Source organism: Pseudomonadota bacterium (assembly GCA_026390555.1).
GTDB lineage: Bacteria > Bdellovibrionota_C > UBA2361 > UBA2361 > OMII01 > OMII01.
This window is the reverse complement of the sequence record JAPLFS010000020.1, coordinates 1-57,671: the sequence shown is the minus strand read 5'-3', so window position 1 is coordinate 57,671 and position 57,671 is coordinate 1. Positions and strand designations below refer to the sequence as shown.

The window sequence follows — 57,671 nt, the reverse complement described above, 5'->3', positions numbered from 1 at the left end:
GGACGAGGTGCCGAACAGGGAGCTGCGCGGGCTGCTGGTCGAGCGAGAGATCAGGCAGCAGAGCAACCGAAGTCTTATCAGCGCCCTTGTCCCCGAGCTTAAGCAGGAGATCCTGCAGAGGCTCTCGTCTCTTCAGTCACAACTTAAACTGCGCACCCTCGACCTTCCCTTAGGAGATATCGAGAAGCGGCTTGATGCGGTGCACCTGGAGGTCTTTGACCCGCTTCTGAGCAAGTCGCACTCCGATATCGCTTTCTGCTCGTGCTTTTCGCACTCTATCTTTGTAAGTGATGACCTGTGCCCCGACGATTACAAGCCGATCCTGCGGCATGAGCTGCTACACGCTGCATCAGGCTTGGCTCCAACAATCGCACAGTTAGTCGGCGCGGAACGGGGCGCCGATCCCCTCACCGCCGCCATCAACGAAAGTTTCTCGTGGGAACGGTACGGGCTTTCCGCTTACGACGGCAAGCTCGACAGCCACACATGGCTAAACGAGGGAGTCACTGAATTCCTCAACCAGGTGATCGCACAAAAACCCAATCACACGGAGGTCAGCATCAACGGCTGGAGCAGAATGGCGGGAGTAATTGCGAAGATCGCCGAGCGGGTTGATATCTCTCCCCTTCTTAACACCTATTTCTCGGATGCCCCGCTAAAGGATCCCAGCCTCATCACCAACAAGAAGGTGCTTGAGGCAAGCCTTGGGCGGGTGTACGGCCCCTCAATTTTAGAGGAGCTGGATAGCGCTTGGGTCTCTCATCGCGGGCAGGATGCCGTGTGCGACGTCTATGACGAACGCTTCAGCCGCCTCAGCTGGCGCGAGCGCGTCGGATCGTTCTTTGGCTCTGTGGCGAGCGTATTGTCGGCTCGGGATAGCGCGGCAGCGCAGTAATCTGTGTGTCAGGTGTTGAGAATCATTTGTACGGGGTTACTTTTGGTCCACGATGCGGCGAAGCGCTGGGAACGCCACTCTCCAGAGTGGCTAGGTATAAATGCTCAGGTGGGCGATTCCTAAGGGTAGGAAGGTCAATTCACTTTCCGCAAGTAACTGATCTGCGTTAGCGACATTGTAATAAAGGCCCTGAGGGGTCCTCAGGTCGCCGAAAGTTGTAGAAAAGTTGTTTCTAGCCCCCCAGATTACCGTTGTTAACCTACCAGAAGGACACTAGGGGACAAGCTAAGTAGTGGAACAGAAGTGACCCCCTACCAATGCTTGTCTATACGCAGCTTAAACTCCTTGACGTTAAAGCGTCAGAACGTCTATAATATTGGAATGGCACGAGAAGCAACAAAACGAGCTACTGTATATATCGAAGATGATCTACATAAAGCCCTAAGACTCAAGGCTCTGGAAGTTGAACGTACTGTGTCTCAACTTATTAATGAAGCAATCCGCGGTAGCTTAGGTGAGGACGCGGAAGACCTTGAGGCTTTTAAGGAGCGTGCAAGAGAAAAGAGTATCCCTTTTGAAGATGCAGTTAAAAAACTCAAAGCTCGTGGCAGAATATAAAATTACCATCAAGCCTTCGGCTATCAAAGAGCTGGAGGACATTCCCAAAAAAATTGCTCAGCTAATAGTCAAGAGAGTTTGGCAACTTGCCCTAAATCCAAGACCTATAGGCAGTCAAAAACTTTCGGGGCAAGATCGATATAGAATCCGCCAAGGGGACTATCGCGTGGTATATGGAATTAATGATTTAATACGAACAGTCGATGTTGTGAAAATTGGGCGCCGTAGAGAAGTCTACCTGTAGGCGTAAAGGGTAGGAAGGTCAATTCACTTTCCCCAAGCAACTGATCTGTGGTAGCGACATTGTAATAAAGGCCCTAAGGGGTCCTCAGGTCGCAGAAAGTTGTAGAAAAGTTGTTTCTAGTCCCCCAAATTACCGTTTTTAGCCTACCAGAAGGACACTAGGGAACAAGCTAAGTAGTGGACCAGAAGTGACCCCCTACCAATGCTTTGTTGCCAATGCTTTGTTTAACCGGCAGTGACGTTGATTGTGAGCCAATTACAATTGCAAACATCCCTACAACTGAGACAAGCAAAAGAACAATCGAATTAATCAACAGAGTCAGTCCGTAAACCTTCGTCATCCCATACCTTACGCATAAGGTTGGGCTGAGCGGCGTGCGCGTCGACGTTAGTGCTTGGTACTTTATCTCTCACGCGGCCGCTCCAGCGAGGTGTTAGGCAGCGATAGCGGAGGAAGCCTTCGCAGCAGCATGGCAAGAACGATTGCGCCTGAAACGATCGCAGGGACGATTGGTACTAAACCCCCTCGTCCCATAGCCATTGACATAAGTATTGCACTCATGGCACCCAACACGAATGTTAAGATAGCAACTTGACGTTTGTGTGTTGGAGCGAGCAATACGCAGGTTATCATGACAAGGGCCGCAGCCAAAGCCTCAATAAACGCACTCAGCGCGATAAAGGCGGTTTCATCAGTTTGTGTGCACAAGCGGAATTCAACATAGTCAAAACAAATATTCAAACGTCCATAGAGCGCGATGCCGATGAAGGATGCTACAGACAATGACGCTATGAAGACCCATCGCAACACCTGAGACAAAGGCCAAGCGTTAAAAAAACTCAGAACTCCATAGAGCGCGATGCCGGTTAAGAATGCTACATAAAACGCGTATAATATAAATATCATCATGTTTGCAGGCCACCAGAAGAATAAGTGTGCTTTAGAGGTGTTATGGAAGATTCGGGATTCTTAGTCGCCTATCAGCGCCCTGTAATGTATAGGAAGGTCAATTCACTTTTCGCAAGCAACTGATCTGTGGTAGCGACATTGTAATAAAGGCCCTAAGGGGTCCTCAGGTCGCCGAAAGTAGTAGAAAAGTTGTTTCTAGTCTACCAGATTAACGTTTTTAGCCTACCAGAAGAACACTAGGGGACAAGCTAAGTAGTGGAACAGAAGTGACCCCGTATCAATGCTTATACGGTAAATGTAGAGATTATGTTTATTTCGTAATAACGTGATACACGGTGTATCACTACGGCGCTTGCAACCACTGAGCGCGACGCACAAGGCATCATCGTTATGAATGAATCTCCGCACAGAGGGAGCAAAGACCCCCTTGAGGGAAAAACGCTTCAAATGATCCTGACTGAGCTGTACGAGCATTTTGGATGGGATGGGCTCGCTCGGCAGCTTCCGATCAATTCGTTCATCGATAATCCCTCAATCAAGTCGAGCCTTAGCTTTCTTCGACGGACTCCTTGGGCACGGGAAAGAATAGAGAAGATCTATCGTAGCTTTCTGCAAGGGAAGGTGCAGCAGGCGGGTGACGACAGTGAGTCGTAATCCGTTTAGGTAAATCATTGGTACGGGGTTGCGGCCATTAAGTTAAGGGATAACTATCCGAGATTGAGATCAACAAGCCATATAATCAAAGGTAATCGTTACCTTGGTTTCAACCTTACTGACATTTCTCTCCCCCCCCGGCCCCCCATAACGCGCAAAGAGAGCTGTAGCTCTGACTCCGAAATAACGATGCCCCTGAGGTGTTTCGTTCCTAAATGCCTTCAAATCTTCGCACCTTTATATTAAAACTCATGTTTGCTACCGTTCGAAAAGTAAAGTATTTAAGTAGAGATGCTCGCTGGGAAGACCTATCCCTCCGCCCATTTTTATCGTGTAGGAGCTAATTCGTATGGCTGGTCAATCAAAAGATCTTATTATCCTCGGTTCTGGTCCAGGTGGTTATGTAGCAGCGGTTCGTGCCGCTCAACTCGGCCGTACCGTCTCAATCATAGAGCGCGAGGCGCTCGGTGGCGTGTGCCTTAACTGGGGCTGTATCCCTTCAAAGGCGCTACTGCGCTCGGCGCAGCTCTACAACGATATTAAGCATGCCGGTGATTTCGGTTTTGAAACCGGTAAAGTCACAATTGATTTCCCCCGTATCATCGAGCGCTCGCGCGAAATTGCCAACAAACTCTCCGGCGGCGTGAATTACTTAATGCGCAAGGGTAAGATTGAGGTGATCTCAGGTAACGGCACCCTTGAGAAGGGAAATAAGCTTGTTGTTACAGACTCAGCCCGTAAATCGACCACCTATGACTTTAAGGATATAATTATCGCTACTGGTGCCCGTCCCCGCCCCTTTCCGGGAGTTGATGTTGATGGCGATGTAATCCACACATCACGCACGATCCTTGAGAATAAGCGCCTACCTCAAAAGATGCTTATCATCGGAGCCGGCGCGATCGGGATCGAGTTTGCATACTTCTTTAGCACCCTGGGAACTCAGGTAACGGTCGTGGAGATGGCTGACCAGATTCTGCCAGTTGAGGACACCGAGGTTTCTCAGACCCTTGAGAAGATCTTTGTAAAGAACGGTATGATTATTCATACCGCTACCGGAGTTCAGGATCTAAAGAGAACTGGCAAGGCCGTTAGCGCCACCCTCAAGAGCAAAACCGGTGAGGTACAATGGAGCGGAGATACCTGCCTAGTTGCTATCGGCATTCTGCCAAATACTGAGAACATCGGACTCGATAAGGTCGGTATCGTTACAGAGCGCGGCTTTATTAAAGTTGATGGTCTGCTGCGCACTAATGTGCCCAATCACTACTCCATCGGAGACGTTGCTGGGGGTGTGGCTCTTGCCCACAAGGCGAGCCACGAGGGTATCATCGCGGCAGAGGTTATTGCGGGTAAATCTAAGCACCCTATGAAGTATGACAATATCCCGGGCTGTACCTACTGTCAGCCACAGGTCGCCTCAGTTGGTCTCACCGAGCGCGCCTGCAAAGAGAAGGGTATTAAGTACCGCGTTGGAAAGATGCCCTTTCAGGCGGTCGGAAAAGCTATCGCTATCGGAGAGCAGGACGGCTTCGTTAAGGTGCTGATCGATGATCAGGTGGGCGAGGTGCTAGGCGTTCATATCATCCACGCTGAAGCAACGGAGCTAATCTCTGAAGCTGCCATAATTCGCTCGCACGAGGGGATCGCTGCCAGTGTAGTTGATACCATTCATCCCCATCCAACCTTATCGGAGGCGGTTATGGAGGCTATGGCTATCGCCCTTGGAAGACCAATTAACTTCTAACTGCAGTGAGCAACACTGATACGGACCAAAGCAAGCTCCCACTTGAAGTCTATGACCTCGGCGTCATCGATTATTTAAAGGCGCTGGAGCTGCAGCGTAACTACCATCAGAAATTAATCGATGGCACACAGGGAGATCTGCTGCTGATATGCTCTCACAATCCGGTCTTTACCTGCGGAACCTCAACGGCTGCTGAGCATATCTACCTCCCTGAGGCGGAGTTTATTGCGCAGGGTTCGCCACTAGTTAAGGTCGAGCGTGGTGGTAGCGTTACATATCACGGGCCGGAGCAAGCTATATTTTATCCGATCATAAATCTCCATAACCACAAGACCGATGTCGGGTGGTATATGCGTGCGCTTGAAGAGGTTATCATCCGGACACTCAAGGAATACGATATTATCGGGATACGGGTTACTGGAAAAACCGGTGTATGGATCGATCAGAACACTAAGATCGCCTTTAGCGGTGTGCGGATCTCTCGTTGGTGCACCCTGCACGGCTTCGCAATGAACGTCCTGCCCTGCGCCGAGCGCTTCAGCGCTATAAACCCGTGCGGACTTGGAGATATTAAGGTTGTGTCGATGGCGGAGCTAAGCTCAAGAACGCTTAGCTGCGCCACCGTTACACAACAGCTACTCATTCATTTTATTGATGTATTTGGCTACGGTAACTGGTCACCGTAGTTTAATGTCGCGATTCAAGCTACTTAGATTACGGCGGAGTTTCATAGGTTATTCGATTGGTCGTCCCCTGATCGGGGACGACAGATTTTGTGCCCAGTTAATGTTTTCCCCCGCGATTTGCTCCGCAAATCGGCCCCTTAGGGGCTCTTGAGTGTCATTAACCGTTTGCGAATATTTCTGGAATATGCAGACTAGTTACTGGCTACGAAAACTAATTCAATCATTGCCTGGTGGCGATCAACCCAGTTTGGTGTTATAGCCCGTGCATATTATTTGAGTCCTCCGTTTCAAACAGCCACTTAAACGGCTTAGCGGTACAGGTACATAATGCAGCGAACCAGTAAGTCAGCTATCAGCACAGCAACCCGATCTGCGTCCCTCACACAGGGAGAGCCGTTTGAGTTCAACAAGAGCACTGCGTTGTGGGTCTACAAAACCATCCTGCTCGCTCGCATAATTGATGATAAAACCATCACCCTCTATAAGCAAAATAAGTGTCACTTTCAGATCAGTTGCGCCGGACATGAGGGTATTCAGGTAGCTGCTGCACACGTCTTTAGAGCCAAAAAGGACTGGTTCTATCCCTACTACCGCGATATGGCGCTGATGGTGGGCCTCGGCATGACGGCAGAGCAGCTAATGCTAAATGCAATGAATAAAGTTGCGGATCCGAACTCGCACGGTCGCATGATGCCGATGCACTACGGCGATATCGAGCTGCGCGTTCCACCTCAGAGCTCTCCAACCGGAAGCCAATTTTTACAAGCCGTTGGTTGCGCCCTCGGCGCAAAGATGAAGCACTTAGATGAAGTGGTGTATGTCTCCGCCGGAGAGGGCACGTGCGCACAGGGCGATTTCCATGAGGCGCTTAACTGGTCGGCTCGTGAGAAGCTTCCTATCATCTTTGTTATTGAGAACAATAACTACGCAATCTCAGTTCCGATCTCCGAGCAGTTGGCTGGCGATAGCGTCGCAACTATGTTTGCAGGCTATGAGAATCTAGCTACCTGTCAGGTTAACGGCTCCGATGTAGAGGCCTCAATAGCAGCGCTCAAGGCAGCACATGCGCGCGCACTAGACGGTGCTGGCCCGACCCTGATTGAGGCGCACGTACCACGCTTACAAAGCCACTCGATCTCGGATAACCACTTAAAATATAGAACTGCTGAGGATCTCGCAAAGGAGCAACTACGCTGCCCGTTGCGATTAATGAGTGCCCTACTTATAGATAGAAAATTTGCAACTCAGGCAGAGATAGAGAAGTTCCACGGCGAGCTTAAGAATCTAGTTGATCAGGCAGCCGAATCCGCTGAAAAAACAGCAGACCCAGATCCTAAAGATGCTGAAAAATACACCCTCTCAAACCCAACCCCGTGGCAGGGCGTCGAAGAACACCCGGCAACTGGAGATGATGTCTTTATCGTTGATGCCCTAAATCATGCCCTTGATGAGGAGCTCGCGCGCAACCCGGACATGTGTGTATTCGGGGAAGATGTCGCGCATAATAAGGGTGGGGTCTTTACAGTTACTGCGGGTCTAACCGCAAAGTACGGAGTTACTCGGGTCTTTAACAGCCAGTTAGCAGAGAGCTCTATCGTTGGTGCCGCGATCGGCCTCGCTATCCGCGGTCTAAAACCCGTAGTTGAGATCCAGTTCGGTGATTACGTCTGGACCGGCGCAAATCAGATCCGCAATGAGCTCGCTATGATGCACTACCGCTCCGCTGGTGACTTCGGCTGCCCAGTCGTTATCCGCATCCCAGTTGGTGGTTATATCGGAGGTGGTGCCTACCACTCACAGAATATCGAGGCTACCTTCGCGCACTTTCCCGGGCTGCTAGTTATCTATCCCTCCAATGCAACCGATGCCAAGGGGCTTTTAAAAGCCGCCATCCGTGCCAACGATCCGGTCTTATTCCTAGAGCACAAGGGGCTCTATAGACAGGTATACGCCAAGGGCCCGGAGGGCGATGCCGACAACCTTATTCCGATCGGAAAAGCGAAGACCGTGCGTGAAGGAACCGATGCTACCGTCGTTACGTGGGGAGCGCTCGTTCATAAAAGCTGCCTAGCTGCGCACGAATTAGAATCAAAGGGCTATTCGGTAGAGGTCATAGATCTGCGTTCAATCGTGCCCCTCGATATCGAACATGTATTCCAAAGTGTGCGCAAAACTGGGCGCGTATTAGTAGCACATGAGGATGTTGTGTTCGGTGGTTTCGGTGGAGAGATCGTAGCCCAGATCGCCGAGGCCTGTTTCTCTGAGCTTGACGCCCCGATCAAACGGCTCGGCATGAAGAACGTCGCTGCTGTACCGCACGCCCCTATACTGGAGCAGGCGATCCTGCCTCAGACCGAAGATATACGTCGAGCACTTGAAGAGCTGCTATCGTTCTAACCTGCGGAGTACTTAGTGGCGAAACTTTATTTCAGATATGGGCCGGTTGGTAGTGCAAAGACACTGAACCTACTGGCGGTTGCGCACTCCTACGATCAACAGAAAAAGTCGGTCCTCGTTATAAAGCCAGCACTCGATACCCGCTTCGGCCATGATACCGTTAAATCACGCGCGGGACTTGAGCGTACTGCAGATATCCTGGTTACACCGGAAACGATCCTTGATCGCACGAGATTTATAGGAATAAATTGTGTGCTTGTAGATGAGGCGCAGTTTCTTAGCGCCGCGCTCGTTAATCAGCTCCGTGAGATTTCGTGCGAACTCGATATCCCGATCATCTGTTACGGACTCCGTACCGATTTTAGAACCGAGCTCTTTGAAGGGGCTAAACGACTGCTTGAACTCGCCGATGAGATCTCAGAGGTCAAAACGACCTGCTTCTTTTGCGATAGCCGCGCCCTGTTTAACCTTAAGCTTAGCAACGGCAAGCCCACCCGTGATGGGCCAGCTATCGACCTGGGAGCCGAGGAGAAGTACCTGCCTGTCTGCGCCCGCTGTTATTCCGGTAAATTTGCAACCGCACCCCACAAACTATAATACTGTTCTATATTATAGTATTAAAAAGCTGCTATCGGACACCTTCAACCCTCATCTAACCTGTGCAAGTGCCCCTTTATCTAAATCAGGTATAGGTCTATAACCACTGTTGAATTTCGGTTTGCCAAGGAGCTTCTAGAGATGAAGATTGAGATGTTAATGCCACAGATGGGTGAGTCGATTGCAGAGGCTACCATCTCCAAGTGGCGCAAGAAGCCAGGCGATACCGTTGAGAAGGATGAGATTATCCTCGAGATCTCAACCGATAAGGTTGATTCAGAAATTCCGGCCCCCGCCGCAGGAACTTTATCCGAGCTGCTCTTTAATGAGGGCGACGTTGTTCCGGTAAAAACTAAGATAGCAATTATAGACACAGTTGGTGGCGCTGCGGCACCAACAACAAATGGCTCCAGTAATGTCGCCAAGGCTCAAGCAGCTTCAACGTTACCTCCAAAGCAAACCTCTACACCAGCGGCAGAGGAGAGCGAGCGTTTCTACTCTCCACTCGTTAAGGGACTGGCTGAGAAGCACAGTGTTTCACTGACAGAGCTCGCCTCCATAACAGGTTCAGGTAATGGTGGGCGTCTTAACAAAGAAGATCTGCTCGACTACGTTTCAAATCGCTCAAACAAAGCTGCCCCAGTTGCTACTAAGCCAGTTGCTACTAAATCAGCAACTCCAGAGCTACCTAGCGCCGAGTGGGGCGCCGATGGCACGCGCGTGGTTATGATGGATGGAATGCGACAAGCGATCGCTGATCATATGGTGCGCTCAAAGCATACCAGTCCGCACGTCTACTCGATTCAAGAGGTTGATGTTACAAACATTGCCAACTGGCGCGCTAAAAATAAGAGCGCTTTTGAAAAAAGCGAGGGCTTTAACCTAAGCTTTACCCCGTTCTTCCTAGAAGCCACAGCACGGGCCCTGGAGGCCTTCCCGTACGTGAATTGCTCCCTAGATGGCAAGAAGATAATCCTCAAAAAGCATGTCAACCTTGGCTGCGCCGTGGCGCTCGGTAATACGGGCCTAATCGTGCCGGTTATTAAGCGCGCCGAAGAGAAGAACCTAGTTGGTCTCGCTCGTTCGCTAAATGATCTGGCGCTGCGTGCACGTAGCAAAAAACTCGTGCCGGATGATGTAGCTGGTGGAACATTCACGGTCACAAATCCTGGAGTGTTCGGCACCATCATCGGAACTCCGATTATTAATCAACCGCAGGTTGCGATACTCTGTCTTGGGGCTATTAAGAAACGCCCCGTTGTGATCGACGATATGATCGCTATTAGACAGATCTGCTACCTCACCCTTTCCTACGATCACCGTGTAGTCGATGGCTCTCTCGGTGGACAGTTCCTAGCCTTTATCAGGGACTACCTTGAGAACTGGGACATGAAGCGTACTCTTTAACTTAATAGATGCGCGTTATAGGCGGCACAGCAAAGGGGCGGGCTCTCAAGGCGGTTCCTGGAGATTCAACTAGGCCTATCCTTGACCGGGTAAAGGTGCCCCTTTTTGATATCCTGCGCCCGACCCTCGCTGGAATCTCAGTACTAGATCTATTTGGAGGAACGGGGAGTGTGGGCATCGAGGCGCTCAGTCAGGGGGCCGCTCATTGTGTCTTCTTAGACACAAACGTGCGCGCGATCGCCACAATCAAGCACAACCTAGAGGTAACACAGCTCGCAGCACAGGCCGAGGTACGCCATACGGATGCCTTTATCTATCTAAAAAATTCAAGCAAAAGCTTTGACCTGATCTACGTCGCTCCTCCGCAGTACGAGGGAATTTGGATAGAGATTATGCGCTCACTCGCCGAGCGTCCTCACCTGCTCAAGGCTCGTGGGAGTATCATCGTTCAGATCGATCCGAAGGAATATGAGCCGCTCGAACTAGCCTGCCTTCAGGAGACTCAACAACGCAAGTATGGCAGCACTATTCTGATTTTCTACGCTATGAAACCCTAAAGATCATATCGTTTACGATGTCACCTTTTTTGAGGTACAGCGCAAGTTTTTGCAGTAATGCCGGTTTCATAAAGGCTAGCTCCTGAGCCCAAACCGAATGTTTTACCTCTACGATCAGCACACGCCGAGAGATGCATTCAGGCTTTGAGATGTCGGCGAACCGTTCCCCTACTATCTCACGCCAATGCAGGATAAATTCGTAGCGCTCAATTTTTTTATCGAGCCCCTTATAAGCAAGAGCCTTTGACAGTATGCCCTTTATAAGCGTTAGGTCTGTATTGACTCCGGGACGTCGCCGACGCACAAAAGGCTTCTTATACTCAGTAGTTTGCACAGTTCCAGTATTAGAAGCCCCTGCATTGGGAACTTCTGAACGGTCAGCACCTAGAGCACCCTGCGTCGCCTTATTCGAAGCTTGATTATTACTAAAATTACCGGCCCTCTGCATGTGCTGGCTCCTTTTTTTCAAATAATACTACCATCTCATCGGGACGTGCCATGCCAAGCTCGCTCCTTGCAGCTTTCTCAACCGCGCGCGGATCGCTCTGCAGCCCATTAACCTGCCTCTTAAGCGCGTAGATCCCATCTTCAAGTTGCGCATTAACACGCTGTTGCTGCTCAAGCCCCTTTGAAAGCGGGGTTAGCCGGATAAATCCATCATCAGAGAGAAACGAGAGGGCCGCAGCAATAAGTGCACAGGCAAGCAGGATCTTTGGTGTTGTCATTCGCATCCCAGGAGAATAGCGAATCATTCGATCCGCCACCAGCGTTCTTTGCTACGAAGGCCCCATTTACTTCCCCTAAACAAGGGGGGTAAGCTCGCCTGAGAGTGCGCCAGTTATGGGCTCACCCAACCCTATTTTCTTAGTGTTTTCAGGAGATAAGAGCATGAAATCCAGCGCTATCGCATCCATTACAGCTTATGAGTGTCTAGACTCTCGTGGTTTTCCTACTGTAGCCGCTACCGTCACTCTACAAAACGGAGCGCAGGGGTCCGCAATGGTTCCCTCGGGAGCCTCGACCGGAGAGTACGAGGCGCTTGAGCTACGAGATGGTGATGAAGCTCGCTACCTTGGCAAGGGTGTCCTAAGGGCCGTTGAGAACATCAAGGAGAAGATAGCTCCAGTTGTTGCCGGACACGACGTGCTTGAGCTCGCAAGTCTCGATCGCAAACTTATAGATCTCGACGGCACTGAGATGAAAAGTCGCCTCGGAGCAAATGCGATCCTGGGGGTCAGCCTTGCGGCGGCCCATGCCGGGGCAAATTTCCTCGGAATTCCGCTCTTTCGTTATATCGGAGGCGCAAACGCTCGGCGTCTTCCCCTACCACTTGTGAATGTTATTAACGGCGGAGCGCACGCTGCGAACCTTCTTGATTTTCAAGAGTTTATGATAGTGCCTCACATGTCCTCGACCTTCTTTGAGAATATCAGGTGCGCTTCAGAGGTTTTTCACGCACTTAAAAAGAACCTAAAAAAGAAGGGGCTCTCAACCGGTATCGGCGATGAGGGCGGCTTTGCTCCCGACCTAGCCGGACCAACGGAGGCGCTTGAGGCGCTGATCGAATCAATTACCGATGCCGGCTATGAGCCCGGTGTTGACGTGTCGATCGCACTCGATGTCGCAGCCAGTGAGTTCTACGACGATACTAAGAAACGCTACATATTTAAGAAGAGCACCAAGGAGGAGTACTCCTCGGCAGACCTGGTGGAGCTATACGCAGGCTGGACCAAGAAGTACCCACTGATCAGCATTGAGGACGGCCTTGATGAAAATGATTGGGATGGTTGGCGTCTAATGACCGAGAAACTAGGCGCAACTGTACAGCTAGTTGGTGACGATCTCTTCGTTACAAACGTTAAGCGCTTAGCTGATGGTATCAACCAGGGTATCGGCAATGCCATACTGATTAAGCTTAATCAGATCGGAACCGTTACAGAGACCCTTGAGGCTATAAATCTCGCTCACCAGAACGGCTATCGTTCAGTTATGTCGCATCGTTCAGGCGAGACCGAGGACACCTCAATAGCTGACCTAGCTGTTGCAACGGGCGCAGGGCAGATAAAAACCGGCTCAGTTTGTCGTAGTGAGCGCACAGCGAAGTATAACCGACTACTGTGGATCGAGACCTTCCTAGAGGGTTCCTCAATCTGTGAGAATCCGTTCGCGTGATAGGCTGGCTGCTCTCATTATTAGCGGCGGCGACCATAGTTGCTGCCTGGTGGACCCCAGGCTCGGTCGAATGTGCCGCCTTAGGCTGGAGCTCTGTAGCTCTTTTTGTAGCGTCGCTGCAGGCCCCTAATAGACGAATCATGCGCGCCTTCGTAGCTGGGGCGATTACCTATGCCGGTGGTTTCTACTGGCTCTACGGTACAATTAAGGATTTCGGTGGATTTCCGACCGTTGCGGCAATCGCTATATTTGCCCTCTTTGTGTTTGGAAGTGCTGTACAGTTTATTATCTGGGGCTTTGTTTGGCAGCGCCTGCCGCATTTTATTATCCGCCTAGGACTGCGCAGCGCTGTTGCATGGCTGATAGCGCATCATTTTTGGATTAAGATCTTTCCCTGGGATTTTGGACATACCCAGATCGCCTTTCTTCCCCTGGCACAGATCGCCGATATCACTGGGGTAACCGGCATTACTTTTTTGATGATGTGGCTGGTTGAAGCCTTGGTAGCCCGAAGATCAGTCGGAGCGCTCCCCCGTATAACTGCCTGCGCTACATTTATAGCTGCTATTATGTACGGCGTGTATGCCCAAGACGTTATCGAAAGGCTAGCGGGAACTCCACTTAAAACGTTCCTTATTCAGGGCAACGTCTCACTGCACAAAAAGCATAATATGCAGTACTTCACCGTTAATCGCGAGCAGTACCTAAAAATAAGCGCGCGCGTTGCAGAGAAGGACTCACTTATAATCTGGCCAGAATCGACTATCACTGAATTTATTCCTGCTAACCTAGAGAACGCGTACTCTAGCGCAGTACTACCGTTTCTAAATAATGGCTCGGCGTTTCTAATAGGGGGGCTTACCTATCGATCGAAAGCGGAGTACTTCAATAGCTCTATCCTGATTCGCCCCGATGGAACCCTCGATACCCCTTATAACAAGATGATCCTTATGCCGTTCGGAGAGTACACTCCGCTTAGCTCCCTATTGCCCTGGTTGCAGGATATAAACTCAACGGCGGGCCAGTTCACACCAGGAAGTAATCCCTCTGTGCTCTCATTTACGCTCTCAAACGGCTCTCAGATAAAGTTATCGCCGCTCATCTGCTACGAAGATATATTACCCTCAATTGCCCGTGATGCAACCGTGCTGGGAGCTCAACTTCTTATCAATCAAACCAACGACGCCTGGTTCGGAGACTCCGTTGCTCCGTATCAACACCATATGATCGCGGCCTTTCGTGCCATAGAGAACAGGCGGTTTCTTTTGCGCTCAACTAATACCGGAGTGACCGCGGTGGTCGATCCACTTGGGAGAACTTTGGCCTCACTCCTGCCCTTTACCGAGGGTGTTTTACCTATGGAGATACAGTTACTTTCCTATAGTACTATTTTCACCACTTACCCTATCTACCTAGTTTGGTGGGGGTTGGCGGTTCTGTTTGTACTGTTAGCTCTGCGGCCCCAGAAGCGCTCGCAACAAATTCACTTGTGAAGAAAGCCTCCCCTGCCGATAAGTATCTGTGAAGGGAATAGATAGCTTTGCTCTGCCGAAGAGTCTTACCGTTGTATCGAGCCTCGCTAGATCCTATCTGCCTTGTATTTTTTGCTTTCGATATGGGGGTTTTATGAATTATTGCTCGCTCCTTAGGGGGCTATCTCGCGCAGCTACTCTTTCCACCATTGGAACTATCCTACTAACGGTCGGTTGCTCAATGCCGCAATCAGGTCCCGATAAAACCATCGGAGCCACTATTCTCGGCGCCGGCTGGGGCGCTGGTGCCGGTGCCATTATCGGCAATCAGGTTGATGCTAGTGGTGGTGGTGTTGCAGTTGGTGCCGGAGTAGGCGCAGCGGCAGGGCTCCTTATGGGTGCCGGCTGGGATCTATCAGAAAGCGCTCAACTTGATCAGAATCGACAACTGGCGTCACTGCGAGTTCAGAGCACGACGAACCAGATAGAACTTGAGAAGATTCAGGCGCGCCTCGATAGCACAACTGAAACCGACCCAGTTGGCGGTGTCTATCAGGTCTTCTTTGATGAGGATCAAACGAACTTAAGACTTGGGGCTTTCTCAGGTCTTGAGCAGGTGGCTGAGGCTATAAAGGCGAGCTCTATGGTAACGGCCGTTAACGTAGCCGGTCATACGGATGACACAGGTAACGCAGAATATAACGAACGGCTAGCCCAGACACGCGCCTCAGAGGTTGGTAGCTATCTTGCCTCACGGGGTATCTCGTTAAGTCAGCTCAAAATTAACGGCTACTCAGCAAGTCGCCCAATTGCAACTAATAAGACCTCCGGGGGGCGTCAACTTAACCGTCGGGTTGAGGTATATATTTCTCGGTAGCGCTACACTCATGAGAGCGTTACCATAACAATTAATCTAAATATCTTTCTTTTGTAGTAAAGGTTTACACATGAGCGCTGCCTTTATCGTCGATGCTGTCCGTACACCACGCGCGCGCAGAAAGGGGAAATTTACAACGGTTCATCCCGTTGACCTATTAACATACCCCTTAAATGCGCTCTGCAACCGGACACAGCTCGCGCCGGAGCTAATGGAGGACCTGCTCGTTGGCTGTGTAACGCAGGCTCAGGAGCAGGCCTGGTGCGTAGGAAGGGCCGCAGTTCTCGCTGCCGGTTGGCCGATCTCTGTTCCTGCAACAACTATCAATAGATTGTGCGGATCTGGTCTACAGGCCCTTAATTTTGCGGCTCAAGGCGTTCTGGCTGGACAATACGATCTAGTAGTCGCTGCTGGACTTGAGCACATGACACGTGTTCCGATGTTTAGCGATGGTGGCGGAGAGACAAGTCCCCTCTTGCTTAAGCACCATGCAGACCTTGTTCAGCAGGGCGAATCTGCCGAGATCCTAGCTGAACGTTTCAAGATCTCGCGGGTTGATGCAGATACCTTTGCGCTACGCTCACAAACTAATGCCAAGCTCGCACTCGAACAGGGTAAGTTCTCTAAGAGCATGATAGCAGTGCCCTACAGAGATGATCAGGGCGTTGAACAGGTATTAAGCAGAGATGATAATCCCCGTCCTGAAACGACGCTTGAGGGGTTGGCAACTCTTAAGACGGTTTTCAAACCGGATGGAATTATTACCGCCGGCAACGCCTCTGCTATTGTCGACGGCGCGGCTGCGATCTTGGTTGCAAGCGAAGCAGCGCTCTCTCAGCACTCACTTAAAGCGCGAGCTCGTATCGTGGCTCAAATATCAATAGGATCTCCACCGCGCATTATGTTAACTGGCCCAATTGAAGCCTCTCGTCAGGCGCTAAAAAGAGCCGGACTATCGGTACAACAGATCGATCTCTGGGAGATAAACGAAGCTTTTGCTCCTGTACCGATTATGACGATGCGTGAGCTAGGGATAGATCCTGAGCGGGTCAACGTAAATGGCGGAGGGATCTCACTTGGCCACCCCCTCGGCGCAACGGGTGCCATGCTAATAGGCATGGCGATTGATGAGTTAGAGCGGCGTCACGAGCGCTATGCCATGGTGACGATGTGCATCGGGCTAGGCATGGGAATTGCGACTATCCTGGAGCGAGTATAGCCAAGTATTCTGCCACATCCCCTTACCCTCCGTAGAGATCTAGTCGATAGCTAATTAAGGGAGATGTGAGAAGCTCCCCCAGAGTAAAGTTAGTGTGCTCAGGCACATAAAGATGTTTGCGCTTATTAATAAGTAGATTCAGATGGTTAGGCTATCCAACTCGGATGGACCTCTTATAACCATTCGATTATACTAGATACATCTGCGCTTAATACGCCCTTTTGGTTGTTACCCCGACCCCAGTTGGGCGCATAACCTAGATAGGCCGATAAGTTACATATCGATACACGATGCTGCGTACGCTTGAAATTCTGCTACTTCAATTTATCGGGTGGTTCTATACGCTCCCGCAGATCATGGGCCTAGCAACCCTTGGGGTAGCGACTATAGGCTGCATCTTTGCGCAGTTCTTCATCACCGGAAATACAACGCTCGGCAAGACCTTCTTACCAGGCGCCCTTGGACTCTGTTTCTTCGTGGCTGAGGTCTTTCACTTTTCATCACAAGAGAAGGCCCAGGCAAAGATCTCAGCCGTTCTCTCGCTCCTACAGGAGCCGCATGAATCGATAGCTCCAGTTCCCTTACTTGAGCCCCTTCTATCTATCCTAATCGCCCCCGCAGAGAATCGCTTTATATTTGAGGAGAGCCTCTTCATTGTCTTCTTCGGCTATCTATTCCTGGTAGCGCGCTATAGTTGGGGCGAATACAAGAAGACCGGCATTATCCTCGGAGATATCTCCCTCTCCTCGCTAGTCAAAGAGACTGCAAAACGCCCTAAAAGATCGATGACTAATGAGCTTGGCTCCGGTGACCTCGCCAATACTGAGCAGATCGCTAAGTGGACAAAGCCCAGCGGGAAACCTGGAGATACAATTCTCTACGTCAATGAGTTGCGCGGCAGTGATGGGGTCTCATTTAATCAGGCCAAACTAATTATCGCACGAGAGGAACGCAACCGTCACATCCTTATCGTAGCTAAAACCGGCGGAGGAAAAACAACCAAGTTCATCAAACCGATCCTGTACAACGATTGCATGGATCCGCAGCGCTCGACGATAGTCATAGATGCAAAGCCTGAGATGTGGCAATCGCTCGCTGCGATGACGAGAAAGTACAATCCTAGTAAGCAGATCTTGCTCTTTAATCCATTAGACACGAAACGCTCTCTAAGCTGGAATATCCTAGCTAAAATTGAGGACGATACGGACTGCAAACTAATTGCGCAGACCGTTATATCGGCAACAGATCTACCGCAGGCAAAATCAGACAGTCCATTCTTTCGTAACAACGCCCTGGCGATCCTTAACTCCATCATGGTTGGCCTGCTGCACGATCCGAAGGAGAACCTCTCGATGCCGAGGATCCATCAGATCGTTCAATCCGGTATAAAGCCGCTCTGCGACTGGCTAGAGGCGCATCCTGAAGCGATTAGAAATACCCGCGCCTTTGTTGAGCTAGCTCGCTCCGGCTCTCAGAACGCCGATACGATCATGTCCGAACTTAGTATGCGTCTAAGCGCCTGGGATCTCCCCGCTATCCGCGCAACAACCTCGGTTAACGAGCTCGATATTGATGACCTGATTCAGAAGCCTACCCTCTTTATCGTTGAGCTACGCGAGTCTGAGGTTGAGATGTTGCGCCCCATGGCGAACGTAATTGTAGTAGAGCTGCTGCGCTTCCTCACAAAACGTGCGGAGCGCTGCCCAGGTGTAACGCTACCAAGGCCGGTTGGATTAGTAATCGACGAGTTCGCAAGTGCCCTAGGTCGTCTTCCTGATATTCACGTCAAGCTCAATACCCTCCGTTCTCGTAACGTAAGTATTGTAGCGGCTATTCAATCTACCGCGCAGATCAAAGCTAACTATAGCGATGATGCAGACTCGGTGCTGGCGGGCTTTAATACCAAGATCTTTATGCCGGCCCTTGATCAAGCGGACTCCGAATGGGCCTCTAAGGAGAGCGGTCAGATGACGATCCGCTTTCAGACCCAGTCGACCGGAGCGAATAGAAAGATGATCGAGGTCTTCGCAAGTAAAAACGATAGTACTCAGGAGCAGGTTCAGCAGAGAGCGGTGCTAACACCCGATGAGGTCGGTCGACCAGCTGATAATATCTGCTCTATCTTTATGCCCAATACCCCGGTATTTCAGGGACACCTAATACCGTTCTACAAGATTCCTGAGCTCCTTAAGCCCCTCACTGAATTTGATAAGGGCGATTATGAGCTTAAGCTCCGCACTGAGGAGATCACGTACGAGGAGAAGCCACTTGAGATTGCACAATCAACCACTGGCGCGGCACCCGCATCAGGGGGATTACCCGCAGGTATCTCAGATACTAAGGGCTGGAGCGATACACAGATCGTGGACAAGCTTACTGAGGTTAAAAAGTCGCTTGAGTGGGATAATACAACCGGTAGCGCACGCAAGTGGTGGGAAGCCTTTGAGAGCGAGAACAAAACCCGCACACCGTTGGTGCTGCGTTTGGCTGAGGAGCTTCAGACCCGCAAAGCTACAATCACAGAATTCTTTTTAGCCTACGTCTACAGCAATACCGATAATATTCAGGCAAATCTAAGCTACCTCGACTACAGCCGCCTTAAGAAGGATGAGGAGAAGAAAAAGAAAGAGGCTGCAGGCAAAGCCGTAGCAAGTAACGACGATGGCAAGGGGGGCGAACCTTGGTAGCTGGCTTACGCTAAGCCGCAGGCGCGTGCCACACCCCGCTCAATACTGCGCGAGGTTGGAGAGACGTAGGAACGCCATCGACCGATTAAACGACCATCACGATCGATCAGAAACTTTTCAAAATTCCAGAGCACCTCACCCCTTAGATCGGTTGGGCCCCGTTCAGTCAGGAATGAGAAAACCGACTGCTTCTCCCCTCCTTTGACCGCTGCCTTAGAGAAGAGTGGAAAGGTTACACCGTGGCGTATCCGGCAAAACTCCTGAATCTCACCATCTGATTTGGGCTCCTGACCCATAAAATCGTTGCTAGGAAATCCTAGGATAGTAAAACCGTGCTCCTTGTACCTTTGATAAAGCCCCTCCAGATCGTCGTACTGCTTGGCGAAACCGCACTGAGAGGCCGTATTAACGATCATAACGACCTGGCCAGCGTAGCATGAGAAGTCCGAGGGCTCCCTTGAGCTAGTCGCAGCCTCCTGCGGATAAAGCCTAGCATCAGAGCTCTTGGGCCTAGCTGTTATTCCACCATATAGATAGTTTAATAAGCGCATATTGTCCTCATTTTAGGGGTTCCTCTACCCCCATACTTATTGACGATATCCCTAACGGGAGGTCTCCGCACTATCTACTGACTTCTTACGCTCTGGACTAACTCCAATCAGCATAGTTATGGTCTTCTGTTTTAGCGTGGGATCTATAAAAAACTTAGTGACATCATCAATTAAGTTACCAAATCCAGGTATATGCGCCCAGAAGGTATTGTATGCCCGCAGCAGACGATCTCGGTGCCGCACCCCACGACTCTCAAGGTAGCTACAGCTACGCGCCTCTGTAAACTCTGAGGAGCTCTGCCCCTCTTTATTTAACTTGATAAGGTTAAATAGCTCACGCGCAGATGCGCAGACCTCCTGTCCGAATAGTCGCAAGGTCAGCTCCTCAAGCATCGCTGTCGGAACGCCGCGCGCCCTAGCGACAGATACCAGGTCCTGACCAACGTTAAGCTGAAATGAAAGCCCGATCTGGTACATCATCTCATCCATCCAGTTAAGATCCTCTGGAATACGTGGATTAATATAACCAGCCGCAGGTGTAGCAAGCACATCGAGTAAGGCAATACCTAGCTGCTCTGCAGAGAATGACTCGGTAAGGTTGTGAATCTCGGTCGCAACCTCCTTGGATGAATACCCCTCAAGATGCAAGAGGGTCTCGTTAATAAGATCAAGGTCAACCTTCATCTCTTTAATACAACGACGCAACGTTGCATCGGGATAAAGCAGGTCAAATACCTGCTCAATCGTGCGTTGATCCAGTTTATTATCCCGCAACCTCTGTTGCAGGAGGTCGATATCAACCGAATCAAAGCACTCTAAAAGACGGGGAACAATCTCAGGGTCTATACCCTCAAGGTGTAGGATGCTCTCGGCAAAAAGCTCGGGCGTTAATGCTATACGCGCAGCGCCAAACTTTAAGTGTTGCCGCAATCGTGGAAAATCGCGATCAAATGCCCGCTCTAACGCCAACAAATTAGGAAGCGCGGACCCTTTCCAGTGTTGTCGCAACTTCTCCATATCCTGCGGAGTATCCCTGCGCATTGCGCGCAAGGTGATGTGAAAGGCATGCGCCTCGGGGGCCAAGACAATCGCCAGCGTGTCTATCAAAAGATCCTCCTCTTCAGGATCAGGGAAGCGCTCCAACAGATGTGCGCCAAGATCCACAAGGTGAGTTTTTTCAAAGCTCTCGCGAATAACACTTATATGGCTAGGTGGGATATCCCTAACACTCTGTAACGTTAGGGGATCATCATAGCTTGCACTAACAACCTCAGCGAGCTCTACGCCGTTTAGTAACAACTCAACCTCAGAAAGCACCTCTGTGCTTAAACACTCACTGAGCGCTATGCGCAGCGGCACCTGTGGATCTGTCAACTCATAGAAAGCACGCTCAATGCGATTGAGCTCCTCGTAGGAGTGCTTGCGTAGCACCTCTAAAATGGGTCGATCTAGCTCTCCAAGGTCGGCATCACGATCCATTAACTGCGCGCAATCAATGGCCACCTGTTCATCCTGCTCAGAGGTTATAAAGTCAGGCTCCCATACACCAGGTGTTGGCTCTGCGCCTCGGTAACGCGCCAATAGGTCCAAATTAAGGGGCCAACGTCCCTGTCCATCCAGGTATCTAACAAGCAGTTCCTGCAGCTCCTTAGCGGCTACCTTAAGCTTTATAGCCGTTAGTCTTTGTTCAATAGCCTCTCGCACCTCTAAGCCAAAGAGAGACCGAAACGCCTGCTGCACGCTCATACACTCCCTGGGAGAGAGGAATTCAACATGTTTTAGCATCTGGGTAAGATCGAAGGAGGCCGCTATGTGCTCGTTCATTACGAAAGCGCGTCGTCGCGCGTCGAAAAGACCTAGTGATGAGAAAAGCGAGGGATCGATCTCGTAGCCAAATTGATCCTGCAACGCATCGTTTGTGCGCATAAATCGATCGAAAGAGAGGGCATTTAATCGCTCTGCGATTAACTCATAAGAATTAAGTAGTCGGTGACGGATTGAATTTCGATTACGCCACATGCGCTGCTTTTTAAAGCGTCGCAGGAAGGGCCCAATGCCCTGCGTATGATCCCGGTCAACAGAGTCCTTTGGATCACTTAGTAGATCCTCTAGTCCGTCGGTCATAGTCTTTGGAAATAAGATCTTGTGCAGCTCCTGGGCCTCTCCATCTGGGCTCCACCCTGAAAATAGATTGCCCATCCTGTCTAAATCGATCGCCTGAAAAACTTTTTGCACCTGAACTTCAAGGCCAATCTCAGATTCGTGCGCATCTTGATCCCCACTATCGAGATAGAACCTTTTAATAAGCGCCAATTCAGTCGTATCGCGTCCTAGCAGTAAATATTTGATGGATTTAAGCTGGTCTCTACTCTTAAAAGCTGCCAATTTTCTTGTATCATTGACCTCTGCCTTTCCGATCGTGCGACGCCCCGCACTCTGAACTTCCGTTGTTGCAGCTGGATTGATAATAAGAAATAACTGTCGAGCGAGATCTTTATATGGAATAAGGAGAAACTCCTCACGCAGCGCGCGGATCTGCCTCTCGGTGCAGGCCAGTAGCAGAGTTGTAATGCGAGCGGCCTTATCTGGATCGTCTCCGTGGTATAAATTCCAAATTATCTTAGCCATTCCTTCTATATCTAAGCCATTAATGATCCGCCCTATACGCTCGGATGCTTCATGCCCGACCCGCTTGATTATCTGATGATAGATCTCTGGTCGCTCTCCACGATCGCGAATAGCGGTATAGTAGTGCTCAGTAAAGAAATCGTTGGTCTTGTCTAAGATCTCCTTTGACTCTTTAGCCCCCCTTTCAGCCAGCACCACATTAACTGCGCTTAGGTACACATCTATGTCGGTCTCGCGCACCTTTTGAGCTAGATTATATAATTGATGCGCCAAGGCTTCTGCAGTCTCCTGCTGCTCCTTGCTGCGAACATCGCGCGCAACCTTAGCTAGTCGGGGTTCAGGACTAGGAGGGGCCAGGGGCTCGTGTGCAATCTCAGCAAGCAACCCCTCTCCACCCTCTATCGAGAGGGGTCGATAGAACTGGTCAAAAATTTCGCCCTGATAATAGTAGTGAGAGAGATCCTGCGCTTGCTCACCCTGCTCAGAGGTTGGGTCAATAGCGGAAGTAACCTCCGCTGGAAGCAGCTGAGAAGCTAGTATACGCTTCTTAAAGACGATCTTCTTGCCTCCTCCCCGTCCGGAGTCCTTCATCTATAACGCTCCTGTGAAACAGCGCCTTACACGTACTCCATCTCTAACCAAGCACGTTCGCGCTTGTCTCGGTCCGGATCATCAATGATCTCTTGAAGTACTAGTCGGCCAAGTCGGGCATAAATTACCTCAATTGAGGCGCTTTTTCCGTCCATAAAGAGCGGATCAAGGAAATCTGGGTGAAAGCGCAGCATATGCTCCATAACTGCTCGATCATGTTCAGATTTTGCGATTATGGCCCAAACGTTCTTACCGATCCATGCGAAATCTGCGGCCTTCCAATCCAACATTTGTTGCACGTAATGCCCTATAGAAAGTAGCTCCTCAGGTGCTGGCGGACGCTCAAACTGATAGGTCCCCTCAGTACAACGCATACGCTCTGCAATCCACACCAGGTTATTAACAAGCTGCGGCATACAGTGCTTGGCAAGAACGCGCCGCTCTAGGGTCGAATCTATGTAGGCCATCTTCATCGGATGAACACGTCGCAGAAAGGCATCATCGAGCTTTCTATTGAAGTTTTTAGTAAAGATAATAAGAAGGTTATCAACGTTACAATCTATCGGCGGTCGCGACTCTAACCAGATTCGCGCGTCCTGAATCGGACCAAGAAAGAATGTATCGATATGACCCTCGACCTTATCAAGCTCGTCGATTAACAGAATAACCGGCTGACTCTGTGATTTAAGGAACGCTCGTGAAAGAATTCCTAAGTTCATGAGTTTATCTTTTGCCGCCGCCTCTTGCCCTGCCATTGAGGATGCAATAGCAAGTGCAGAAGGCACCTCGATCAGATGTGCTGTATTCATGCCCTGATAACAGCTAAGACACATAAAATCCGCCCCTGTAATCTTGGCAAGGCACTTGGCGAGGAAGCTCTTACCGCAACCCGATGGCCCCTCAAGCAACATGGCGCGTGTTCTATCAGAGGGAGTGGTAAGCAGGAGCGACATCTGTGTGGCTGTAAAACGGGCGCACTGATAACCGACCTCTGCCAGTCGTCTAGCCATCTCCTCAGGATCTTTAAACTTAGTCAGTCCTACTTTTTCCGGTCGATACGCCTTGCCTCGACGCTTGGCATCTGGATCGTCGATGATGCCCTCAAGCAGCCATCGTCCTAGACGCGCATAGATCTGTTCGATCGTTGCGTTGCGATTATCAGGGATAAGGGGATCGGCAAACATCGGGTGGTCACGCATCATCTGCTCAAATACGATGCGATCGTGCTCCGATTTCGAGAGCATGTAGAAAAGGTTCTTGCCTATAAAGGCATAGTCGATCAGATCCCAGGTCAGAAGATGCCCCATGTAGTGTGCCGCCTTAAGCAGCTCCTCAGGCGCAGGTGGGCGCTCGAATGGATAACTTCCATCCGACGCACGCATCAGATCTGCAACACGAATAAGGTTATCTGCGATCTTAGGTGAGCAGTGCGGCGCAAGAACCTTTCTCTCAAGCGACGAGTCCATGAACTTCATCCGTAGTGGGTGCACACGTCGAAGTAGCGCCTCACTGATAGTACGCTCAAAGTTCTTTGTGAAGATAATAATCAGATTATTAAGGTTTGCATCAATTGGGGGTCGCGATTCAAGCCATACACGCGCATCCTGAATAGGTCCGAGGAAGAAGGTATCGATACCAACCTCGACCTTATCTATTTCATCGATTAGCAGGATAACCGGCTTAGTCTGAGAGGCAAGAAACGCCTTAGAGATAACTCCAAGGTTCATCAACTCTTCAGTATTAGTTATTGCCTTACCAGCCATGGCATTTACCATGCCGAGCGTAGATGGGATCTCAAGCAGATGTTGCAAGTTCATGCCCTTAAAGCATGAAAGACACATCAACTCAGCACCGGTAATTTTCGCCAGTGACTTAGCCATAAAGCTCTTACCGCAACCAGAGGGGCCCTCAAGCAGTATGCACTTTACGCTGTTGACGTTTGTATTGAGCATCAGTGAGATCTGAACCGCATAGAACGGCAGACTGTGGTATCCAACATCGGCTAGTTTTAGCTCTAGCTCCTCAGGCGTACCGACACTCTGAAAGCCGATATGATCCGGCTTGTACTCGGAATGAAAGTTTGGATTAACGACACCAAGCTCGCTACCATCGGTCTTTGGCCCAGCATTCTCTGCATTCTTTCCAAGGCGAAAGTTAAAGCTCTTAGCAGCAGTTGTTGCCTCTTCGTTGTTGTTATGATCGTTGTCATTCATCGTCATAGCTACGGAAACCTCAAAAGAACATGCGCAACCCAAATCCCCCTCATCTCGGACATTCTAATTAGTTATGGCGAATTGAACGGTGCATGTAACATTTAGTTTTCTTCTGTATCTTTAGGTCCTCTTTGGCAGCTGTAAAATACGCTACGAGTAACTATAACTAGCTAATATTACTATACTTATAATTTACACCTACGAATATTGCGTAATTTTAAGCCACCCTTTTTTTAAGGTGCCGTATAAAAATGCCCCAATTTCTCATGCTTTCAGAGGTATAGCCGTTAGACCTTGTAAGGGAGCGCTGCCAGGAAGGCAATTTGCAACCCGCTATAAAAGTGCAAGGACAAGATGTCTGTAGTTATCGCATCCAACCTAATTTCATTACGTCTACAAACCCAGATTAAGCGCACGGTACGCGAGCTCGGTTCGGTATACGAACGGCTGGGCTCGGGACTTAGAATTAACTCTGCTGTAGATGAGCCGGCTGGCCTGGCGTTGTCGAATAAACTGAGATCACAAAGCAAGTTGCTCGCCGTCTCTGTCAGAAACGCTAACGATGGGCTCTCATATGTAGCAACGGCTGATTCAGGCCTGGCAGAGATAACTAGCCTACTTGAGCGCATGTCGGAGCTTGCAAATCAGGGCGCAAACTCGATCTATACGTTAACACAACACTCCGCCCTGCAATCTGAATTTGAGGCTCTCGGCTCTGAAGTGGAGCGCGTGGCAGTGGTGTCCCAATTCAATGGATTTAATACGCTCAACGGAAGTGTCGATAAAACTGTTCAAGTAGGATTCACTGGCGATAGCTCCTCTACCATACTTATCTCATCCGTGATTGCGACCCTAGCAGATCTCAGCATCGGCTCCGCTGGTGCGCTGACATATTCCCTGACAGGTACCAGCATCAACGATGCGGTATCAGCCTCCCAGTTGGCCGTAGTTGCTCTAAGCTCAGCTATTGATCAGATTTCGCTCAAGCGCGGTGTTGTAGGGGCTGCAAGCGCAAGGCTACGATCGGCTATAAACCTGCTGACCGTTATGCGTGAAAACACCTTGGCAGCAGAGAGTCAGATTCGCGATACAGATATCGCCGAAGATATTGCAAAGCTAACCCGACTTAATGTGCTTCGGCAGTCTCAGATAGCCCTTCTGGCACAGGCGAATCAATACTCTACACAGGTCCTTAAGTTACTTGAAAACTCATAGCAATCTGGCTACTGACAGGCCTGTGGTCATGCCTCATCTTAATCCACAATAAATTCAAGTATCTATATGGTCAGATCAGGATAGAACCTTTATTTGATTAACCTCCCCCTTGAGTTTACCATGCTGCCTGTCGTTTAGAATAAGCTCAAACACCATGCTGTTTAAAGATATAGCCAAGATCTGCTCTTTACCACGAATTCTATTTGGAATTGCAGCCCTTGCTCTGCTTATCATATCGCTACCATCACTAGCGCAACAAACTCCGCAACCTGATGCTACTCCTCAGATCTCAGAACAGGACCGTGCCGGCCAACGTTTAGAGAGCCAGCTGCTTACCCGCGAAGCTACTTTACGACAGGCAGAGGATGATCTTCTAAAACAACTGAGCGCATCTCTTACATCTGGCGATCCAGCACAGAATTCAAAACCACCTGCCGCAGCTCCATTAGTTGGCGAGGTGTTTATAGCTGAAACCGTTGAGGTCAAGACCAATACAGCCTCCGCCTCTGTCTCACTTGAGGAGCGTCTTATTATTGGAACTGACAAAATTGGGGACCCAAAAGAAGCTGCCCCGAGTACAGTCAACATCCCTGTAAATAATGTTCAGGGGATAGATATTCCCCCCTCAATACAGCTCGAGTGCGCGAAATGTAGTCCACCAACAGTTCAAAAAACCTCTACTACATCTCACATTACTCAGCCCAAACAGAGAACTGCAAAAAAGGGTACTGCCAAACAGGGTACTGCCAAACAGGGTACTGCCAAGCAGAGCCCGACCAAACAGGGCGCGCGCACTCAGCCGCAGGTCGTTAAGCATTCTCCACCCATCACAAAACGCAAAAACGTCTCAGATGTGCTTGGTCATAGCGCCTCGGAGGACTTCACCTACAGTGGTAATGCCCCATCATGCTGTGAGGGAATAGATCATCCATATAGACCAACATCAGAACATGCTCGGGTTACAACCGCCAAAGTTCCGCTACGTGTCGGGCCAGGTCGCTCAGAAAGCATGCTCTTTATGATGCCGCGCGACTCAATCGTATCGATTGAGATGCGAAACGGTGAATGGTACAGAGTCATTACATCAACCGGAGTTAGGGGCTGGATTGCCGCTCAATCGTTGATCTTTGATTACCAGGTTCCCGCAAGCAGCAGCGTACGGGTGGGGGCTTTTAAGAGCGCCTACGAACCGACCGGCATAAAATTCTAGGCTCACTCGGCTCTTGCTGTTTAGGCAAGGACGGAGTCCGGTGATCGCTTGCAAACCAAATAGCTCGCCGTGTCTCAAGATCGCTTACCACAATGCGGTAGGTATGTCGTTTTTTTATCGAGATCTCGTCTATTTCGATTACTCTAGGTGCGCGCTTTCCAGCCTTCTTAAGCTGCTCCTTCATGTAATGCTTATCTAGCTCCTTAACTGTGTGCCAATCGAACATATGCTCCTTGGCGACATCCTGGATAGTTTGTACCCGACATTTTGCGCCGATCATGTAGCCAAATCGCTGAGTACAAAAAGGGGAGTCGAGCAGCCATTCAAGACCTTAGCGCCTCACTGCGCTACACTTGCAGCAATTAACCCGGCGCAACTCCACCTCAAGGTAAACTCTACAGTCTCCACAGGAGAGGTCACGGATCCTTCGGAAGCGGCGATCGTACTAGCCACTCTAAACCGTACCACAAGTCCCACATGCTGTTTTTTGAGCGTCAGTTAAGCCGGATGGCCAGCGCTTCTGGTCTCCAAACACTCCCTTCACCTCACGGCCGGGAGTAAAGCCAGGGAATCGGTAGGCGTCATAAAGGGTCTGCTTGCGCGGTGTTTTGCTCATCCCTACATCATCGCTACAAACTCTGGCGTGTCAACTAACCACTAACCGTCTGAAAAAAGGCAATTAGCACAAAATAGGTGCTATTACCCACTCGATTACGCGATGAGCCTAAAGAATTATTGCTTGTAGGGGGAGAGCAGTTACGAAAAAAAAGATAGGCCATCTCACTAGTGTCCCGCTTAGGTTTTCTATACCTGCCTTAATCTACTGAAACCATTACTTAATCGTTGGCTTCGCCGCGAGATCGATTTCAACTGAAACCCGGAAAATGACATCCTTCTTCCTATTGACACTAGGGAAGAGGGAACATCATGCACATTGGGAAAATGGTCTTCGCGCAGTTGATTGAATTTGTGCCAGTGCGCGAATTCAGGAAGTGCGTAAAACGCTATCAAGGGGAACGCCGCGTTAGGAAATTCAGCTGTTGGGATCAATTTCTCTGCATGGCTTTCGCGCAACTTACATTTCGCGAGAGCTTGCGCGATATCGAAGCGTGTCTTCGCACAAAAAGAAAGAAGCTCTATCACTTCGGCATTCGAGGACGTGTTGCTCGAAGCACACTTGCTCGCGCTAACGACCGACGTGATTGGAGGATCTATCAGGACTTTGCACTCGTGCTGATTCGAGAAGCGCGCACGCTATATTCACAAGACCCGTTCTCGGTCACACTTGAGAACGCCACCTATGCACTCGATTCTACCACCATCGACCTTTGCTTAGCCGTCTTCCCGTGGGCGACATTCCGCGCTACTAAGGTAGCAGTGAAACTTCACACCGTCTTGGACCTACGAGGCAATATCCCCTCGGTAATCGTGATTTCATGCGGAAATCTGCACGATGTAAACATCCTCGACCAGCTCCATTTCGAGGCGGGAGCTATCTACATTATGGACCGTGGCTACCTCGACTTCGCGCGCCTTTATCGCATCACAAAATCCTCTGCTTTCTTTGTAACGCGCTCGAAATCAAATACTCAATTTCGGCGCTTGCGCTCTCATAAAACGGATCGCTCAACGGGTGTGATCGCTGACCAGGCCGTGCGTCTCTCCGGTGTAACAACACAAGATGATTACCCGGACAATATTCGCCGCATCGTGTATCGGGATCTCACAACTGACAAGCGGCTCGTGTTCCTTACCAATAATTTTCTCCTGTCTGCAAAGACAATCGCTGACCTCTACAAAGCCAGATGGCAAATTGAATTGTTCTTCAAGTGGATCAAGCAGCACTTACGAATCAAGGCATTCTTTGGTACTTCAGAGAACGCTGTCCGTGCTCAGATCTGGATTGCTGTATCAGTTTACGTCCTGGTCGCTATTGTGAAAAAAAAGTTGGGCCTCGATCAGAGTCTCTATGCCATGCTACAGATCTTGAGTGTCTCGACCTTTGAGAAAACCCCCATTTTATCGATGTTTTCTGACCTAGATGACACGAACAACGGTGGCGATACGGATAACCAGTTGAATTTATTCTAGAGTAAGCGGGACACTAGTGAGGCCATCTTAATCTTTCTATTTCGAGAATGACTCAAAATACGAATCTAATTCGTCTGAAATTTCATTGATAAATGTGTCTATTGTCGATTTGTAATTTAAATCTCCTAAAATATCTCCGATGGTTGCGCTTGTGGCCAAGAGTTGATTTTTATCTTCGGCGTGATACGTAATGCGTAATCTACATCCAGATGTTTCGGAAAATGGCAGTTCTGAGAGATTTTCGATTTTAAGTTGATCGACGCAGTTTAAATTTGTTAGTAACTCCATGCGTTCGATATTTTTAGTAGTGGGAAATTGAACTGCAGGACGCAGGATGGAATTAAAGTTTGGATCTCTATCCAATAAGTGCTCCCTTATTAATTCAAATAAGCTCGTCTGTTTGAGTGATGCTATTCTCGCCGGAGTACTGCCACTCAGGCGAGTGCAGCATTCAAGTACTACGAATTCAGGTCCTGAGGGACCATTTCGTATAACACCTTCAATACCGATTGGGCCGGATACATCATATTTTATTGCTAAATTACCAAGGGCTTGGTGAATTTTAGGATCCCCCGGAAACAAACCTGTCACTTTGACTTTAGCATCAGGGTGCACCAGTTTAGTATTTGTCTTCTGGCGATAACATACAGGAAGTGGCCAAATATTTTGCCCGAGTCGTATCACCGCATAGGAGGCTTCGAAGCCACTTAGATATTCTACTGCGAGCAACGGCCAAAGACCCTGTTTATTCATCATTTGTATCTTATTTTCCAGTTCTGCTTTTGAACGAACAAGATGCTGTCCACAACCTCCAGTAAGAAATGTAGCTTTTAATACTATAGGAAAATTATCGATAAGCTCTATATCCGAGATTGATTGAATTACTGAGTGCTTTGGAATGTTAAATCCTTCACTTTTTAACACTTCGTAGGTAAGTGCTTTATTATTAAAAATACTCGCTCCTTTAGAACTCGGACCGATATATTTAATGGGGAATTTGATACTTAATCGTTGCGCCGATTCACAAGCACTGGCAATCGCTTCAATGCCGTTTAGAATGCTGGAGCGTCCAAAAGCTACCATTGCAGTTGGTTCCGATTCATTCGTTATCAAGCGTGCTATTTCCTCAGCGAGCAGTTGTGGACTCTTTGTGGTGTTGCTTAGTGCCTGACACTCTTCTAGATGATGCCAGCGAGTGGGAAGGCTATCGAAAGTTCGGGCAAGCATCGCTCCATACTTGCCACTGCCCAAGGTTATTAAAAGCATCTTATTAGCTCACTAATTTCAATTTTTCACTTTCAGAAATTCCCAAAATATCAACATAAGCTTTCAGATAACGCAATTCTGAAAGGTTTCTCGGCGAGTAGCGAAATGCGCCGAATTGGACAATAGGAGCGGGCTTTCTTGGTAAGCAGGCCGCTCTATACTGGCGCGATAACTGCTCCAGTTTTTGTGAACCATCCAAAACTTTTAGTTTTTCTAGAGATTTCCTATAGTATTGGGTCGCGCTTCGATTGCTTCCTTTTTCTAAAGTTATTTGTGGTACTTCTGGCAAAGTGCCGAGGCAGGCGGCAGCGAGGCAGTTTTTAATCATCCTGTAGCCAGTTCTTTCACCAAGTTCCATAACCTCTGACGCAATTGCGTCTGAGCCAATTTGGAAGCATTCAATTTTATAGACCGGACCTGTATCAACACCTTCGTCAATTTTATGCAATGTCATTCCAAAGGAGCGTTCACCATTTAAAATGGCATGAGATACAGTCGCCGAGCCGCGATACCAAGGAAGTTCCCCAAAGTGAAGATTTATAACTTTTTTAAATAACGCAATTTGCTGAGTTGTAAGAATACATGGGTAGCCAATCGAAACGGCAAGCGCCTCGTTATCTGACTGCTGATTAAAGTGATCTATTTGGTAGCAGGGGATGTCGCATGATTTAGCGATCGATCTAAGCTTCTCCACTGAGGGATCGGTTGAATTCTCATCACCCAGAATTAAACCATTAAGCGCGAAACGGGAATCATCGAGTATATACTGTGCCACTTTATAGGTTAGTGGTTTGTTACCTAAAAGAATGATTGGAATAGTCATAACGTTCCGTTATTTAAACTGCAGCACCAATGGTTAAATTTGGCAGATGAGAAATATCGTCTACAATGTGATGACATGGGATAGTCCGCAAAACATCCTCATCTATGCCGCCTGTTCGCACCAAAACATTTAGTGCGATACCGATAGCAGAAGCACTTTTTGCGTCACTGGGCCTGTCACCGACGGCGAGTGCTTCCTTGGGGGTTAGATTTAGGGCCCGCAAGGCAGAGAGGAAGTAAGAATCTTTGCCGGCCCATGGGGATGATAGACTACGTTTTGTAAGAATAGCCGAAAAAAAGTGTAGGATTCCTTCTTGCTTCAGATAGTTCGATATCTCTGATTCCTCCACATTACGAGCAGTAACTAATGCTAGTTTGATATTGTTATTCGTTAGATTTTGGAGGGCTATTTTAGCTTGCGGTAAAAGCCGCATTTTCGGAGTGGCTGCCTCGTCGAACATCTGCCAGAAGTAATTTTCAAAATTTGGGTAAATGGAATTATGAATGATTTCATCCATTCTACCCTTGGCTATGCAGCGAAGTATGTGGACTTCTTTTAGTTCAGGAAGATTGAGCACTCTTGATATGCGTTTGGCTTCTTCGACGACGTGATTTGTTTCGTAATGCACTAGTGTGCCATCTAAATCTATTAAGCCGGCTTTTAACTTCATAAATTAGGCTACCTTTTGGTTGTGTCGCAGTGTTCTTAGTGCTCGTATCTGCCGAAAGGGTCTTCACGCCCTTCAGATAAAACTTCTCCGATTCTTCTCAGACGCGCAGAAATCGAACCACTAATAACTTCGTAAGGTATTCCCAGTTCTTGCAGAACCTGAACGAATCGAAGGTGAATAGCCATGCGATATTGCTGCATTTCGATTGATAGAGAATTTTGAACATCTATATCGAATGGTGAAAATAGCAGCACCTTCGAATAGTCCATGCGAGTTAGCAGAGGGCTTTCATCAATTTGATGATCAAAATGTCTGGAGTAGCAGATAATATCTAAGAAGCTGCGATCGAGAATAACAAGCCTTTTTGAGGATTGTTCGGCCTCATGCTCCCTTTTTATCTGTTCCGCTATTATTTGCGTTTGAAATTCTGGCTTTCTCTCTATATCGGGATCTTGATCTAAAAGATCCCGTGCAACCTCGGGGATAATGTGGGCATCTGTCAAACCAGCTAATAATTCCACGATGGTTGTCTTACCTGAGTCGAGTGTCCCAGTAAAAAGAACCTTAAATTGAAAATTTAATCGCGAGGGAGTGGCTAGATCTGCACCGTTAGCATCAAATCTCGAATTTCGGTCAATCGAATTCTGCATAGCGTGCCTTATTTCAAACGTCGCTGCCTTTAGTCGCCTAAAATGTGGGGCCAACTACCAAATGATAGGAAATGGCCTTTTTCTGAGTAGCGTTGAGTGAATCGAGTCTAACTGCATGTCGTAAGCCAATCTGAAGAATAGCAAAATCAGGCATCATTTCTGCATTGAGATTTTTGAGCTGATCAAATGGAACGATGGTACGTGCAACAACATCCTCCGGAAGTGGCGCACTTAAATCTGCCTCGCCTGTGCCTACAAAAAGAGGAATAAATCCAATGCTAGGATAGGGCTTCCCTGTCGCTTTGTTAACGATTTCACATTCATTGCTAACTTCACGATATCCGAATGGAATTCTTTCTATAACTTTTACTCCACCCTCTTCATAACTCTCCCTATCAAGAGTTTGCTCAATCGTCTCCCCAGCTTCTCGGTGTCCGCCCAACAGTTCCAGGTATCCTCGAGTTGTTGTTACTAGAACGACACCACTTTCTACGATCAAAAGTCCAAATACTGCTGTAACAAGTTCGTCATTCGGAATCTTTCCTTCGAGCAATCGCCAATTAACAGTTTCTCCCCACTTACCTTGCGGCGCTACAGGAACATCGATTACGTGTGAAGACTGGCCATTATAACCAGTCGAAGTTTTGCCCAGATTTATCATAATTCTTTTCCTTTAACTCTATCGTTATTGCACTTTCTTAGTTTGCTGCTAATCGCGACTCAGATTGTTGCTGGTCATCAATTTTTTGTTGCTTTCCCCCTTCATAATATTCATAAAGAGCCCCAGCATTTTTTTGGACCTTTTCAAAAGCAGTCACATATAGATCAATGAGTGCTTTGTCATTTGGCCAAGAGTTAAATGTTGGGAGTGATAGCGACCGTTCTTGCACCAACTCAGCATTTTTAAGGGAGAATCGCTTAGCGATTTTTCTGCCTTTGTGGTTAGGGAACAGAGGATTTCGCTCCGATGAATATAGCGGTTGTGTCGCTAAAACCGGCGCCGAAGCCATCGATATCTCTAGTCCTTCAGCCTGCAAAGCTCGTAGAAACACTTCGATTGAAATTCCATGCAGCGCCTCAGGGTTATAAAGAGGTTTAAACCCGTACCATGCTCCCATATCGATATCTGTGCTTCTTGAAGGTATCGATAGAAACGAAAATTGTTTTAATTGCGATGAAAGATATTCAAGCGCCAAATGTCGCTGTCTCTTTCTCTCCGGGAAGTGTCTCAAGCTGTGCTTAGCTACCACGGCATTGAGAGGTGACATCCTAAACTTCTGACCATATCCGGTGACCCAATAAGATTGTCGAAGTGGATCTTTAATTTCATCCCGACTTCGATCTCTATAATGCCCTAAAAGCGTTGCTTGATCATGAACACTCTCAGAATTTGTGACGAGAATGCCTCCTTCTCCGGCGTAGATCATCTTTGCTGCTTGCAATGAGAACACGGCAACGTCACCAAATGTTCCAACAGGCTTACTTTTATAGCGACTGCCGTGTGCATGCGAGCAGTCTTCGATTACGTACAATTTATGTTTTCGCGCAATTTCCATGACGCGGTCCATATCAGCAGGATGACCCCACTGATGTACCACTGTGATTACGCGTGTCTTACCTGTAATCGCTTCTTCAATTCTATTTACATCAATGCACCGGGTATTAACGTCGATATCCACTAACACTACATTGGCGCGGAGTGTATAAGCGGGGCTTAGCGCCGCATGAAAAGTCAAAGCTGGCCCAACAACCTCGTCATCTTCTGTCACACCTAACGCAAAATATGCGGCGAATAATGCTGATGTGCCTGAATTGAAGGTAACGGCATATTTTCTATGCCCCTCTAGGAAGCAAAGAAATTGCTCTTCAAACTCACGAATGATACTTGAGCGGCCTTTGATACTAATGTCCCGTCTACGCTGCGAGCAAATTTCATCTAACTCTTCGGTTGTTGGTGGCGGTGGCCACACTTCGTGTGGAGAACGAGTATTGATGCATGGCGTTCCCCCAAACTGTGCTAGCTTATTTCTATTTTGATTATCTGTTTGCATATATTTCTTCTTGTTCTAAATTATGTTCGAGAAAAATCTGAATTGTTTTCTCTTTTGGTGCTTGGCGCGTGTACTTCGGGCTAAGAGCAGACATTTGGCTCTTAAAAATCTCGATTGCGAGTGCGTCGACCCCAGAACTTTCAATTGCAACATCACTGAGTGCTTGTCGCAGTTGTCTTGTGTATAAATCCTCGGTTTTATCGGTGTTTTCGACCTGTTCTAGTAACTCTCCAGATGCCGAGAAGCGAGAGAGATGGGATCGTGTAAAAACAATTGTACCGTTGCTTCCTTCAATAATTAGCTCTTCTTTCTTTGCTGGAGAGCTAACACTTAGGAGACAGCGAATGGCTGCTCCGGAATCAGTTACGCCGTGTACTATGCATGTATCGTCAGTGTCATAGGGCCAAGCGCGTTGTTTTCCTGACAAGGTTTTTAGAGATAGTCGCGGAATTACTCCGAGAAAGTTTTGCACCATCCAACAAGCATGCCAGCCAAGTCCAAACCAACACCCACCACCTTTGTGGGCGCTCCAATACCAAGAATTACGCTGATCATTTAAGCAAAAAGTGTAATCAAATAGGCGAACATTTCCAATCGATTCTAGCCAGTTTTTAGCAAGAGCATACGTCGGATGAAATATTCTCTGTTGTGCAACAATTACACGTCGTTGGAATTTCTTTGAGGCTAGCAAAAGACGATCTAGATCGTTTTTGCAAATTGCCAAAGGCTTTTCCTTTAATACATGAGCACCGGCCTGCAAGGCACGTTCCACTGTCGAGCAATGTATATCATTGGGCAAAGTGATTATCGCAAGATTGCAAGGTACTGTATCTAAAAGTTCATCTATAGCATTAAAAGCAAAATCCGCTCCGCATGAATTAAGTCTTTGCTGATCAATATCGCAAACAGCGATAGAGTCGATCGATCCCTCTTCTTTTAGGCGTTTGGCAGCGGCAAAGTGACATAGTCCTTGGTTCCCAAGTCCGATTATGGCGACGGACTGTTGGTTAGATTTTTCTGAAAATGTTTTTTGTTGATTTAACATTTTAATTCTTCTAGTTGTATACCCACTTTCCAATAGGTGTGTTAATAGTCGTGGCCCTTAGTAGGACATCTTGACGCGAGTGTAGATTTGCATGATTTTACTCGGAGGCTTTCCTGCCAAGGATTCAGAAGTGAAATCTTATAAACGATTCCATCATGGCTATTCAAAAAAAGCTGTATTATTCGACTTAGAATGGTAAGCAAGAGCCTTTAACAGGAGCGTCTTAGCGTTTTGACCAGATAGCGAATTTTCAAAGATTGAGCTGGCTCCCTTTTGGACTCTCTCAATTGACTCAGCATTTGCGGAATATACAGCTCCCGTAGCGGCTTCCATTAAAATTAGAGTATTATCAAAAAGAGAAAAACTATACATCAAAGGAATATTCGATACTGCTTTCTCTCTTGGTAAAATACGGAGCTCCAAACCTCTCCCTAAATTGAGATTCATCATGTATTCAATTTGATCTGCAATTACCTTAGAAGATCCAATGACTTGGTATAGAGCGTTCTCATGGACTACGAGGCGAACTTCCTCGGGCCCAACTAGCCTCATTGAAGAGTCAGTCACACGTGAAGCTAGGAGAGCCTGAGCTAAATCAAATCTTTGTTTTGCACCCATGGAAGCATTTACGTGATTTACTCCATGGCTACGCAAGATTTCATATCGATACTCCTCGGATTGTAATATTCCGCAGATTACAGAATTTTGAAATTCAAAAAAACAATCACTGGCAAGTAATCGTTTCCAAAAGTCTAGCTGAAGTTGGGTGACACCCTGTTTCGATTGCTGCCAAGGATCAAATTGCAACAAAAAAAGCTTTGTAAGCTCAATCAGTCGAACCCTTTCTTTTCCTTTAATCCTAAGCGCTAAACAATAATCAGTTATATATTCTAGATCAATTTTGATTTCACCCCGCTCGCGTTTCAGTATTCCTGACACGCTATATTTATGTGACATCAACTGCGAAAGGCGACTAGGACTATTAATTCCTCGTTCTTTCCGAATATCGCGGAGACGATTTCCGCAAGACCTTCTATCATCAAACGACAACACACCTTATTCTCGAGCTATTGTAAGTGATGTATTTCGCATCGAAGCAAGGAACTCGGATAGTGGAATGCAAGAATTAAGCAAGCTATTTTTCTGCCGAACAATTGAAGCAACTAGGGCCTGATTTTTCTCACGTTCAAAACCTGCCCATGAATTGTCAGAATTATATCGAACATAGATAAGTGACCGATCGTCAATCAATTGAAAGTCCTCATTCAAAGCCATGTGCAATTTATCATCCCTAACTGCTATATAGACCTTCTCACCACTAGGTTGATTATATAGTTGATACCCCCATTCGATCTCATAACGCAAATAAGGTGTAAGCACCTCTGGGACAATATGCACTCTCTTTAAATACATTCCGCTGCTCGCAGCCGTTTTTATATCTGCAAACCACTCAGTCCAACGCGGGTCTTCAAGTGTTGGTAAAGATTGACCCGAAAGATATTGAGGAAGCATTACGTCATCCCAGGGAACATTATAAGAGTCAAGCGTCTCTAGCCTAAACACTTCCCTATCTGCCTGCGACACGAGAGCAGAACACTCATCAGGAGAAATTTTTACTGGCCGGCTGATTAAAGTTTCGATCTGGACCATACTACCTCACTTCTCTAAATAGGGGGATGTTCAGCTAGCAAACATCCCCCCCCTTTTAACTATAGTTTTTCAGCAGCTTTCCTTATCAATTCAGGATTCAGCTTTATAGCAAACTCATGTTCATAAACCTTGACTTGGCCCCCACCTTCAAGAGCTGCCAGTTCACTACTGGTGAGCCTATTCCCTACAACGATAAGACTTCCATCATCACAGGTGAGAACTGCAGGGCACTGCCCTCCACTACAGCCCGTACTATCCGTAACAACATGACCAGGTGCAATTTCTTTAGCAAGAATTTCAAATTTCAAGACCATAGTCCTCCAATATTATTAAAGTCACAAGACGATAGTCACTTAATAAGACTATGTCAATCAATAATTTATGACCAACTATTTCCTACATTCACTATTATTATTAAATAGTTAAAGCAATATTCCGCTTACATCTCATAGTCACAAAAAAAGACTATGTAATTCCGATCAAGTCTGTTATAAAAATATCAAGTTTTTAACAAACGACAAGGGGGCTTATGAATCTATTGACGCTTTGGTTTGATTCTGAACAGAACTACTCGCTATCTAGAAGCGAATTCTACTATGCGCACTTAAACCAAAATAACAGATCTGTTCGAGGGAAAACTGCTGGGGCTTTAAAAGGTCACGGAGCAGCCCTGCGTCTTCTTTGGATTATGCAATCTGCAAAGACACCCTCTGGCTATTAGATATGTTCGGAATCGACAAGCAGGGAAGATCAAGAACAAAGCGGCTATTTTTGAGATCGAGCTCATCCCTGTATTGCTATACATCAATGTAGAAAATCGATTGGTGTTGGTTTGGAGATTTATAGTTTTTTATCGAGGAAATTAATATGAGTAAGTTTATTCTACATTTTATAGATGACGGTTCGGAAATCCAATTATCACGTACAGAATTCTCACATCCCATCAATTCTCATAAGCGTATCTCGATTCGAGGGAAGAATAGTGGAGCATTTTATGGTGTTGGCACTTTCGGATGGAGTCCAGGTGTGAAAGGCCTTTGCAAATTGCTTTGTAATGCAAAAATCCGTGCAATGCAAGAAACACGAGATGGGGAATACCAGCCACATCTTCAAGGGATGCATAGAAGTATGGCTAGCGCGTTAGATTCTGCCATCTACAAACAGTGCTCGTGGCTTGAAGAGATGTTTGGTACAGACTCTGAAGGTCGTCTACTCGTAGTTCGGTTGCTACGACGCTCTAATTCTTGTCTAAAACTAGGCGGACCGGTATCTCTCTCACTTAATTCTCATTTTATGGATCCTTTGACAATTTCTATATTTGTTAACGGAGTAGAAGCCGACGATGTAGTAAAGTTAAGCGACATGGCTCTTGCTATCGGAGGCGACGCTGAATATGCCGTGAGTAACATATATATACCGTGTGTAAATAATAAAGTGCATGAATTCGAAGCGCAAAATTATCATAAAATAGACATCTGAACTTAAATCTTAAAAACTCTTCATAAATACCTCAACTGCGGCATACTCGCGCACTGTGCCGCTAGGGTATATTGCGACGGCTGCAAGCACTCACTCCTCGTAGCTTTTTCCTGCAAGCGTCGCGGCGTATGTCCCTCCTGCGGAGCGAAGCGATCAGTAAAGTTCGCAGAGCACATCTACAGCGAGGTGCTAGAAGATATTTCGCATCGTCACACAGTCTTTACTATCCCAAAACGTCTCAGGGTGTTCTTTAAGTACGACCGCAAGCTTAACACCATCCTCTTTCGAGCAGTTTGGGGTGCGCTCTCTCAAGTGCTGGGTATCGACGAGCGTGAACTCGCCGCTATCTTTACCGTGCAGACAGCGGGCGAGGCGCTAAACTATCATCAGCACCTTCATGGACTCCTTGCCGATGGCTACTGGAGAGACGGCATATTTACCAGATTCCCAGAGATTAACCTCGAAGTGCTTACGTAGGCGATCATCGGACTCCGTCCTTACCTAAGCAGCAAGCACGATTTTATTTTGAGGCGCCGCCCCTGATTTTTGTCGTTGCACCAACTCAAGTGGGGATGGCATCGGGTCAGCCGCAAAATGCCCCTTCCAGTGAGAAAATCAACAGCCGCGGCGTAAGCTGCGACACATCCCGTATCGGATGAGTCTGAATACGCTGTAGCACGTCGACCAGATAGGTATACGGATTGATTCCATCTCGTTACGCCGACTCTCAGCGTACGGAAAGAGGATCTCGTCCTTGTCGTCGTAGATCGGCCAGAAGCGCCCCTTCCCTTGTGCATCTTGCCAGGCGATGACACCCCAACCTTCATCCAGGTGTCATCCATCGCTATTACAGAGCTCTCTAGCACCGACTTAGCCTGCGCCTGATACACAGGCTCTAACAGCATAATGGCGCGCATACTCTGGCTCGGTAACGTTACTCGACTGATAATAATCCCATCCACCCTCAACGTCTCAAACTGCCGGTTGAGGGGGATGTGGTACACGAACTTATCAACCAACATCTCGGCATAAAAGCTCACATCAGAGAAGCTACGGTCCACAACCATCGGGGGCATCGCTGCCGTATGTATCGCACCACCCTCCTTTATCTTTACAACTGGTAGGTAGATCAGCCCGTTAAACGATTTACGCATATCAACCGGCTCGCTGTATGCGTAGACCTTGCGCTCGCATGCTTGCAGAAACATAAGTTATCCGCGCACTCTGATCGTTACGCCACTCAAGAGCTCTAGCTTGACCGCCCAGACTGGGACGGTGGCGGGGGCAGCCTTCTTAACGGGGATAGCCGACAACTCGGTAAATGCCCCAACCCCCTTTGCTACCCTTAGATTGTGCGTTCTTCCCATGCAACCTTCGACGCCACCTGTAATAGTGGCTAACGCCCACTCCGGTCTGCGCGCAGTACTCGGTTACAGTGAGGTCGCTCGCCTTGCACTCCTCAATAATCCGGAGCCACTCCTCTGGACTACGCGCGCTCTTCTTATAAGTAGTTTCCATCTTATCCCCTCGGTCTTAATTCGCAGCCCTATGCTGCAATGCGTGGGGGTAGTCTTCGATATTCGTGCAGCTCAGTGCAAGGACGGACTCCGGTGATCGCTTACGTTGGTACTGAGAGCCTCAGTATACACCCGACCACGAAAAGTACGCGATGACCATCTATTATTTCTGGTGTAGGCTTGCTACCTACCTATACGAGATCAGACATGTCTTACAGATGCCGCCTGCAACTATTTCAGCCCATACAAATTGTGGCGGCACTTACTCTCCTGATTATTACCGTAACTCTCCAACTAATCTATCTGCCCTATGCCGAAGATGACGCCTACATCCATATGAGGATCGCCAGAAACCTCTGGCAAAATGGACGCCCGTACTACAATCCTCTGATAGCGGTAATGGGAAGCACCTCACCCCTCTGGATACTGTTACTAGCACCCCTCTCGCTATTGGGAGAGCTTATGCCATTAGCCGTATCGATCCTAAACAGTTTCATAATAACGGCTACCTGCATCACCTGGGCAACGATCTTTAGCTCTACAACAAAAACAACTGGATCGTTCTACTGGATCCTGGCTCTATTGGTGGCTTGGGGGGCAATGATCTCCGCCAGCCTCTCCCTAATGGAAACTCCACTTGCGTTACTGCTGGTCGGAATTGCGTACGTAGCGCTCTCTCGCAAAAACACATTATGGGCCATCCCAGTAACGCTTGCAGTCTTTACACGTCCAGAGTGCCTAGTCTTTGCGGTGCTATTTGCTATCCACCGATGGAGAGAGAAACGACCCGTATCGTTGCTTGAGATCACGGCGGGCGTTGTGCCGCTAGCCGCATTTATAGCCTTTGAGCTGCTACTATTTGGCTCTATCTATCCACATACAGCAGCGGCAAAAGCTATCGTGTATCAGATCACAACGGCCGAATTCGTAAAGCTCCTCTCTCTAGCAACCTTTGGTTCTAAGGTATCTGGCACAATCTTGCCATGTAGCGTAGCGCTTATCACATTCCTGCTATGCATTCTGCCATTTACTGTCTCCTCAGGCAAAAGCTTGCAAGCAAAGGGGACGCGCTATCCTGAAGCATGCATTTTTCTCCTAGCTAGCGGTATTATCTTGACCCTATACGGAGTGAAGCATGTCTTGGTTTTCTCCTGGTATACGCCCCTTATGATGCTTCCGTTTTACGGCGCAGCGCTGTGGCTTACGCTCTCGAAAAGCTGGCTCATCAGCTCTCTCGGCTACCTTGCGCTACTCCCCCTGACAGCTACAACCGCATTATTTGTCGCCGGAGCTTTCAGAATCGAATTCTCACCTCTATTTGAATCCGGTGCCCGTGCAAAGCACCTGCTGGCCATCGGCAGAGAGCTGCAACGCAGCTTCCCTGGCCGGCGTATAATGGCTCCAGAGATAGGGGCGCTCGGTTATACATACACCGGAGAGATTATAGACGGGCTTGGACTCGTTACCCCAGCAGCCCTCCCCTTCCACCCCTTAGCCGTGCCATTACAACGCCCAGCCGGCTATATTGGGGCCGTACCATCAAGATTCGCAGCTCAACAGGATCCCGATATTATACTAGGTTTAAGTAGCTTTTTAGGAGAGCTGCTAAGCTCAAATGTTGCTGAAAGGTATACCAGGATTATCCTTTCGCCGGTATCGATGGAGGACCTAGCGCTACTCTCATCCGGTAAGGTTTTTGGCTCAGATCATATCGAACTATTAATTAGAAAGGATCTGACACCACCATCAGAGATGCTCAATAAAATATAGCACCTATACTCAACATCTCCTGAGTGCTTTACGGAGCGATCTGAGTGTGCGAATCTTTAGCCATGACAACAGAGACTATTAGAACAAATATATTTTCAGGCTCCCCTCTTGAGCCACTACGTGGATACTCAAGAGCGGTACAGATAGATGACCGCCTTATTATCTCTGGGACAACTGCGATGAACTCCAAGGGTGAGGTAACGGCTCCTGGAGATCCATACGAACAGACTAAATATATCTTATCGGTCGTTAAAACCGTGCTTTCAAGCCGTTCTTTTCAGATAACGGAGGTTGTCCGCACGCGGCTCTTCGTTACGAACATCTCACGCTGGGATGATTATGCTCGCGCACATCGCGAAGTTTTTGGAAATGTCCGTCCAGCTAGCAGTATGGTGCAGGTCGTAAAGTTAGTCGACCCACGCCTAGTCGTTGAGATCGAGGTTGAAGCGATCCGCGGCGCATCTGAAGCCGAGAGCTTCTCAATTGATTACTAAACTACGTCGTAAACGAATGTAATCTCGGCCCGCACCTCTGGGTGCAGAGACCTGTGCACCGGACATGAGCGCCCAGCACGCTCAAGCTTTGCGCGTTGATCCTCTAGTAGTTGCGCCGGAAGATGAATCTTAAGCGGCATATCACCGATTCGACGGGGCTCCTGTTGCATGTGCTTATCAACCTGCATATGCATTCCATCTACGTTAATACCGCTGCGATCGGCTACGATTGCGATAGTTGTTAGCACACATGAGCCAAAAGCCGCTGCAACCAGGTCGGTTGGTGAGAAGCTTTGCCCCTCTCCGCCATTATCCACTGGGGCCTCGGTTACCAGAATAGAGCCTGATGGCTCATGCCGAAGCTCTATCTTTTTGGATCCTATATACCTACCAGTTATACCAACGCTCATTGTTTTTTCTCGCTATCAAGGGGGCCAGGCTCATAGATATCATCCCCCTCGCCCGCAAGGGAATCAAGTTCATCATCATCCTTACCATCGGTAAGAACTCCCTGACGGTGTTGATAGTAGGCACCCTGCATAAAGAGGTAGTAATCAACCGAGCCCTCTTTGGCGGCTTCCACGGCCTGCAGCAGTCCAGCTCTGGTATGAACTAACTTCAATCCAAGCGCCGATCCAGCAATCACTAACTTTGTTCCAGATGATAGAGAGGAGTAACCGACCCATCCGATCGGATCTAAAAACGCATCAACTATACGCCCCACCCCATCACGCACATTAGATGGGCCCAATATAGGTAGCATTAGATATGGACCCGCCGGAACCCCGTGGTACGCCAACGCTATTCCAAAATCTTCGTCGTGATCGGGAAGCCCCATATCTGTTGCAAAATCTATCATGCCGAAGATACCGATAGTTGTATTGATCAGAAATCTTCCGGTGTGATCGCGTGCCTGAACAAACTTGCCCTGTACTACGTCGCTAACCAGATACGAGGGATAGCGTAAGTTAAGAAAAAAGTTCCCAACGCCGGTCCTAACAACATCCGGAACATTATTTCGATACCCCTTGGCTACCGGCTCCAGCACATACTCATCCACCCCGTTATTGAATGAAAAAATGTCGCGATTAATATCCTCAATCGGATCGTACGGCTCCTCTGGTGCTGCAAATCCAGGGGTGCTGTTAAAGCAGAGAGCTAGTAGTGAGACCACTAGTATAGATATCGTTTCTTTCTTCATCGCTCTCCCAATCCTGTTTGCCGTTTGCTATATGCTATCAGCCCCTCACCCAGAATCTTAATAGCCCGCTCAGTATCGGTCCGATTAAGCACGAACGCAATTCGTATTGTGCTCTTCCCTGCCCCCTGCCGCATGTAAAACCCGGCCGCTGGGGCAACGAAGGTAGTAGCTCCCTCAAAGCAAAAGTCGGTCAACATAAAGGTTGCAAAGTCCTCTGCGTCAGCAACAGGCAACTCCGCAAGGAGATAAAAACCGCCCTGGGGCGTATTGGTAACAACGCCTGGAATCTGTGACAACGCACTAACCGCCACATCGCGCCGCGCGCAGTACTCTCTGTGCGCGCTACGGAGATACTCGGGAGAGATGGTATCGAGCATCTGTGCTGCCGCGATCTGATCTATACTGGGAGCCGCCAGCCTCGCCTGCGCGATATGAAACGCCGCCTGGCGTAGCTCCGCATGCCAGGTCATCAAACATCCGATGCGCGCGCCGCACAGGCTAAAGCGCTTCGAGAGGCTATCAATCACGATAATACGGGGGTCCTGTGGAGCCAATTCAAATATACAACGCGGCTTAACCCCATCGTAGACAAACTCACGGTATGTTTCATCGACTATCAGAAATAGGTCGCGTTCGCGAGCTACCTCAATCAACATCCTCAACTCATCATCGCTGCAGACCGTTCCCGTTGGATTATTTGGGTTGCACACCAGCACTGCGCGCGTGTACGGCGAGATATAGCGCTCAATCTCTTCGCGTGTAGGAATAGCGAACTTATCCTCAAGTGCACATGGCAGCGGAATAAGCCTGACCCCCGAGATGGCCGAAAATCCTATGTAATTTGCATAGGTTGGATCAAAGATTAGGATCTCATCCCCCGGATCACAACAGACCATAAATGCAAAAATAAGGGCCTCACTCGCCCCAACAGTTATTAGCATCTGCTCAGGCGTTATTCCGATCGCATAGTCGTGATTAAGGCTGCTGCACCAGGAGGTCAGTAGGTGTTGGCTGCCCTCAGATGCCTCGTAGGCGACCACCTTCTCTCGGTATTGAGCAACTCCTGCAAGGAATTCTACTGGAGACGGAACGTCCGGCTGGCCGATATTAAGCCGATAAACCTTCGTGCCCCTTAAAGCTGCCTGCTGTGCAATCCCAGCCAAGCGCCGAATCGGTGAAGGTGGTGTCTTACGGGCGCGGTGAGAGAGATGTGGGATTGTCATACTATACGGGTCCATTTCATCAGTTACTTAGATCCAGCCCTTTCGCTTAAATAGAAGCATAAACAAAGATGCAACTATCAACATAGCGATCATTACGGCCGGATATCCCCAACGCCAAGCAAGCTCCGGCATGTACTCAAAATTCATGCCGTATATTCCTACAATAAAGGTCAGGGGGATAAAGATACTCGATATAACGGTCAGCACCTTCATGACCTGATTGAGCTTATTACTTAGACTCGACAGATAGACGTCGAGCATTCCAGAGACTATATCTCGCATGGTCTCGATGGTATCGATGGTATGGATCGTATGGTCGTAGAGGTCGCGCAAAAAAAGGCGCGTCTCTGCACTAACTAGATCAGACTCATCCCGAATAAGGTCGTTAACTATCTCGCGCATCGGCCAGACAGCCCGTCTAAGAGATATGAGCTTGCGCTTTAGTCTGTGCACCGCTTTCAGAGTGCTCGGTCTTGGGCTATCAATTACCTGCTCCTCAACCTGCTCAATAACTTCGCCGATCTGTTCTAAGACCTGAAAGTAGCAATCAACCACCATATCGATCAGGGCGTAGCTCAAATAATCTGCCCCCAACCTTCTTATGCGCCCCTTGCCGGTATGAATACGTTGCCGAATCGGCTCGAAAAGATCCCCCTCGTCCTCTAGAAACAACAAGACGTAGCCGTTCCCAAAAACAATACTGATATGCTCGGCCATAATCGCTGACTTTGCGCGATCATAGGTAACCATCTTCATGGCGATAAAGAGATATCCATCGAACTCCTCTAGCTTGGGTCGCTGAGAGGTGTTTGCAAGATCTTCAACTACGAGGGGATGGAGATTGAACTTTTCGCCGATTGTACGGAGGATCTCGACGTTATGCACTCCATCGATCGTATACCAGGTAACGCCGCTAGCCCTCGACTCGGGAATGCACTCGTTAAGCTCGATCTTTTGCGGCTGCTCGTAGCCATCTGCGCTGTAACGGATACGGGATATAGTTACGGGCGTGTCCCGCGCTGGCCCGATGTATGTCACCGTCCCTGGCGACGCCCCAACCGGCTTAGCGCTCTGTTTTTTTAATTTGGCCATCTGCTAAGATCCCCTCGCATAACTATAACAACTCTAGGTGAATCTTGCATACAGATAGACATCAGGGCGCTTATGCTCCTCATTTAATGTAAGTTCTGCTTGATACTCTACTGAACCAATTTCAAAACAGAAAAGCTCTTTCGTAGAGGATTCCCTCTGAACGTGCCTAAAATTACAAAGATCGCTCGCTTTAATGCGGCCTACCTGCACCCCATCTAAAAGCGCTGAATGATGAGAATTAACGGCGCTAATTATCCATCTCATCCCCCAACTCGATTCACTGCCCCTACTCGACTCACTGCTAGCCTGAATCTGCCCATCTACCAACCTAGAGAGATTTGTAACCGCCTCTTTAAATGCAGGCTGCGACATAATCGGTCTCGCAATGATCTGCCCTGATTGGTAGTAGTCCGATGTATAGAGATGCAGTGCTACGGGCCCCGTCACAAACTGCTCCATGCAACCCCTCCATGCCATAATTGAGGAGAGATTGCTTCCCAACACATCGACAAAGAGGTGTTGCTCGCGTTGCACCTTTGAAACCGCAACAACTTGATGCAAGATCCTCACCTGCACATCAACTCGTTCCTCTATATCCCCGTCTCTTCTAGCGACATGCGCCAGGACAGTTTTATGAATATTATCCCTAATTCTCTCTTCTAGATGCGCAAAGCAGTTCAGATCCTCAAACGACATCCTGCTAGGTCTGTCTATCAAGCGATTTGGGCCACTAAAACCTGTGCGGCAACTTTTTATGTATTCAACAAAAAGCTCTCGCTGTTGCAAGGCCTCTCCTGGCACCCTAAGATCTGAGAGCTCAAGCCCTCGTTCGATAGCACCAGAGGGCACAGGTACTGGATTATCATCTCTTTTAGGATCTGGAGTTAGATTAGACATCACTCAAGCATGCGGTTAGATATAATAGCCCACACTATCATTGAATAGGCTTTTGGTAATGGGTATTTTTACCCCCCTATAATCCCGCGCTTTCTAAGCCCATTACCAAAAAACGACCCTAGATGCCCGGCCATATGTTCAACCACAAACTTTGCCGCTGCAATCACCGCTGGACATTCATCGGGCTTAATTCGAAAGGGAAGACAGACAGGTCCAATCCAGGGCAGCTTTACCACAGGAACTCCTAGTAATGCTCCTACCTCAGGGGCTGCCTGGCGCATCGATTTACCAAGCTTAAACAGTATCTTTAGCGCTGCTATACACATGCGGTCAGATATCCTCTGCTCTCCCGCTACTCTGCGATCTCTCAGTAGCTCCTGTAACGACCCTGCTATCGTCTCCAAGCTAGTATTAAAAAAGTTAGAGCTCGCCTTTAGTTCGCAGCGTGCGCACAGCTCATCTAAGACCTCAGTCGATCTCAGGATATGTCGCATCAAGGAGGTCCTCAACGGTGCGCGATCGCTATCTGTCCCATCAGAGATAAGCCGCCAGAGGGGCCCTAGATTCTGCCCCCATCCCTCCCGAAAGAGTAGCGGTTCTAAGTGTTCTATTATCTCCAAAGCATCGGGCAAAGGAAGCTTATTGATAGCGTTGATTAAAGCAGGCCTGATTATATTCAGCGCGTTTAAAAAGGTGTCTTTATCGACCTGTTCCTCTGCTTCTATCGTCTGAAAACAGAGTTGTTGCAGCATTGTTATCGCAGAAAGTGCTGGAAGCTCCTCTGTCAACTTTTCTATAAAGGCAGGCGCCGCACCTAACATAACAGCAGGCTGCCCATACAGGATCCGGATTATCCCCTGGTAGTCGCTTACCTCAATAGCTATTGCAAGCATCTCTCCTAGGTGTTGCAACTTCTTTTCTGCTTTGATTGCTATATTTTGTGGCAGTAAACCATCGGCAAGCAGTATCTGATCTATCGCCTTATGAATAGATGCTTCTGGTGATTTGGCATAAGCTCCTAGGGCATGCGCGTAGTCTAATTCAGTGATAGTACCGTGGCGATACAATAATACCGCTACATCAACCATCGCCTCTGCACCCTTGCCATGCAGAAGTTCAGGGGACTTATTTAATAGGTGAAATATTTCGCGCACCTTAAATAGAATGTGCGGGGCCTCTATCTTGTGAAGTGCTCCGATAAAAGAATCTGGCCGCCCTGAGATCTCATTCGCCACAACTGCTACAAGCACACGTGTATCTTTAACTGAACTAATAGCTTCATACAGATTGCCCCAATTCCTCGTCGAGCAGCTGTAATCAGCCCAGGCCTGTACGACCGCTCTACGATCAACCTCACTAGCTTGCTTGTATTCATTCGCGCCCTCAATCATTTTTAGATCAGTGTGAAGCTGCCTGAGAATATATCCGCTAGCCTCTATCCTCTTGTAATTATCGCCTGATTGCTCAAGCTCCCTTAACTGCACGATCTTGCTCTCTACTACATCAGGAATTCTGCGTAGAACACCATCATCACTGCGAGATAGATCGCGCCAAAGCGCCTGCCATGACTCTTTGTTCTGGGCTACTGGAGGTTCAGTATGTTTCTTCGTCGAGGGCTCTATATTCATATATTCGTATTCAGATACTGCTCATCTCGGCACCAACCGTACCATATGTAAAATCGCTATGTGCGCACACATAGCCTGCTATTTCAGCAACTTGCGACAAGGCCTTTGATAGTAGATGCTCCTTTGTGTTACCCTAAGTGCTGGATTAAACACGGATCTTGACCCTGTGCAGGTGGAGCAATTATGTCGAATTTTTCCCTAGTCGAGCACGGAATAACCGTAAAAACCGTTTATCGCAACCTTGCTCCATGCCGGCTATATGAAGAGGCGATCCTGCACGAGCCTGGCACACGCCTCGCATCGACCGGGGCCCTAGTTGCCTATTCGGGGGCTAAAACTGGTCGCTCCCCTAAGGATAAGCGCATCGTTAAAAATCCAGAATCAGAGGGTAACATCTGGTGGGGCTCAGTTAACGTAGCGCTCGATCCAAACATATTTGAGATCAATCGTGAGCGTGCCGTTGATTACCTCAATACCAGGGAGACGCTCTATTGTTTCGACGGATTTGCAGGCTGGGACCCTGCCTCTCAGATTAAGGTTCGCATTATTTGCTGTCGTCCCTACCATGCCATCTTCATGCATACGATGCTGATCCGACCAACTCAAGCTCAGCTTGATAACTTTGGAAATCCGGATCTGCTTATCATTAACGCCGGTCGATTTCCTGCCAATCGACACACACCCGGCATGACCTCAAAGACCAGTATCGATCTAAACCTTGAAAGGGGCGAGCTCGTTATACTCGGCACCGAATATGCCGGCGAGATGAAGAAGGGGGTCTTTACGGTCATGAACTACCTGATGCCGAAGCGTGGGGTGCTTTCGATGCACTGCTCAGCAACGGCGGATAAAAGTTCAGATCGCTCAAGCCTGCTATTCGGATTATCGGGAACGGGCAAAACAACGCTCTCCGCGGATCCGAAGCGGCTCTTAATCGGAGATGACGAGCACTGTTGGTCAGACACCGGAATCTTCAACATCGAGGGGGGTTGTTATGCAAAGGCTATCGACCTTACACCGGAATCGGAGCCTGATATATTTCAGGCGCTCCGTTTCGGCTCAGTACTTGAGAACGTAGTGCTCGATCAGGAGAACCGTGAGGTGCAGTTCCATGATTCATCGATTACAGAGAACACGCGTGGGGCATATCCAATAGAGTTCATTCGTAACGCTAAAATTCCGTGCGTAGCAGGGCACCCTGCAGATATTATCTTTCTGACCTGTGATGCTTTTGGAGTGCTCCCTCCGGTCAGCAAGCTCTCGGCTCCACACGCCATGTACCATTTTATCAGTGGCTACACTGCTAAAGTAGCTGGGACCGAGGTCGGAGTGACTGAGCCCTCGGCTACATTCTCTCCCTGCTTTGGTGGGCCGTTTCTGGTCTGGCATCCGGCCAAGTACGCAGAGCTCCTTGCAACCCGTATGCGTGAGCACAAGGCAAACGTGTGGTTGGTTAATACCGGCTGGACGGGGGGTGCTTATGGAACAGGCTCTCGCATGAAACTGAGCCTAACACGCAAGATTATCGACGCTATTCATAGTGGAGAGCTGCTACAGGCCCCAACTCAGCGCGATCCGGTCTTTGGATTTGATGTGATTAGCGCCTGTTCGGGGGTGCCCTCTGAGGTTCTTATCCCTAGAAACACCTGGAAGGACACGGCCACCTACGATGCGGCGGCTAACAGGCTAGCGAACCTATTCATTAACAACTTTAAGAGCTATGCCGATGGCGTTAGCGCTGAGGTCCGGGGTGCCTCTCCTGTAGCTGTGGGCTCAAAAGGGTAGGCCTCTCGACCCTTGCGGGCGACGCCACCCAAGAGCTATCCTAGCCTTAAACGCTATCTTAGATACCACCTATGCGAGCTTCAAGCGCTGCTGTGCGCCTTAAGGAAATTGTTAGTGGCAAGGTCTGCCCGCTCTGCCTGGTGGTGACATCACCTGATCGGGTACGGCGTGAGCGGGCGCTCGTATACCTTCTCGATCAGTTTATCAGCAAGGGTTCAAGGCCCTCGACCTTTTCATTCGGAGAGCAGGGGCGCCTAACTATCTCCTCCTTCCTGAATGATGTCGGTGAGCCCTCGCTATTTGAACCGGTCCGTTTCGCCGTATTTCGCTCGCTTGAAAAAGCCAAGGTAATTGATCTTGAACCGCTCTCAGCCTTTATCGCTCGGCAGATACAGGGGGTACACCTGATACTAATCGGTGATGGCCTACCGAATAGTCCCAATTTTAAAAAAGAGATCGCTAAATTCGGTATCCACTGCGCCTTTGAGGAGCTAAAAGGCGCAGAGTTATCACGCTGGACTGAAAAGGAGCTTAGACAGAGCGGCGTTGAAGATGCCCCCGATCAGGTAGTTGAGTTGGTCCTTTCACTCGCTACAGAGGATCCGGATGACATCACACACCTAATTGAAAAGTTCTCTCTCTACCTGAACGGCGACCCTCCGACGACCGTTGCGCTAAGCGCCCTAGAGCCGGGGCGCTCGATTGCCAGCGACTTTACACTCGCCGATTCACTCCTTGGCTCGAAGCGGATACAAACCGAGGTGCTTCTACATCAATTACTGAATCAGGGCTCTGTCCCAATGATGTTAATGGGGCTTCTTACGAAAACATTCGTTACCATCTTTAGAATCCGTACGCTGCTGGACCGTGGATTCTCTCAGCAGGATATACGGAACGATCTCGCTCTAACTCCCTGGCTCTTTACCAAGTATCTGCCGCTAGCAAAGCGGCTCTCAATGGCGCAGATAGAGCACTGCACGGAGGTGCTGCTCAAAACTGATTTTCGTCTAAAGGATCGCTCGCTTGGTCCAGCAGCACTACTGAGCTCGCTCGCTTATAACGCAACACCTAGCAACGGGCGGCTGCGGTGACTACGGTTTCTGTTATCAGAAGAACCTACGCAATTTTTGCAGCCGTTGTGCTCTCACTATCTACAAATTATGTTGCTTCCGCTTCACCGCACTCACCTTATCGTGGCTGGGATTATCTCGTTGGACGACTACGCGATATCGGCGTAAAGGAACAGGACATTAACCACATTTATAAAAATCCCCACATGCCCCGTTTTACCTTTGTGCCCTTCTCTGTAAAGCCTCGTGAATCATCCTCTATATACACCAACTTTAATCGCACTTCGTTTCTACTGCTCGGAGCGAACTTTATCCGAGAAAATAAAACGCTCTTCGATGACATACAAAAGAAACTACACATTCCGCCAGAAACGATCGTAGCTATCTTAGTTATAGAGTCCCGCATAGGAGAAAATACCGGACATGAATTGGTGGCCTACAGGCTCTCGCGCCTAGCCTCGGTCTGTGCGCCTGATAATTTGGCGCACAATTATAAGCTTCAGAGAAAAAAGGACCTCAGCATAACTTTCGAAGCGCTAAAGGAGCGCGGGCGCTATCTTGAAACGACCTTTCTGCCAGAGATCCCGGCTTTAATAGAGATCGGTAAGCGTAATAATGTGCCGGTACTTAAGGTAACCGGATCAAGCGCTGGTGCATTTGGCTTGCCGCAGTTTCTGCCCTCAGCATTTCTGCGTTTTGGAGTTGATGGAGATAAGAACGGCCACGTTTCGCTCTACAGCCCTATTGACGCGGCCTGGTCTGTAGCCAATTACCTGAGCGGTTACGGTTACCGAGCAGATTTATCTCTGGCGGAGAGGCGTTCAATTATCTGGAGATACAACAAGAGTGAGACCTATATCGATGCTGTCTTAGCTCTGAGCGCTGGAATTCGCAAGGAGGTGGACAGTCCCTCCCCCCAACCAACTAAGCTCCCAAATAAGCCCTCGGCCCTAAAGCAGCCTGCCAGCTAGAAGCATCGCCGCGATAGTAAAGTAGATAACAAGGCCCGCCACATCCACTATCGTTGCAACAAATGGTGCAGATGATGTTGCCGGATCAAATTTAAGCCGCTTGAGAATAAAGGGGAGCATCGCCCCTGAGATACTTCCCAGAGCCACTACGCAGGTAAGTGAGAAGAACACTGTAAAGGCTAGCGCCAACCAGTGCTCTCCATACATAGGAGAGAACTGTGCCCAGATTACTACCCTAAAAAATCCTAGCGTACCGAGCAGAAGACCGAGTACCGCGCCGGCCGTTAACTCTCTCTGGAAGACCTTAATCCAATCCTTAAGTCGAATTTCGCCGACCGCGAGAGCTCGAATGATTATGGTTGATGCCTGGCTACCCGAATTTCCACCACTTGAGATAATAAGGGGCACAAAGAGTGCGAGCACAACAGCGCGTTGGATCTCATCGGCAAACTCCACCATCGCCGATGCCGTCAACATCTCTCCGATAAAGAGCACAACCAGCCAATGCGCCCGCTTTCTAATAAGGGTTGCAACGGGGGTCTTGATATAAGGATCTTCGAGCGCTTCGCTACCTCCGAGTTTTTGAATATCCTCGGTGACCTCCTGCTCCTCAACGTCAAGAATGTCATCTACTGTAACGATTCCAAGCAGGATTCCAGCGGAATCAACCACCGGCAGGGTTGATCGATCGTACTTGCGAAAAAGCTCGACCGCCTGCTCCTGATATGAGTGCACATCGAGCGATTCGAAGGTGAAGTTCATTAGCGCTGCCACCTCTTGATCGGGCGATGCAAGCAGGATTAGTTTAATGGAGATCTCATCAACCAATTTACCCTTGGCATCCACAACGTAGAAGGTATCTAGTGAGGCGCTCTCCTGGCCATTGCCACGAATATGATCGAGTACCTCGCGCACCTTCCAGTCGGAGTGGATCGTAAGATAGTCTGGCGACATGAGTCGACCAACACTGCCCTCAGGATATCCGAGAAGGGTGAGCGCAACCTCACGCTCCTCTTTTGAGAGCAGGGTAAGCAGTTGGCGCGCTGCCTCAGCAGGGATCTCTTCGAGTAGTGCGGTACGATCATCGGCCGCCATCTCATCGAGTAACCGAGCCGTTTGTCGGTCACCCAGCCCACTCAGCAGCAGCTCCTGCACATCTACATCAAGCTCGGCAAAGATCAGCGCGGCTTTATCACGCGGCAGGATACGAAATATAAGTACCCGCTCCTCATCGGAGAGGGTTTGCAGGAGCTCTGCAATCTCAACCGGTGCGACATCGAGCAATAGGTCACGCAGCGCATGAAGATTGCGCTCAGCTATAAGGGGCAAAACTGAAGTAAGATCTATCATGTATTCACGTAACTAGTCAGCATATTCCAGAAATATTCGCATACGGTAATGACACTCAATAGCCCCTAAGGGGCCGATTTGCGGAGCCAATCGGGGGTGAAAACATTAACTGGTCACAAAATCTGCCGTCCCCGATCAGGGGACGACCAATCGAATTACCTATGAAACTTCGCCGTAATCTGAGTAGCTTGAATTGCGACATTAAACTACCGTGACCAGTTACTTATTCACAAAGTCTGTCAGAATTGTGGTCAGTCTATCAACTATCATAAAGTGTCCACCACCCACTACCGTATGAAAATTGCTGTCCTTAATGCTATTAGCGAGAATTATGGCCATGCCAAGCGGCACATAGGTGTCTTTATCACCGTGCCAAATAGAGGTTGGTACCGTAACACGCCCTAATAACGGCGACCAATCAGAGATCAGTAGCATAAATTCTGTCACTGCACCCCTGATCCCTTGCCGCAAAGATTCCCGCATATTTCGCGCTAGCACTACTGAAACCTCGGGGCGTGATACGATCTCTATATCTGGTTTGGGGAGTAGGGTTCCAAACCAGAGCGCAACTGAGCCCGGCATAAGGCGCCAGATCGTAGCGATTGAGCCGATTAAGAGGCGTCCAAGCTTTTTATAGCGCTGCCCTAACCGTATCAGAGCTTTATTAGCGATATTCATCCCCTCTAGGGCCTTGGAATCTACCATCGGAGCAACTCCGCTCACTATTACAAGCCTCGTTACTCGTGCCGAGAGTAATCCAGCAGCAGCGACCGCCGTCGGAGTTCCCCCGGATACACCAAGGATTCCAAAGCTCTGCACCCCGACATGGTTTGCCACTAACTCTACGTCACTTGCCCAATCCTCAAAGCGTCTCTCTGGATACCACTCAGAGCCCCCAAATCCGGGGCGGTCGAGTGCGATGATCGTTAGTCCCATCTCAAGCGCAACGCGGTGCGCTAAAGTCGCCTCGAAGCGACTCGCCGGAAAGCCGTGGCTATAGAAAACTACTTTTTTAAAATCACGGGCTCCGAAGGTGCTGGCATAAATAGCGCGCCCGTTTGAATGTTTTAGGGCTATTTCGTTATGGCGCACATCCTTCGCACTCACGCAAACCGTTCATAGGCTATCATGCGATACTGGTCGACCATGCGGTGGGTATTAAAGAAGGAGCCATTGAGTGCGATAGCGTTTCTCATCACCTCAGCCCAACGTGCCGAAGGTTCGTAGAAACAGGGCAATACATGGTGTTCAAGCTGCTCATAGAGCGCATTAGCATCAGCATCGTCCTGATCGATCGCCGCTACTCCGCCATCATTAAGGGGGCTACGCACCACCCAACCGGTAACTCCCTGCACTCCACCCTCAATCCACCAACCATCGGCGATACTGAGACTCGGAATGCCGTTCAGTGCGCACTTCATGCCACTGGTACCGGAGGCCTCAAGGGGCGCTCTTGGGGTGTTGAGCCATAGGTCAACACCGGAGACAAGAGAGGCCGCCAGATCGATATCATAGTTAGGTAGGTATGCAACACGGATCAGATCCCCAACTTTAGGTGCGATATCATGGATCTGTTTGATCAGGTGTTTGCCCCAATCATCTCGTGGGTGGGCCTTACCGGCAAACACAATGTTAATCGGACCAAAGCGCGCAGCGAGCGCCTGCAATCTCGGCAGGTCACGAAAGAGCAGCATCGGGCGCTTGTACTCAGTTGAGCGCCTGGCGAATCCGATCAGGATCCCAGGGCCTCCAAACGACACGCCGTATTTTTCCTGAATTTTCTGCAGCAGGTTGGCGCGGGCCTCCCTATGCGCCTCCTGAATATCCTCGGTCGGTACGATAGTAACCTGGCGTAGCTGCTCGCTGCGTTGTCGCCAACCTGGCACGTATCGATCAAAGAGCTTAGCAAAGGGGGGTGCGGTCCAACGCACCGCGTGCACACCGTTTGTAATTGCAACGACCTCGGCCTCTGGAAACATCTGCTTTGTAACGTCCATGTGCCTGCGTGATACGGCGTTTACCGTACCTGAAAAACGGAGCGCAAGCTTGGTCATGTTAAGGGAGTTGTTTTCGAAGATAGGCAAGGCCTTCTGCAGATGCTCTTTGCTTAGGTATTGCTCAAGCAGATCGGCTGCGAACACGTCGTGTCCAGCCTCTACGGGGGTGTGGGTTGTAAATACAGAGCGCTGGCGAACCTGCTCTACCTCACTCTCCATATTAAAGGCCCAACCCTGCGGTATAAGCTCTAAGAGTAGAAAGGCCGCGTGCCCTTCATTCATATGGTAGATCGTAGTCTCAGGGTATCCGAGCGCTTGCAGCATCCGTACTCCACCAACTCCTAGTACGAGCTCTTGCAGAATGCGGGTATGTTGATCGCCTCCGTAGAGTGAGTCTGTAATGCGGCGATCGTTAGGATCGTTCTCAACTACATCGGTATCGAGAAAGATGATCGGAACAACCTGCCCGTTAGCTCCGACCTCGATATGCTTCCAGGCCTGTACCCGCACGAGGCGGTCTCTTAGCGGTACCTCGATAATCGGCTGACACCTTGTCAGGAGCTGCTCTGGATCCCACTGTTCGGGGGCCTCCATCTGCCATCCTTCGTTGTTAAAGCTCTGCCGCGCGTAGCCCTTGCGGTGTAGAAGAGTTACGGCAACCATGGGGACGCCTAGATCGGCTGCTGCCCTGATCGTATCACCTGCCAAGATCCCAAGCCCACCAGAGTAGGTAGGCAGTTCAGGATGAATACCGATCTCCATTGAGAAATATGCAACTGCTTTTGACATACGGACTAAGACCCTTGGTTATTTGAACAGTTTATCTCGTTCCTTCCCCATCCTAGCAGCCTAAGCGCCTCCTAGAAACCGATGATCGGTAGGGGAGTATTTGGATAACGGTGTTCCCAGCGCTTCGCCTAGGCGTAAGCACCTCCCCTGGGAACGCCGGTATCCGACCGGCCATGAAGGGGATCGTCAACCTGAGCATTTGTACCTAGCCACTCTGGAGAGTGGCGGTCCCAGGGCTTCGCTAAGGCGTAAGCCCCTCCCCTGGGAACGCCGGTATCCGACCGGCCATGAAGGGATCGTCAACCTGAGCATTTGTACCCAGCCACTCTGGAGAGTGGCGGTCCCAGCGCTTCGCCTAGGCGTAAGCCCCTCCCCTGGGAACGCCGGTATCCGACCGGCCATGAAGTGGATCGTCAACCTGAACATTTATACCTAGCCACTCTGGAGAGTGGCGGTCCCAGGGCTTCGCTAAGGCGTAAGCTCCTCCCCACTGGATAGGGGTAGAAGAGGGGGCATTAGCCCCTCCCCTCCCTCCGAACCGGACTGGCGGATCTCCCGCATCCGGCTCTCCAGTTATGAGTTTTACCGCGTAGCGGATTGGCATCGATCCTGAGCA

55 protein-coding genes (1 of these 55 running past the window's edge) are annotated in these 57,671 nt (G+C 49.0%); 25 read left to right on the top strand and 30 right to left on the bottom strand.

The genetic code is table 11. The features are described from left to right. The 3 genes from NTV65_01915 to NTV65_01905 form a co-directional block, all read left to right on the top strand. Window positions 1–895, top strand: partial view of a hypothetical protein gene (locus NTV65_01915; GenBank protein ID MCX6113958.1) — the 3' portion only. 419 nt of this gene lie to the left of the window's left edge; the window shows 895 of its 1,314 coding nt (coding positions 420–1,314); its start codon lies beyond the left edge, outside the window; the stop codon is at window positions 893–895. Window positions 896–1,276: 381 nt separating this feature from the next. Next, window positions 1,277–1,513: a CopG family transcriptional regulator gene (locus NTV65_01910; GenBank protein ID MCX6113957.1), complete on the top strand. Its 237-nt coding sequence runs from the start codon at window positions 1,277–1,279 to the stop codon at window positions 1,511–1,513. Continuing rightward, the gene (locus NTV65_01905) at window positions 1,500–1,757 is read left to right on the top strand and encodes a type II toxin-antitoxin system RelE/ParE family toxin (protein ID MCX6113956.1); all 258 of its coding nucleotides are present in this window, start codon (window positions 1,500–1,502) and stop codon (window positions 1,755–1,757) included. The genes NTV65_01910 and NTV65_01905 overlap by 14 nt, the downstream gene beginning before the upstream one ends. Before the next feature lie 402 nt (window positions 1,758–2,159). Here NTV65_01905 and NTV65_01900 read toward each other — a convergent pair whose 3' ends face one another. Further along, on the bottom strand, window positions 2,160–2,666 hold the full coding sequence (locus tag NTV65_01900) for a hypothetical protein (protein ID MCX6113955.1): 507 nt from the start codon (window positions 2,664–2,666) through the stop codon (window positions 2,160–2,162). A 390-nt stretch (window positions 2,667–3,056) separates the two neighbouring features. On the opposite strand from NTV65_01900, the gene NTV65_01895 reads away from it, so the two are divergent. The 7 genes from NTV65_01895 (at window position 3,057) to rsmD (ending at window position 10,711) form a co-directional block, all read left to right on the top strand. Beyond that, window positions 3,057–3,320: a VF530 family protein gene (locus tag NTV65_01895; GenBank protein ID MCX6113954.1), complete on the top strand. Its 264-nt coding sequence runs from the start codon at window positions 3,057–3,059 to the stop codon at window positions 3,318–3,320. A gap of 349 nt (window positions 3,321–3,669) precedes the next feature. Continuing rightward, on the top strand, window positions 3,670–5,067 hold the full coding sequence (gene lpdA / locus NTV65_01890) for a dihydrolipoyl dehydrogenase (protein MCX6113953.1): 1,398 nt from the start codon (window positions 3,670–3,672) through the stop codon (window positions 5,065–5,067). A 5-nt stretch (window positions 5,068–5,072) separates the two neighbouring features. Then, a complete protein-coding gene (gene lipB, locus NTV65_01885) occupies window positions 5,073–5,753 on the top strand; it encodes a lipoyl(octanoyl) transferase LipB (GenBank protein ID MCX6113952.1) in 681 nt (226 codons plus the stop codon). 327 nt (window positions 5,754–6,080) lie between these two features. Beyond that, window positions 6,081–8,150, top strand: coding sequence for a thiamine pyrophosphate-dependent enzyme (locus tag NTV65_01880; protein ID MCX6113951.1), 2,070 nt, complete (start codon window positions 6,081–6,083; stop codon window positions 8,148–8,150). A 15-nt stretch (window positions 8,151–8,165) separates the two neighbouring features. After that, a complete protein-coding gene (locus tag NTV65_01875; protein MCX6113950.1) occupies window positions 8,166–8,747 on the top strand; it encodes a thymidine kinase in 582 nt (193 codons plus the stop codon). A gap of 141 nt (window positions 8,748–8,888) precedes the next feature. Continuing rightward, window positions 8,889–10,154, top strand: a complete 1,266-nt coding sequence (locus tag NTV65_01870) for a dihydrolipoamide acetyltransferase family protein (protein ID MCX6113949.1) — start codon at window positions 8,889–8,891, stop codon at window positions 10,152–10,154. A gap of 8 nt (window positions 10,155–10,162) precedes the next feature. Further along, window positions 10,163–10,711: a 16S rRNA (guanine(966)-N(2))-methyltransferase RsmD gene (gene rsmD / locus NTV65_01865; GenBank protein ID MCX6113948.1), complete on the top strand. Its 549-nt coding sequence runs from the start codon at window positions 10,163–10,165 to the stop codon at window positions 10,709–10,711. Here rsmD and NTV65_01860 read toward each other — a convergent pair. After that, a complete protein-coding gene (locus NTV65_01860; GenBank protein ID MCX6113947.1) occupies window positions 10,698–11,159 on the bottom strand; it encodes a DUF721 domain-containing protein in 462 nt (153 codons plus the stop codon). The two genes, rsmD and NTV65_01860, sit on opposite strands and share 14 nt — an antisense overlap. Then, on the bottom strand, window positions 11,143–11,436 hold the full coding sequence (locus NTV65_01855) for a septum formation initiator family protein (GenBank protein MCX6113946.1): 294 nt from the start codon (window positions 11,434–11,436) through the stop codon (window positions 11,143–11,145). Before NTV65_01855 ends, NTV65_01860 begins: the two co-directional genes overlap by 17 nt. A 163-nt stretch (window positions 11,437–11,599) precedes the next feature. Here NTV65_01855 and eno point away from each other — a divergent pair, with 163 nt between their 5' ends. From eno to NTV65_01830, 5 genes are all read left to right on the top strand, one after another. Beyond that, window positions 11,600–12,883, top strand: a complete 1,284-nt coding sequence (gene eno / locus NTV65_01850) for a phosphopyruvate hydratase (GenBank protein MCX6113945.1) — start codon at window positions 11,600–11,602, stop codon at window positions 12,881–12,883. Continuing rightward, window positions 12,880–14,376, top strand: coding sequence for an apolipoprotein N-acyltransferase (gene lnt, locus NTV65_01845; GenBank protein MCX6113944.1), 1,497 nt, complete (start codon window positions 12,880–12,882; stop codon window positions 14,374–14,376). Before eno ends, lnt begins: the two co-directional genes overlap by 4 nt. Before the next feature lie 133 nt (window positions 14,377–14,509). After that, a complete protein-coding gene (locus NTV65_01840) occupies window positions 14,510–15,232 on the top strand; it encodes an OmpA family protein (GenBank protein MCX6113943.1) in 723 nt (240 codons plus the stop codon). Between the two features lie 70 nt (window positions 15,233–15,302). Further along, the gene (locus NTV65_01835; GenBank protein MCX6113942.1) at window positions 15,303–16,451 is read left to right on the top strand and encodes a thiolase family protein; all 1,149 of its coding nucleotides are present in this window, start codon (window positions 15,303–15,305) and stop codon (window positions 16,449–16,451) included. A gap of 290 nt (window positions 16,452–16,741) precedes the next feature. Further along, on the top strand, window positions 16,742–19,138 hold the full coding sequence (locus NTV65_01830) for a type IV secretory system conjugative DNA transfer family protein (protein ID MCX6113941.1): 2,397 nt from the start codon (window positions 16,742–16,744) through the stop codon (window positions 19,136–19,138). 5 nt (window positions 19,139–19,143) lie between these two features. Here the strand turns inward: NTV65_01830 and NTV65_01825 are convergent, their stop codons facing one another. The 3 genes from NTV65_01825 to NTV65_01815 are packed head-to-tail and all read right to left on the bottom strand — an operon-like array spanning window position 19,144 to window position 25,127. Next, window positions 19,144–19,689, bottom strand: coding sequence for a glutathione peroxidase (locus NTV65_01825; GenBank protein ID MCX6113940.1), 546 nt, complete (start codon window positions 19,687–19,689; stop codon window positions 19,144–19,146). Between the two features lie 51 nt (window positions 19,690–19,740). After that, a complete protein-coding gene (locus NTV65_01820) occupies window positions 19,741–22,908 on the bottom strand; it encodes a hypothetical protein (GenBank protein ID MCX6113939.1) in 3,168 nt (1,055 codons plus the stop codon). 26 nt (window positions 22,909–22,934) lie between these two features. Next, window positions 22,935–25,127 carry an AAA family ATPase gene (locus NTV65_01815; protein MCX6113938.1) on the bottom strand — a complete coding sequence of 731 codons (2,193 nt, stop codon included), beginning with the start codon at window positions 25,125–25,127 and terminating at the stop codon, window positions 22,935–22,937. A 348-nt stretch (window positions 25,128–25,475) separates the two neighbouring features. Between NTV65_01815 and NTV65_01810 the strand changes: the two genes are divergently transcribed. Continuing rightward, window positions 25,476–26,336, top strand: coding sequence for a flagellin (locus tag NTV65_01810; GenBank protein ID MCX6113937.1), 861 nt, complete (start codon window positions 25,476–25,478; stop codon window positions 26,334–26,336). Window positions 26,337–26,490: 154 nt separating this feature from the next. Beyond that, the gene (locus tag NTV65_01805; GenBank protein MCX6113936.1) at window positions 26,491–27,546 is read left to right on the top strand and encodes an SH3 domain-containing protein; all 1,056 of its coding nucleotides are present in this window, start codon (window positions 26,491–26,493) and stop codon (window positions 27,544–27,546) included. Here the strand turns inward: NTV65_01805 and NTV65_01800 are convergent. Beyond that, window positions 27,509–27,826 (bottom strand): hypothetical protein, encoded by a 318-nt coding sequence (locus NTV65_01800; GenBank protein ID MCX6113935.1) that lies wholly within the window; start codon window positions 27,824–27,826, stop codon window positions 27,509–27,511. The two genes, NTV65_01805 and NTV65_01800, sit on opposite strands and share 38 nt — an antisense overlap. 174 nt (window positions 27,827–28,000) lie before the next feature. Beyond that, window positions 28,001–28,162, bottom strand: a complete 162-nt coding sequence (locus NTV65_01795) for a hypothetical protein (protein MCX6113934.1) — start codon at window positions 28,160–28,162, stop codon at window positions 28,001–28,003. Window positions 28,163–28,473: 311 nt separating this feature from the next. On the opposite strand from NTV65_01795, the gene NTV65_01790 reads away from it, so the two are divergent. Beyond that, entirely contained in the window at window positions 28,474–29,637 is a 1,164-nt protein-coding gene (locus tag NTV65_01790) for an IS4 family transposase (protein ID MCX6113933.1), read from the top strand. A 36-nt stretch (window positions 29,638–29,673) separates the two neighbouring features. Here the strand turns inward: NTV65_01790 and NTV65_01785 are convergent, their stop codons facing one another. The 10 genes from NTV65_01785 to NTV65_01740 all read right to left on the bottom strand — a co-directional run bounded on the left by NTV65_01785 (window position 29,674) and on the right by NTV65_01740 (window position 38,106). After that, on the bottom strand, window positions 29,674–30,903 hold the full coding sequence (locus NTV65_01785; protein ID MCX6113932.1) for an ATP-grasp domain-containing protein: 1,230 nt from the start codon (window positions 30,901–30,903) through the stop codon (window positions 29,674–29,676). Window positions 30,904–30,907: 4 nt separating this feature from the next. Further along, window positions 30,908–31,726, bottom strand: coding sequence for a formyltransferase family protein (locus tag NTV65_01780; GenBank protein ID MCX6113931.1), 819 nt, complete (start codon window positions 31,724–31,726; stop codon window positions 30,908–30,910). A gap of 13 nt (window positions 31,727–31,739) precedes the next feature. Next, window positions 31,740–32,396 carry an HAD hydrolase-like protein gene (locus NTV65_01775; protein MCX6113930.1) on the bottom strand — a complete coding sequence of 219 codons (657 nt, stop codon included), beginning with the start codon at window positions 32,394–32,396 and terminating at the stop codon, window positions 31,740–31,742. Between the two features lie 35 nt (window positions 32,397–32,431). After that, window positions 32,432–33,046: an ATP-binding protein gene (locus tag NTV65_01770; GenBank protein MCX6113929.1), complete on the bottom strand. Its 615-nt coding sequence runs from the start codon at window positions 33,044–33,046 to the stop codon at window positions 32,432–32,434. Between the two features lie 37 nt (window positions 33,047–33,083). Next, window positions 33,084–33,707 (bottom strand): NUDIX domain-containing protein, encoded by a 624-nt coding sequence (locus tag NTV65_01765; GenBank protein ID MCX6113928.1) that lies wholly within the window; start codon window positions 33,705–33,707, stop codon window positions 33,084–33,086. 37 nt (window positions 33,708–33,744) lie between these two features. Next, window positions 33,745–35,097: a DegT/DnrJ/EryC1/StrS family aminotransferase gene (locus NTV65_01760; GenBank protein MCX6113927.1), complete on the bottom strand. Its 1,353-nt coding sequence runs from the start codon at window positions 35,095–35,097 to the stop codon at window positions 33,745–33,747. Beyond that, window positions 35,084–36,142 (bottom strand): Gfo/Idh/MocA family oxidoreductase, encoded by a 1,059-nt coding sequence (locus tag NTV65_01755; protein MCX6113926.1) that lies wholly within the window; start codon window positions 36,140–36,142, stop codon window positions 35,084–35,086. The genes NTV65_01760 and NTV65_01755 overlap by 14 nt, the downstream gene beginning before the upstream one ends. A 159-nt stretch (window positions 36,143–36,301) precedes the next feature. Beyond that, window positions 36,302–37,081, bottom strand: a complete 780-nt coding sequence (locus NTV65_01750) for a Scr1 family TA system antitoxin-like transcriptional regulator (GenBank protein ID MCX6113925.1) — start codon at window positions 37,079–37,081, stop codon at window positions 36,302–36,304. A gap of 117 nt (window positions 37,082–37,198) precedes the next feature. Next, window positions 37,199–37,792: a hypothetical protein gene (locus NTV65_01745; protein ID MCX6113924.1), complete on the bottom strand. Its 594-nt coding sequence runs from the start codon at window positions 37,790–37,792 to the stop codon at window positions 37,199–37,201. Window positions 37,793–37,851: 59 nt separating this feature from the next. Further along, window positions 37,852–38,106: a hypothetical protein gene (locus NTV65_01740; protein MCX6113923.1), complete on the bottom strand. Its 255-nt coding sequence runs from the start codon at window positions 38,104–38,106 to the stop codon at window positions 37,852–37,854. A gap of 553 nt (window positions 38,107–38,659) precedes the next feature. Between NTV65_01740 and NTV65_01735 the strand changes: the two genes are divergently transcribed. Further along, complete coding sequence (locus tag NTV65_01735) at window positions 38,660–39,271, top strand: hypothetical protein (GenBank protein ID MCX6113922.1); 612 nt, start codon at window positions 38,660–38,662, stop codon at window positions 39,269–39,271. A 6-nt stretch (window positions 39,272–39,277) separates the two neighbouring features. Further along, window positions 39,278–39,748, top strand: coding sequence for a transposase zinc-binding domain-containing protein (locus NTV65_01730; protein MCX6113921.1), 471 nt, complete (start codon window positions 39,278–39,280; stop codon window positions 39,746–39,748). Window positions 39,749–39,768: 20 nt separating this feature from the next. On the opposite strand, the gene NTV65_01725 is transcribed toward NTV65_01730, so the two are convergent. Both NTV65_01725 and NTV65_01720 read right to left on the bottom strand, forming a co-directional pair. Next, entirely contained in the window at window positions 39,769–40,479 is a 711-nt protein-coding gene (locus tag NTV65_01725; protein MCX6113920.1) for a transposase, read from the bottom strand. Between the two features lie 85 nt (window positions 40,480–40,564). Next, on the bottom strand, window positions 40,565–40,789 hold the full coding sequence (locus tag NTV65_01720) for a transposase (GenBank protein ID MCX6113919.1): 225 nt from the start codon (window positions 40,787–40,789) through the stop codon (window positions 40,565–40,567). Window positions 40,790–40,995: 206 nt separating this feature from the next. On the opposite strand from NTV65_01720, the gene NTV65_01715 reads away from it, so the two are divergent. Together NTV65_01715 and NTV65_01710 are read left to right on the top strand one after the other, a co-directional pair. After that, the gene (locus tag NTV65_01715) at window positions 40,996–42,558 is read left to right on the top strand and encodes a hypothetical protein (protein ID MCX6113918.1); all 1,563 of its coding nucleotides are present in this window, start codon (window positions 40,996–40,998) and stop codon (window positions 42,556–42,558) included. A gap of 62 nt (window positions 42,559–42,620) precedes the next feature. Beyond that, window positions 42,621–43,052 (top strand): RidA family protein, encoded by a 432-nt coding sequence (locus tag NTV65_01710; protein ID MCX6113917.1) that lies wholly within the window; start codon window positions 42,621–42,623, stop codon window positions 43,050–43,052. Here NTV65_01710 and NTV65_01705 read toward each other — a convergent pair. The 6 genes from NTV65_01705 to NTV65_01680 form a co-directional block, all read right to left on the bottom strand. After that, entirely contained in the window at window positions 43,049–43,462 is a 414-nt protein-coding gene (locus tag NTV65_01705) for an OsmC family protein (GenBank protein ID MCX6113916.1), read from the bottom strand. The two genes, NTV65_01710 and NTV65_01705, sit on opposite strands and share 4 nt — an antisense overlap. Continuing rightward, window positions 43,459–44,253, bottom strand: a complete 795-nt coding sequence (locus NTV65_01700; protein ID MCX6113915.1) for a VacJ family lipoprotein — start codon at window positions 44,251–44,253, stop codon at window positions 43,459–43,461. Before NTV65_01700 ends, NTV65_01705 begins: the two co-directional genes overlap by 4 nt. Beyond that, window positions 44,250–45,476, bottom strand: a complete 1,227-nt coding sequence (locus tag NTV65_01695) for a pyridoxal phosphate-dependent aminotransferase (GenBank protein MCX6113914.1) — start codon at window positions 45,474–45,476, stop codon at window positions 44,250–44,252. Before NTV65_01695 ends, NTV65_01700 begins: the two co-directional genes overlap by 4 nt. Before the next feature lie 27 nt (window positions 45,477–45,503). Then, window positions 45,504–46,568 (bottom strand): magnesium/cobalt transporter CorA, encoded by a 1,065-nt coding sequence (gene corA / locus NTV65_01690; protein MCX6113913.1) that lies wholly within the window; start codon window positions 46,566–46,568, stop codon window positions 45,504–45,506. 33 nt (window positions 46,569–46,601) lie between these two features. Next, complete coding sequence (locus NTV65_01685) at window positions 46,602–47,465, bottom strand: hypothetical protein (protein ID MCX6113912.1); 864 nt, start codon at window positions 47,463–47,465, stop codon at window positions 46,602–46,604. Between the two features lie 68 nt (window positions 47,466–47,533). Next, window positions 47,534–49,093, bottom strand: a complete 1,560-nt coding sequence (locus tag NTV65_01680) for a hypothetical protein (protein MCX6113911.1) — start codon at window positions 49,091–49,093, stop codon at window positions 47,534–47,536. Between the two features lie 183 nt (window positions 49,094–49,276). On the opposite strand from NTV65_01680, the gene pckA reads away from it, so the two are divergent. From pckA to NTV65_01665, 3 genes are all read left to right on the top strand, one after another. Then, window positions 49,277–50,878 carry a phosphoenolpyruvate carboxykinase (ATP) gene (gene pckA / locus NTV65_01675; protein MCX6113910.1) on the top strand — a complete coding sequence of 534 codons (1,602 nt, stop codon included), beginning with the start codon at window positions 49,277–49,279 and terminating at the stop codon, window positions 50,876–50,878. A gap of 71 nt (window positions 50,879–50,949) precedes the next feature. Then, window positions 50,950–51,969, top strand: coding sequence for a hypothetical protein (locus tag NTV65_01670; GenBank protein ID MCX6113909.1), 1,020 nt, complete (start codon window positions 50,950–50,952; stop codon window positions 51,967–51,969). Next, window positions 51,966–52,919, top strand: a complete 954-nt coding sequence (locus NTV65_01665) for a lytic murein transglycosylase (GenBank protein MCX6113908.1) — start codon at window positions 51,966–51,968, stop codon at window positions 52,917–52,919. Before NTV65_01670 ends, NTV65_01665 begins: the two co-directional genes overlap by 4 nt. Here NTV65_01665 and mgtE read toward each other — a convergent pair. The 4 genes from mgtE to NTV65_01645 form a co-directional block, all read right to left on the bottom strand. After that, window positions 52,899–54,269 carry a magnesium transporter gene (gene mgtE / locus NTV65_01660; GenBank protein MCX6113907.1) on the bottom strand — a complete coding sequence of 457 codons (1,371 nt, stop codon included), beginning with the start codon at window positions 54,267–54,269 and terminating at the stop codon, window positions 52,899–52,901. The two genes, NTV65_01665 and mgtE, sit on opposite strands and share 21 nt — an antisense overlap. Before the next feature lie 219 nt (window positions 54,270–54,488). Continuing rightward, window positions 54,489–55,376 carry an alpha/beta hydrolase gene (locus NTV65_01655; protein MCX6113906.1) on the bottom strand — a complete coding sequence of 296 codons (888 nt, stop codon included), beginning with the start codon at window positions 55,374–55,376 and terminating at the stop codon, window positions 54,489–54,491. Beyond that, the gene (glgP, locus tag NTV65_01650; protein ID MCX6113905.1) at window positions 55,373–57,055 is read right to left on the bottom strand and encodes an alpha-glucan family phosphorylase; all 1,683 of its coding nucleotides are present in this window, start codon (window positions 57,053–57,055) and stop codon (window positions 55,373–55,375) included. Before glgP ends, NTV65_01655 begins: the two co-directional genes overlap by 4 nt. A 355-nt stretch (window positions 57,056–57,410) precedes the next feature. Next, window positions 57,411–57,671: hypothetical protein (locus NTV65_01645; GenBank protein MCX6113904.1), on the bottom strand; the 261-nt coding region annotated here is incomplete at its 5' end.

Excerpts from the sequence above, each read along its gene's own strand:
- NTV65_01805 (MCX6113936.1), top strand. The coding sequence starts at position 26,491 with ATGCTGTTTAAAGATATAGCCAAGATCTGCTCTTTACCACGAATTCTA.
- NTV65_01815 (MCX6113938.1), bottom strand. The coding sequence starts at position 25,127 with ATGACGATGAATGACAACGATCATAACAACAACGAAGAGGCAACAACT.
- NTV65_01810 (MCX6113937.1), top strand. The coding sequence starts at position 25,476 with ATGTCTGTAGTTATCGCATCCAACCTAATTTCATTACGTCTACAAACC.
- pckA (MCX6113910.1), top strand. The coding sequence starts at position 49,277 with ATGTCGAATTTTTCCCTAGTCGAGCACGGAATAACCGTAAAAACCGTT.
- NTV65_01895 (MCX6113954.1), top strand. The coding sequence starts at position 3,057 with ATGAATGAATCTCCGCACAGAGGGAGCAAAGACCCCCTTGAGGGAAAA.
- NTV65_01795 (MCX6113934.1), bottom strand. The coding sequence starts at position 28,162 with ATGAGCAAAACACCGCGCAAGCAGACCCTTTATGACGCCTACCGATTC.
- NTV65_01680 (MCX6113911.1), bottom strand. The coding sequence starts at position 49,093 with ATGAATATAGAGCCCTCGACGAAGAAACATACTGAACCTCCAGTAGCC.
- NTV65_01740 (MCX6113923.1), bottom strand. The coding sequence starts at position 38,106 with ATGGTCTTGAAATTTGAAATTCTTGCTAAAGAAATTGCACCTGGTCAT.
- NTV65_01800 (MCX6113935.1), bottom strand. The coding sequence starts at position 27,826 with ATGATCGGCGCAAAATGTCGGGTACAAACTATCCAGGATGTCGCCAAG.
- lpdA (MCX6113953.1), top strand. The coding sequence starts at position 3,670 with ATGGCTGGTCAATCAAAAGATCTTATTATCCTCGGTTCTGGTCCAGGT.
- NTV65_01820 (MCX6113939.1), bottom strand. The coding sequence starts at position 22,908 with ATGAAGGACTCCGGACGGGGAGGAGGCAAGAAGATCGTCTTTAAGAAG.
- NTV65_01860 (MCX6113947.1), bottom strand. The coding sequence starts at position 11,159 with ATGCAGAGGGCCGGTAATTTTAGTAATAATCAAGCTTCGAATAAGGCG.
- eno (MCX6113945.1), top strand. The coding sequence starts at position 11,600 with ATGAAATCCAGCGCTATCGCATCCATTACAGCTTATGAGTGTCTAGAC.
- NTV65_01720 (MCX6113919.1), bottom strand. The coding sequence starts at position 40,789 with ATGGAAACTACTTATAAGAAGAGCGCGCGTAGTCCAGAGGAGTGGCTC.
- NTV65_01780 (MCX6113931.1), bottom strand. The coding sequence starts at position 31,726 with ATGACTATTCCAATCATTCTTTTAGGTAACAAACCACTAACCTATAAA.
- rsmD (MCX6113948.1), top strand. The coding sequence starts at position 10,163 with ATGCGCGTTATAGGCGGCACAGCAAAGGGGCGGGCTCTCAAGGCGGTT.
- NTV65_01835 (MCX6113942.1), top strand. The coding sequence starts at position 15,303 with ATGAGCGCTGCCTTTATCGTCGATGCTGTCCGTACACCACGCGCGCGC.
- NTV65_01900 (MCX6113955.1), bottom strand. The coding sequence starts at position 2,666 with ATGATGATATTTATATTATACGCGTTTTATGTAGCATTCTTAACCGGC.
- NTV65_01715 (MCX6113918.1), top strand. The coding sequence starts at position 40,996 with ATGTCTTACAGATGCCGCCTGCAACTATTTCAGCCCATACAAATTGTG.
- NTV65_01695 (MCX6113914.1), bottom strand. The coding sequence starts at position 45,476 with ATGACAATCCCACATCTCTCTCACCGCGCCCGTAAGACACCACCTTCA.
- NTV65_01710 (MCX6113917.1), top strand. The coding sequence starts at position 42,621 with ATGACAACAGAGACTATTAGAACAAATATATTTTCAGGCTCCCCTCTT.
- NTV65_01840 (MCX6113943.1), top strand. The coding sequence starts at position 14,510 with ATGAATTATTGCTCGCTCCTTAGGGGGCTATCTCGCGCAGCTACTCTT.
- NTV65_01755 (MCX6113926.1), bottom strand. The coding sequence starts at position 36,142 with ATGTTAAATCAACAAAAAACATTTTCAGAAAAATCTAACCAACAGTCC.
- NTV65_01785 (MCX6113932.1), bottom strand. The coding sequence starts at position 30,903 with ATGCTTTTAATAACCTTGGGCAGTGGCAAGTATGGAGCGATGCTTGCC.
- NTV65_01745 (MCX6113924.1), bottom strand. The coding sequence starts at position 37,792 with ATGGTCCAGATCGAAACTTTAATCAGCCGGCCAGTAAAAATTTCTCCT.
- NTV65_01790 (MCX6113933.1), top strand. The coding sequence starts at position 28,474 with ATGCACATTGGGAAAATGGTCTTCGCGCAGTTGATTGAATTTGTGCCA.
- NTV65_01830 (MCX6113941.1), top strand. The coding sequence starts at position 16,742 with ATGCTGCGTACGCTTGAAATTCTGCTACTTCAATTTATCGGGTGGTTC.
- NTV65_01725 (MCX6113920.1), bottom strand. The coding sequence starts at position 40,479 with ATGTTTCTGCAAGCATGCGAGCGCAAGGTCTACGCATACAGCGAGCCG.
- NTV65_01855 (MCX6113946.1), bottom strand. The coding sequence starts at position 11,436 with ATGACAACACCAAAGATCCTGCTTGCCTGTGCACTTATTGCTGCGGCC.
- NTV65_01770 (MCX6113929.1), bottom strand. The coding sequence starts at position 33,046 with ATGCAGAATTCGATTGACCGAAATTCGAGATTTGATGCTAACGGTGCA.
- NTV65_01685 (MCX6113912.1), bottom strand. The coding sequence starts at position 47,465 with ATGTCTAATCTAACTCCAGATCCTAAAAGAGATGATAATCCAGTACCT.
- glgP (MCX6113905.1), bottom strand. The coding sequence starts at position 57,055 with ATGTCAAAAGCAGTTGCATATTTCTCAATGGAGATCGGTATTCATCCT.
- NTV65_01700 (MCX6113915.1), bottom strand. The coding sequence starts at position 44,253 with ATGAAGAAAGAAACGATATCTATACTAGTGGTCTCACTACTAGCTCTC.
- NTV65_01880 (MCX6113951.1), top strand. The coding sequence starts at position 6,081 with ATGCAGCGAACCAGTAAGTCAGCTATCAGCACAGCAACCCGATCTGCG.
- NTV65_01870 (MCX6113949.1), top strand. The coding sequence starts at position 8,889 with ATGAAGATTGAGATGTTAATGCCACAGATGGGTGAGTCGATTGCAGAG.
- NTV65_01760 (MCX6113927.1), bottom strand. The coding sequence starts at position 35,097 with ATGCAAACAGATAATCAAAATAGAAATAAGCTAGCACAGTTTGGGGGA.
- NTV65_01735 (MCX6113922.1), top strand. The coding sequence starts at position 38,660 with ATGAGTAAGTTTATTCTACATTTTATAGATGACGGTTCGGAAATCCAA.
- NTV65_01825 (MCX6113940.1), bottom strand. The coding sequence starts at position 19,689 with ATGCGCTTATTAAACTATCTATATGGTGGAATAACAGCTAGGCCCAAG.
- NTV65_01775 (MCX6113930.1), bottom strand. The coding sequence starts at position 32,396 with ATGAAGTTAAAAGCCGGCTTAATAGATTTAGATGGCACACTAGTGCAT.
- NTV65_01765 (MCX6113928.1), bottom strand. The coding sequence starts at position 33,707 with ATGATAAATCTGGGCAAAACTTCGACTGGTTATAATGGCCAGTCTTCA.
- NTV65_01705 (MCX6113916.1), bottom strand. The coding sequence starts at position 43,462 with ATGAGCGTTGGTATAACTGGTAGGTATATAGGATCCAAAAAGATAGAG.
- NTV65_01670 (MCX6113909.1), top strand. The coding sequence starts at position 50,950 with ATGCGAGCTTCAAGCGCTGCTGTGCGCCTTAAGGAAATTGTTAGTGGC.
- corA (MCX6113913.1), bottom strand. The coding sequence starts at position 46,568 with ATGGCCAAATTAAAAAAACAGAGCGCTAAGCCGGTTGGGGCGTCGCCA.
- NTV65_01910 (MCX6113957.1), top strand. The coding sequence starts at position 1,277 with ATGGCACGAGAAGCAACAAAACGAGCTACTGTATATATCGAAGATGAT.
- mgtE (MCX6113907.1), bottom strand. The coding sequence starts at position 54,269 with ATGATAGATCTTACTTCAGTTTTGCCCCTTATAGCTGAGCGCAATCTT.